The sequence below is a fragment of the Bacillus sp. 103mf genome (assembly GCF_900116295.1).
GTDB classification, from domain to species: domain Bacteria; phylum Bacillota; class Bacilli; order Bacillales; family Bacillaceae_G; genus Bacillus_A; species Bacillus_A bruguierae.
The window spans coordinates 1-57,671 of record NZ_FPAF01000016.1 but is presented as its reverse complement, the minus strand read 5'-3'; the positions used below and the strand labels follow the sequence as shown (position 1 = coordinate 57,671).

Sequence of the window (57,671 nt, the reverse complement as noted above, 5' to 3'; positions counted from 1 at the left end):
TCTCGTCTTTTTGAAATCCTTCTGTCAGCTCAAGCATGACAACTGCATCACAACCAGTTGGAATCGCTGCACCGGTCATAATCCGCACCGCTTGAAATGCCTTCACTTCCTCTGTAAAAACAGAACCAGCTCCAATTTCTCCAACAACTTCAAATTCGACCGGATGTTCATAACTTGCTTTCTTCGTATCTTCTGCACGAATCGCAAACCCATCGTATGGAGATCGGTCGAAATGAGGCACATCATGATCAGCAATTACATCTTCCCCAAGAATTCGTCCATAACTTTCCGTAAGTGGTACGCGCTCAATTTCTCCGCGCTGTGCATACTTCATTACACGTGCGACTGCATCACTAACTGCAATTGGTATTCGTTTTTCTAGCATCATTTTCACCTCGTATTTGCAAAATATCACATCTTCATTACAATTTTTGTTGTACAATGCTAATCATAATAGCAATTACTTCAAGGAGGAATTTCATGTCTTCATTTACTCATTTTAATAATCAAGGCCGTGCCAAAATGGTCGATATTAGCGATAAAAAAATTACTGTACGAACAGCTATCGCTCGTTCTAGCATCATTGTGACGAAAGAAATTTATGATAAAATCACCCGTAATGAAATCGGAAAAGGCGATGTTTTAGCCGTTGCACAAATCGCTGGTATTATGGCAGCAAAACGTACTTCTGATATTATTCCGATGTGTCATCCGCTGCTTCTTAAAGGTGTTGATATTTCCTTTGACTGGCATATTGCAGATGAACAATATCGTTTGCTTATTGAAGTAAAAGTGAAAACAGAAGGCAGTACCGGCGTTGAAATGGAAGCCTTAACTGCCGCTTCTGCTACTGCTCTTACCGTATATGACATGTGCAAAGCTGTCGATAAAGGTATGATTATTGGTGAAACATACTTGTTTGAAAAAACAGGCGGCAAAAACGGTGATTATATAAGAAATCAGTCTTAATCCAAGGGGGCCCCCCCTTTGGATTCACCCTATATAACGCGCATATAATCGCTTTGCCACTTGTATATCATTTGTACCATGAACGAATGCCCGCCCGTCTTGGAATAAAACGAAGCGATATTCATCAGCATGAAATGATAATAAGTACGGTGTCCTCTCTACTAGCACGCTTCTTTGTAAGCGCTTTTCCAATTCTTCTAAGTTAAGCGGCTGATTTATGCCTGGACGTATCTGAACCGTATTACGGCCGCATAGTACTTCTGTTTTCATTTGTGCTTCAAATGTTAAGCTTGGATATGTACGCAGCTTGCCGCATGATAGACAGTTTTCTTTTTTCTGCCTATTTACTTTAAATGCCATATACTGATTATTCCAAAGATCAAATGATACCATCGTTTCCCTTAGTGCTGCAAAATCTCCAACTAATATTTTTAAAGCTTCGGCAACTTGATAAGCAACAACCATTTGTACGGCTGGTTGAATAATTCCCGCTGTATCACACGTTGCTCCGCTCGTTGGATGCTCCATTAAACAGCGAAAACATGGTGTTTTCCCTGGAATAATCGTATACGTTACACCGTAACTCCCAACGCAGCCACCGTATATCCACGGAACGTTATACTTTTGTGAAATATCATTAATAAGAAGGCGCGTATCGAAATTATCCGTTGCATCAATCATAACATCCACGTTTTGAACAAGCCGCTCTATTTCTTGCACCGTTACATCCGTTACAACTGGCTGAATAGCTACGTCAGAATTAATCCGCCTTAAGTGCTGCGCGGCTGCAACTGCTTTTGGCACATAACGCTTCGCATCTTCTTCTGTATATAATTGCTGCCTTTGCAAATTGCTCCATTCGACATAATCACGATCTGCAATCGTCAACTTGCCAATTCCTGCCCGAACAAGCGCCTCAGCATTTGCTGCACCAAGTGCACCAGCGCCAATGATTAATACGTGTTTTTCACGTAAATTTCGCTGACCAGCTTCCCCAATCTCAGAAAATAATATTTGTCGTGAGTACCGCTCTTGCATCTTAACCCCTTCTCCCTATCCGCCAATATATGACATTTCAATTTTTGGGCGGTTATTTGCACTTTCTTCCGTTCGTTCATCTGAATAACGATCTCCCCGCTTCTTCCACGCATCTTGCACAACTTGAAACAGTTCATCATCATCTATCCCATTACGAATCAGCGTTCGTAAATCTGTTCCTGTCGTTGCAAATAAACATGTATACAACTGACCTTCTGCTGAAATGCGCGCTCTCGTACAAGAAGAACAAAACGATTCAGAAACAGAAGTAATAAAACCAACTTCGGCCTCAGTTCCAACATATCGATATCGCTTTGCCACTTCACCGAAATAACGTGGATCTACTGGCTCAATTGGATACACACGGCCAATTATATCGATTAACTCTTTCTTTGTAATAACTTGTTCAAAGTTCCAACCGTTCGTACTTCCAACATCCATAAATTCGATAAAGCGAAGAAGGATGCACTGCTCTTTACAATAAGCGGCCATCTTCAAAATTTGTTTATCGTTCATTCCTTTTTTCACGACCATATTAATTTTTACGTCTAAGCCGGCGAATCTTGCTTCTTCAATTCCTCGTAATACAGGTTTTGTACCTACATTGCGACCATTAATACTTCGAAATACATCATCATCTAACGCATCTAAACTGACGTTTATTCGCTGTAAACCTGCCTCTTTCAATGCCTTTGCTTGCTTCGTTAAATGAATGCCATTTGTCGTTAGTCCAATATCTGTTAAACCTTCTATTTTAACAAGACGTTTAATAAGCTGTGGTAAATCTTTACGAAGTAACGGTTCGCCGCCAGTTAAACGAATTTTCCTTACGCCCATGCGAACAAAAAGTTTAGCCAATCGCTCAATCTCATCAAACGTCAGTAAAAACTCTTCTTTTAAAAATGCATAATCTGGCCCAAACACTTCAGCCGGCATACAATACGTGCACCGAAAATTACAACGATCAATAACAGAAATGCGTAAATCTTGAAGTGGCCGCTGCCATACATCTACAATCTTCTCAGTCATCTTCACCCCTCCTTCTTGCTGCATATATACTTTTATTCTATTATAATATATTTTTAAATAGGGTGTTTTTGCCCTTGCACTTTATCTTTTTTTGGCTGTCTTTCATTTGTCTTCATCATAAAAAAAGAACAACACTCTATGTTGTGATATTTCTCACATCAATTTCTTCATTCAAAAATTCTTCACAAATCTGTTCAAAAACTGTTCACAATTAGTCAAGGAAAAAAATCTCTTGCATTTTCACTATATTTATATTCAAAATAAGAAATAGACTATTCTGAGAAGAGAGGTGATTGCTGTGGCAAACAGTACTGCATTATCAAATGATTTAAAAGAATTACTCGCATCTGTCGAATATAAAATGCAAGTGAACAAATCTAATTATATTTTCCAAGAAGGTATGAAGGCAAAAGAACTATATATTATTCACTCTGGAAAAGTGCAAATTAGTAAAATTAGCGCCGACGGTCAAGAATTGACACTGCGCATTTGTTCGGAGAATGATATTATTGGGGAACTTACATTATTTACAGAAAATGCCAAGTATCTATTAAATGCAAAAGTGCTTGAACATGCAGAAATCGGCGTCATTAAGCGGGATGCATTAGAAAAAGCATTGCTGGAAAAACCAGCTCTTGCCTTCGAATTTATGAAGTGGGTTAGTGAACATTTACGAAGAATGCAAACGAAGTTTCGTGATTTAGTATTGCACGGCAAAAAGGGAGCACTCTACTCGACTCTTATTCGCATGACGAATAGTTATGGCATTTTAAAAGAAGATGGTATTCTTATCGATCTTCCATTAACGAATCAAGAGCTTGCAAACTTCTGTGCAACCTCCCGTGAAAGTGTCAATCGCATGTTAAATGATTTAAAAAAACAAGACGTTATTTCTATTCATAAAGGCAAAATCACCATTCATAATTTACACTTTTTAAAATGTGCAATCGCTTGTGAAGATTGCCCTACTTCTATTTGTAGTATTGAGTAGCATTCTATATATACAAGTTAAAAAACCGACATAAAAACCCTTTTCTTTTTTGGGAGGGACGAGAGCATCTGGCCGTGCATAGAAGCGGTCAGAGCCTTCTCCTGCCACATTGCGAGGTTTCAAACAAAGGGAGCACGCATGTAGCAATCATGTTTTATTCTGCATAGCAGCAGCTTATGTGTCAGAAATTTAAAATGGATATATGATTGAGGATGCTGCTCTTTTTTCTTTCTCCCCCCCCCCTACTTTACATACAAAACATATTTTGCGATGTGCAAAATATCACATTTTTTTCATTTTCCCTTATATATCAATAATTTTTTGACAATCTGTTGAACTGTGATGGATATCACATCTCTATTTTGCGTGCCCTCTTATAGTGAAAGTAAGCAAGAGAGACGCAAAAAGGAGTGAACAATATGAAAAAGAAACTATCACCACTCATGCAACGTTTAAAATATTTTTCTCCAATAGATCGTTATAACGATAATCATACGCAAGAAACGTATGAAGACCGGGAATGGGAAAATGCCTATAGAAAACGGTGGCAACATGATAAAGTAATTCGCTCCACACACGGCGTAAACTGCACCGGTTCTTGCAGCTGGAACATTTACGTAAAGGATGGAATTGTCACTTGGGAAGGACAAGAGCTAAATTATCCGTCTACTGGTCCTGATATGCCAGACTTTGAGCCACGCGGATGTCCGCGCGGAGCAAGCTTTTCTTGGTACATTTATAGTCCGCTTCGCGTGAAATATCCATATGTACGCGGCGTCCTTTGGAATATGTGGCAAGAAGAACTACAAAAACATGAATCGCCGTTAGATGCTTGGAAAAGCATTGTTGAAAATCCAGAAAAAGCACGCGCATATAAAAGTGCTCGCGGAAAAGGCGGCTTCATTCGTGCAAATTGGGATGAAGTATTACAGCTCGTTGCTGCTTCCTTACTATATACAGTAATCAAGTATGGCCCTGATCGAAATGTTGGTTTCTCACCAATCCCTGCGATGTCAATGTTAAGTCACGCAGCTGGCAGTCGCTTTATGCAGCTTATGGGCGGACCGATGCTGAGCTTCTACGATTGGTACGCTGACTTACCGCCAGCTTCGCCGCAAATTTGGGGTGATCAAACCGATGTGCCAGAAAGTAGTGATTGGTACAACGCTGGCTACATTATGACATGGGGATCCAATGTACCGCTAACACGGACGCCAGATGCCCACTTCTTAGCGGAAGTGCGCTATAAAGGAACGAAAGTTGTTTCTGTTAGCCCTGATTTTGCCGAATCAACAAAATTCGCTGATGACTGGATCAGTGTAAAACAAGGAACAGACGGTGCACTTGCAATGGCAATGGGGCACGTCATTTTACAAGAATTCTACGTGGACAAACAAGTAGACTACTTCATCAATTATGCAAAACAATACACCGATTTCCCATTCCTTGTCACGTTAAAACAACAAGAAGGTCAATTTGTTGCAGATCGTTTCTTAAATGCTGCTGATATCGGCCGGGAAACAAAGCTTGGCGAATGGAAACCTGTTCTTTGGAACGATAACGGTCATGATTTCGCTACGCCGCACGGCACAATGGGATCACGCTGGGATAACGAGAAAAAATGGAATTTACGTTTAGAAGATGAACAAACAGGCGAAAAAATTGATCCGCGTCTTTCTTTACTTGGTATGGAGGATGCAATTAGAACTGTACAAATTCCATACTTTTCTGATGACGGAAATGAGGTATTAGAACGTACCATTCCAGTGAAAAAGATTCCAACACCAAATGGCGATCTTTTCGTAACAACTGTCTATGATTTAACATTAGCAAACTACGGCGTGGACCGCGGTCTTGGGGGGCAAGAACCGAAGAGCTTTGATGAAGATGTTCCGTTTACGCCAGCATGGCAAGAAAAAATGACAGGTGTAAAACGAGAACTTATTATTCAAATCGCTCGTGAATTTGCGCAAAATGCCGTTGATACAAATGGACGCTCGATGATTATTGTCGGCGCTGGTATTAACCATTGGTTTAACTCGGATACGATTTACCGCGCTGTCTTAAACCTAGTTCTGCTTGTTGGGGCACAAGGTGTAAACGGCGGCGGCTGGGCTCATTATGTTGGCCAAGAAAAATTACGTCCGGCAGAAGGTTGGCAAACCATCGCAACCGCAAAGGATTGGCAAGGCCCGCCGAAACTACAAAACGGTACATCCTTCTTCTATTTCGTTACAGATCAGTGGCGCTATGAAGATACACCAGTTGGACATTTAGCATCACCAGTTGTCGGCAACTCACGTTATCAGCATCACGGTGATTATAACGTATTAGCGGCAAGACTCGGCTGGTTACCTTCTTATCCAACATTCGAGAAAAACGGAATTGAATTATATAAAGAAGCGGTCGCTAGTGGTGCAACAACCCAAGAGGAAATTGGAAAATATGTTGCGCAAAAACTAAAAGACAAAGAGCTAAAATTTGCGATTGAAGACCCAGATAACAAAAACAACTTCCCGCGCAATTTATTCGTATGGCGCGCAAACTTAATCTCAAGTTCTGGTAAAGGACACGAGTATTTCTTAAAACATTTATTAGGTACAACAAACGGATTAATGAACGACGATAGTGATTCATTACGACCAGAGGAAATAAAGTGGCATGAAGAAGCACCTGAAGGAAAACTAGATTTACTTATCAACTTAGATTTCCGTATGGCTGGAACAGCACTATACTCTGATATCGTTCTTCCTGCTTCAACGTGGTATGAAAAGCATGATTTAAGCAGTACAGATATGCATCCATTCGTGCATCCATTTAACCCGGCAATTGGTTCACCATGGGAAGCTCGTTCTGACTGGGATATTTTCTGCTCCCTTTCAAAAGCAGTGTCTGATTTGGCGCAAAAATTAGACCTTGAGCCAATGAAAGAAGTTGTTGCAACGCCACTTCTTCACGATACACCGCAAGAATTAGCACAGCCGCTTGGACAAATTAAAGATTGGAGCAAAGGGGAATGTGAGCCAATCCCAGGCAAAACAATGCCGCAAATTCATGTTGTAGAACGAGACTATAAAACGCTGCATGACAAAATGACCGCACTCGGACCAAACGTTGGAAAACAACCAATTGGTACAAAAGGAATCTCTTGGTCTGCTGAAAAAGAATACGAACAATTAAAGAGCAAATTAGGTGTAATCCGCACTGATTCTATCGCGAAAGGATGCCCTGACATAACAGAAGCAATCAATGCCGCTGAAGCTGTGTTAACCCTTTCTTCGACAACAAACGGTCACATGGCAGTAAAGGCATGGGAATCACTTGAAAAACAAACGGATTTACAACTGCGTGATTTGGCAGAAGAGCGTGAAGAAGAATGCTTCACATTTGAACAAATTACAGCGCAGCCAAAAACGGTTATTACATCACCTGCTTTTAGTGGTTCTGAAAAAGGCGGACGCCGCTATTCACCATTTACAACAAATGTGGAGCGCCTTATTCCGTGGCGAACAATAACAGGGCGTCAATCTTTCTACTTAGATCACGACATGATGAAAGAATTTGGCGAAACAATGGCAACGTTCAAACCAATTTTACAGCATAAACCGTTCCGAAAATCTCGCCCTGAAGTAGAAGGAAAAGAAATTACGCTAAACTATTTAACACCGCATAATAAATGGTCTATTCATAGTATGTATTTTGATGCACTGCCGATGTTAACGCTATTCCGCGGCGGACCAACAGTATGGATGAATAAAGATGACGCCGCTGAAGCCGGTGTTGCTGATAATGACTGGATTGAATGCTTTAACCGAAACGGCGTTGTTGTTGCACGCGCTGTCGTCACACACCGTATGCCGCGTGGAATGGCCTTTATGCATCATGCACAAGATCGCCATATTAACGTGCCTGGTACGAATTTAACAAGTAACCGCGGAGGAACACATAATAGCCCGACGCGCATTCACGTAAAACCAACTCATATGATTGGCGGATACGGTCAATTAAGTTACGGCTTTAACTACTATGGCCCAACTGGAAACCAACGCGACTTAAATGTCGTCATCCGCAAACTGAAGGAGGTAGATTGGCTTGAAGATTAAAGCGCAAGTCGGAATGGTAATGAACCTTGATAAATGCATCGGCTGTCACACTTGTAGCGTAACATGCAAAAACACCTGGACGAATCGTCCAGGTGCTGAATACATGTACTTTAACAACGTGGAAACAAAACCGGGCATTGGCTATCCAAAACAATGGGAAGATCAAGAAAAATATAAGGGCGGCTGGGAGCTGAAAAACGGAGATCTTCAGTTGAAATCCGGTTCAAAAATGAAGCGTCTTATGAACATTTTCCATAACCCGGATCAGCCAACAATTGATGACTATTTTGAACCTTGGAACTATGATTATGAAACATTAACAAACAGTCCGCAGCGTAAACATCAGCCGGTCGCTCGCCCAAAATCAGCTATTACAGGTGAATTTATCGATAAAATTGAATGGGGCCCAAACTGGGAAGATGATTTAGCAGGCGGGCATATAACAGGCTTACAAGATCCAAACGTCAAAAAAATGGAAGAAGAAATTAAAACGGATTTTGAAAATGTGTTCATGATGTACTTACCGCGTATTTGCGAACATTGCATCAATCCGCCGTGCGTATCTTCTTGTCCATCCGGTTCTATGTATAAGCGCGATGAAGACGGCATTGTCCTTGTTGACCAAAATGCATGCCGTGCTTGGAGATTCTGCGTTTCTTCTTGCCCGTATAAAAAAGTGTATTTCAACTGGCAAACGAATAAAGCTGAAAAATGTACGATGTGCTTCCCGCGTATTGAAGCAGGTATGCCAACAATTTGTTCAGAAACATGCGTTGGACGTATTCGTTATATCGGAGTTATGTTATATGACGCTGACAAAGTAAAAGAAGCTGCATCTGTATCAGATGAACAAGACTTATACGAGTCTCAACTTAACGTATTCCTAGATCCAAACGATCCAGAAGTAGCTGCTGAAGCAAAGAAACAAGGGATTCCAGAAGAATGGATCAAAGCTGCTCAGCAATCACCAATTTATAAAATGATTATCGATTGGAAAATTGCTCTTCCTCTTCATCCAGAATATCGTACATTGCCAATGGTTTGGTACATCCCGCCATTAAGTCCAATTATGAACATGGTCGAAGGAAAAGGAAGCAACTGGCAAGCAGAAGAAATTTTCCCTGCTATTGATAATATGCGTATTCCAATTCAATATTTAGCAAATTTATTAACTGCAGGCGATGAATCTCATATTCGTCTTACATTGAAAAAAATGGCTGTCATGCGTACTCATATGAGAGCATTGCAAATAAATAAAGAGCCTAATGAAGATATATTAAAAGAACTAAACTTAACAAAAGAAGACATTGAAGATATGTACCGTCTTCTTGCGATTGCGAAATATAAAGATCGTTTCGTCATTCCAACTTCCCACCGCGAACAAGTGGCAGATCTTTATAACGAGCAAGGAAGCTGTGGTCTTTCCTTTGCCGGCGGTCCTGGTTCTTGCATGACAATCTCTTAAAATAAAGGAGGTAACAATTATGAATCAAAGTTTACAAACAGCATTTTCTTGTTCTTCCTTTCTTCTCTCCTATCCTGAACAAGGATGGAGAGAAGCACTTACTCATTTACAAAATGATATTCAAACTATCGAACATGAGGAAATTCGCACTATCCTTACAACGTTTATCGAACAAGCAAAGCAAAAAACAAGTGATGAATTAATTCAATCATTTGTATATACATTTGATTTTGGCAAAAAAACAAATATGTATCTCACTTATATGAATACTGGTGAACAAAGAGAACGAGGAATTGAACTGTTAGAACTAAAACAACACTATCAAAAAGCAGGCTTCGCTGTTACAGATAAAGAACTGCCTGATTATTTACCGCTTATGTTAGAATTTCTCGCAAATGCTGGTGAAGAAGATAGTGAGCTGATCATGAAAAAATATGAAAGCAATATCGAAGCATTGCATCAACAATTAAAAGACATAAACAGTATGCACGAACCAATTGTCCGCTGCATCCTTACTGCTATTCGTGCATGGCAGTATGAAATAAACTAGAAAGGAGTACGACAAAGATGATGGATCAATTTTTATGGGTACTCTTCCCATATATCATTTTAGTCATTTTCATTGGTGGACATATTTTTAGATACAACTACGATCAATTTGGTTGGACATCAAAATCTAGTGAACTATTAGAGAAGAAAATGCTCCGAATCGGCAGTTTACTATTTCATTTTGGTATTATGTTCGTAATTGGCGGACATGTCATGGGAATTTTAATCCCTGAATCCATCTACAGTTCCCTCGGCATTTCTGAACATACGTATCATATAATGGCAATCGGTTTCGGTCTTCCGGCAGGTATTGCTTCTGTAATCGGATTATTCATTTTAACGTATCGCCGCTTTACCGTAAAACGGATTATTGCAACGAGTACAACCGGAGACTATATCGCTCTCATCTTGTTGCTTATTGTAATGCTCGCAGGACTTTCTTCTACATTTTTAAATATCGATTCAAACGGTTTTGATTATCGAACAACGATTGGCCCATGGTTCCGCAGCCTCTTTATTTTCCAGCCTAAAGCGGAGTATATGGCGGAGGTGCCAATTTGGTTTAAAATTCACATCATTGCAGCTATGGGACTGTTTGCAACATGGCCATTTACAAGACTTGTTCATGTCTTTAGCGTACCAGTGAAATACTTACGACGCAGTTATATCATTTATCGGAAAAGAAAACCGGTAAAATTTTAATAAAAATAAAAAAGTGTGCAGCACCTTGATTGCACACTTTTTTATCCCGCTATTCGTGGGCATTAATACTCCCACCTCAAAGTTCAGCAAAAGCAAAGAAGTTAGATGGAAGATAAACTGCCCGTAAAAGCCCGATTGGGAGGGCTAATAATCAGTGGGGGATGAAGAAAACCCCCACTGATTAAAGTTTCACTTTATCCCTGCTCTATTTGTGTTCGATACTGATTTCCCCAATCACGCATCATTATGATAATCGGAATTAACGACTTTCCGAATTCCGTTAACGAGTATTCAACCTTCGGAGGTACTTCCTTATATACTTCACGGTGAATCACACCATCAGCCTCTAGCTCTCGTAATTGTCTCGTTAACATTCGCTGTGTGATACCAGGCATCAATCGTAAAAATTGATTAAAGCGAATTTCTCCATTTATTAAATGAAATAGAATAACGCCTTTCCATTTTCCGCCGATTACATCTAATGTTACTTCTACTGAGCAACGATATATATTCTCTTTCTCCATCTCATCACTCTCCATTAGTATACATTTTGATACTATATGTCAAAAATGTGCGTACTTACATCTATAATTATACTATAGTAAAATCTATTTTGTAATCAACTTACCAAGAGAAAGTAAATTATCAAAAGGTGGTTATTGAAATGAAAAATACAAAAGAAGAAATTTTAAAAGCATATCAGTTTAGACATGCATGCAAAGTATTTGATGTAAATAAAAAAATCTCTGATGAAGATTTTCATTTTATTCTAGAAACAGGTCGTCTTTCTCCAAGTTCATTTGGCTTTGAACCTTGGAAATTTGTCGTGATTCAAAATCAAGATCTTCGCAAAAAACTCCTGCCGATAGCATGGGGAGCACAAAAACAATTACCAACAGCCAGCCATTTTGTTGTGATATTAGCTCGAAAGAAAGAAGATATGATGTATAACTCTTCTTATATTTCTAACTTCATGACAAATATCCAAAGACTTCCACAAGACGTGGTGAATGTGAAAGGTGATTTTTATAAAACGTTCCAAGAATCCGATTTCAATTTATTAGAAAGTGATCGCGCTATGTTTGATTGGGCTTCTAAACAAACGTACATTGCTCTAGGTAATATGATGACTGCAGCTGCTCAAATCGGTATCGATTCTTGTCCTATTGAAGGCTTTCATCAAGAAAAGGTAGAATCGCTTTTACGCGAAGAAGGAATTATGTCCGGAGATACATTCGGTGTCTCTTGTTTAGTGGCTTTCGGTTATCGATTAGAAGAACCACAACATGAAAAAACCCGTCAAACAATGGATATGGTTGTTGAATGGATTAAATAAAGCATCCATCAGTGGGGAGTTTTCCCTCTCCCATTGATGGATGCTTTTTCATAGAAGTAATCAGCCCGCACTTCTATGAAAAACCTACTCCAAAATCTGTATTCTCTGTACTAGGAGTTGCTTGAGGAACTGCTTGTAAACCGCTCCCGCTGCTACTACTTGAACTATTACTTTGGCCACTGCTTGGGCTACTTCCTAGTGCAGCGCCTCGTGTAATCGTAGTTGTCACTGTATCTCCAGGACGTAAACAAACTTGATTTGTATTCCCGATAACGACGACAACATCCATACATGTTGGTCCTGTTGATCCTGTAAATGTTTTCGAAGCAACAAACGAAGTATCTCGCAAATTATCTCCCGTGAAAATATTCCCAGAATTATTGACAATAACAAATTCCTTAATAAAAGCCCCCATTTTTATACAACCTTTCCGCATAAATCCATTTTATTTTTTCAACATATAAGTCGCTGCTATACAGAACAAAACATGACCACTACTTGCTTTCTTCCTTTGTTTTAAACCTCGCATGTGGCAGGAAAAGGCCCTGACCGTCTCTATGCACGGCCAGATGCCCTCGTCCCCCCTAAAAGGAAAGGGGTTTTTATGTCGTTTTTTTAACTTGTATATATATTATGCTCCTGCCGTTAAACTTGTCTCTAGCGGTGGAGTAAATTCAGTACCTGTTGGTACGCTCGGCGGCATTAACTTCCCATTTAAGAATGTCGCAAAGCTTGATCCACCAGCGCCGCTAAATGCCTTCGTCGCAAAAAATGGAGAAAGATTGTAGCAATTCCCCATATTGATTGCTCCTCTATTGTTTATGACTTTGATTTTTCGAATAAGTGAATTCACTCTTGAACCACCTTCCTTAACAATATCTCGTGCTTTCTACACTGTATGCAAAAGAAAAAAACTTGAAACGGACGCGTTTCAAGTTTTCAAAAGAATTATTACATTTTAACAAGTATTAGATGAAAGATTTTATTTTATTTCTCCTTCATACTGCATCATACCGCCAAGCATGTTCAATGTCTTATAACCTAGTTCATTTAAATAATGACAAACATTTTCGCTGCGCATACCAGATCGGCAAATAAAAATATATTCATTTTCTTTATCAAAGAAGTCTAATTTATGAGGAATATCACCCATTTTAATATGCACTGCTTCTGGAATTTTCCCATATTCTACTTCTTCATCTTCACGCACATCTACTAAAAAGAGCGTTTCTCCTTTTTCTAAACGCTCTTGTACTTCTTCTGGCATAATTGTTTTCACTTCAGTCATAAACTCTCCTCCTTCTTTCTCCTCAATTTTAGCATGCACCACTGAGAAAACAAGTTATGTGTAAAAGCTACATAATACTTGAGATCCGCTGATTAAGAAATTGATGCACTTTCCCTGCAAATAAATGCGTCTCAAACACACCTGCCATATGTCCGTATATACTTTCAATTTCATATACTTCTGCAAATTTCCCATTCTTTCTCAACAATTCAACCATCTCATAATTATAACGGGGAGGCTGCAGTAAATCTTGCTTACAAGGAATCATAAGGACGCTCGCTTCTACTTGCTGAAGCGCTTCTTCTAATGCAGAAAACCTGTGAACAATATCGTGTAATAAAGTTGCTTTTGCGGTGTACATCCATGAATTTGCATCAACAAAGGAGATATTCTGTAATGTAGCCTCGTTAATTGCTTCTTCAAATGAAGTTAATGTACAAAAATCTTGATACGGCGCAGATTCTGTACTGTCCCGCGGAAATGTCGTTTCATAATAGTGAGCATCATATGCATTTATAAACATCATTTTCGCTGCTAAGTGCAGTCCTTTTACAGGCTGCTGCTCCCCATAATTTCCCTCTTTCCAAGCTGGGTCTAATTGAATTGCATCGATTGCATGTTGCAAAACATTAATAGACGTTACAACTGGATTTTGCGGATTTGTAATCACGCCAACCATTCGTTCCATCATATGCGGATAATGAACGGCCCATTGCTGAGCAATCATACCTCCAGCAGATGGACCAATAACCGTATGCAGCCTCGTAATTCCCATATCCTTTATTAATTCATACTGAATGCGAGCCATATCAAGAAACGTGAAGACTGGAAATTCCATTCCATACTCTGCGCCTGTTTCCGGATTTATCGTTTTTGGTCCTGTTGTCACAACATAAGGATTTTTCACTTGTACATTACAAAGATTATCTGTACAAATTACAAAATATTTATTTGTATCAATCGCTTTTCCAGGTCCAATTAACGCATCCCACCAACCTGGAATTAAGTCTTGCTCTGTATACTTTCCTGCTGCATGACTTGTTGCACTAAAATAATGACACACTAAAATAGCATTTGATTTCTCACGGTTTAACGTACCGTATGTTTCATAACCAATTTGGATTGGAATTGATGCACCGTTTTCAAATGTATATTTCTTTAGCCGAAATACTTGTTTTTGTACATATAACATCTTTTCGCCTCCTTAATTCACACTTCGTTTCTACATAAAACAAATGAAGTGCGCTACAGAAGACTATTCAAAAAGAGAAAACACATTTCCTTTATTTGTTCAATTATTATTTCCTCTAAAACTCATATCACTATGTATCCAAAATTACTTCCCTCGCTATTCACATTTCACTTTTTCACACACAAATATATGCATAATATATAAAAATTCCCACAGACTAAAGTTATCTTATTTGGGTAAAGAGGGAATACATATGTTTTTCAAATGGTTTCGCAAAAAGAAGAACGATCATAAGCAAGTAGAAAAGAACAATACAGATACGAAGAAGAAGCAAAATGAACAAACCAAAAGCAATCAAGTAGCGCAAACGAAACAACAAGTACAATCGGACAAACAACAGGCAAATCAACAGCAAGCTCAATCCAACAATCAACAGCAAGCTCAAGCGAGCAAACAGCAGACAAATCAGCAGCAAGCTCAAGCAAGCAAACAGCAGACAAATCAACAGCAAGCTCAAGCGAACAAACAACAGACAAATCAACAGCAAGCTCAAGCCAATAAACAACAGACAAATCAGCAGCAAGCTCAAGCAAGCAAACAGCAGACAAACCAACAACAAGCTCAATCGAGCAAACAGCAGACAAACCAACAGCAGGATCAAAACAACAAACAGCAAGCAAACCAGCAACAAACTCAAAACAACAAGCAGCAAGCAAACCAACAACAGACTCAAAACAATAAACAGCAAGCAAACCAACAGCAGGATCAAAACAACAAACAGCAAGCAAACCAGCAACAAACTCAAAACAACAAGCAGCAAGCAAACCAACAATCAAAGCAAAGTGAAAACAACATTTTCAATTTTAGTAAGCCAGAGCACGAAACCGCTCATTCACTACAAGAATTGATCCAAAAATTACGAGAATCAAGCGACTTTGTTCACTATCATACTTCTGAAGACCCTACTAAACCGTATTGGATTTCATATTTTCGTACGTCAATGGATGGTATGAGATTACAGAATTATTTAATGCCTGCTTTATTGCATCATACTGCACCAACATTAGAAGAAGTAAAAGCAATGATTCCAATCAGCGGACTCATTATTACAAGTGACGTAAAAAAAATTGAAGAAATGGTTTTAAAGGGACATGCTATCATTCAACTACACGAACATGATACGGAATGTCTACTTGCAAACATTGCAATTGAAAAATATAGATTACCAACTATACCATTAAACGAATCCACAGTTATCGGACCGCAAGAAGGATTCGTAGAGGATATCGACACAAACATTAATCTTGTTCGAAAACGGTTGCCAGTTCTTGAATTAAAAACAAAAGAACTATTAGTTGGAGAATTATCCAAAACGAAAGTCGTTATCATGTATTTAAGCAATGTAGTAGAAAAAGAAAATGTTACATATTTAGAAGATATCTTAAACACAATTAAGTATGAACAAATTAATGATAGCTATTATATTCCCCAGCTCATGGGTAATACATCTATTTTTCCAACATTTATTAATACAGAACGGGCTGATCGTGTCAGCAACGGGCTCATTGATGGAAAAATTGCTACATTTGTTGATGGCTCACCAAATGTTTTGTTATCACCTGTATCTCTACTGGATTTCTTCATCTCTCCAGAGGATTACAGCGTGTCATGGTTTTATGCAACTTTTTCCCGTTTATTACGTTTTGTCGCAGTTACGTTTTCCATTTGTGCAACGCCCCTATATGTAGCTGTGCTTAGTTATCACTATGAATTAATTCCAAGTGATTTGCTGGAGACATTAATTTTATCGCGGGCACAAGTACCATTTCCGCCTATAATAGAGGCCATTTTCCTAGAGTTAGCTATTGATCTTCTGCGGGAAGCAGGAGCACGATTACCAGTGAAAGTCGGGCAAACGCTCGGCATTGTAGGCGGTATCGTAATTGGACAAGCGTCTGTCCAAGCAGGATTAACAAGTAATATTTTGCTAATCATTGTCGCTTTATCTGCGCTTGCATCGTTTATTACACCGATTTATCAAATGGGCAATGCCGTTCGTTTACTTCGCTTTCCCTTTCTCATACTTGCTGAGTTATGGGGATTATTAGGAATTTCTTTAGGATTTATCTTTCTATTAACACGGCTTTTTCGATTATCATCTCTTCGAAAGCCGTATGGGTTTGTTTATCCATTTCGCAAACAATTGGCAAAAGACTCTTTCGTACGAATGCCACTATCTAAAATAGATCAGCGCGGGGTTCAAGCAAGGCCACAACATGCTGGTCGTTATATAAAGGAAGTATTTCAAAAACGTATGACAGATTTCGATGAGTAAAAAGCGAGGAGCGCATATGAGTACAGTTAAAATCAACTATAAAGTATCTCCCATTTTTGTTTTTTTCTTAGTCCATAGCGCGCAATTCGGTGTTGGTGTTCTTGGATTTGCACGTGTTATTGCAAAAGCGGCCGGATACGATGCATGGATGGGCGTTATTATTGCAGGTATCATCATTCATATTATTATGTGGATGATTTACCGTTTATTAGAAAGTATAAATGGAAATTTGATTACATTGCATCATCATCTATTCGGAAAATGGATAGGAAATGCATTCAATCTAATCTTTATGGCATATTTCTTTCTTGTCAGTGTCTCCGTTATGCGCACATACGTAGAGATTATTCAAGTTTGGATGTTCCCAACGGCAGCTACATGGAAAGTAACAATCTTTTTATCCATACTTAGTTATTACATTATTTCATCTGGCTTTCGGGTTATGACCGGCATTTGTGTCATTTCTGTTATTGCTACATGTGGATATATCATGCAGCTATTTATAGTTATTAAATATGCAAATTTCGGAAACCTGCTTCCTATATTTTCTCATTCTTTTGGAGATATTTTAAAAGCGGCTCAAGCATCAACTTATACAATGATTAGTTTTGAAGTTATTTTGATGATGTATCCCTTTATCAAAACGCCTGAGAAATCTCATAAATTTGCACAATATGGTATTTTATTTTCTAACTTTTTATATCTATTAAGTACAATCCTTGCTTTTGCATTTTTTAGCGAAAAACAATTGTCAAAAACAATTTGGTCGCAGCTATCGATCACACAAGTCATTCACCTTCCTTTCATCGAGCGCCTAGAATATATTGCGATTTCTGGCTATGCACTCATTGTCATTACAAGTATTATCTTACCATTATGGGCTGCAACAAGAGGATTATACGAAGTCTTTTACGTCAAACAAAAGTACATATTAATTTCTTTATTATTTATAACTGTCGTCATTTCACAACTCCTAACCGAACGCCATGACATCAATAATTTTATTACTTATATCTCCAAAGCAAGCTTTTGGCTTGTTTTTGTGTACATCCCAATCTTATTTCTCATAATGTGGGTGAAAAAGAAATGGAAAACTTTAAGAAGCAAGTAATATTCCTTTTTTGTTTATGCTTATTTTTGACAACAGCATGTGTCCCAAAAAGTATCATTGACGACATTAGCCTCATTCAAGGTGCTGTTTTCGATGTCGCTCCAAATACAGATTCAAACCGTGAAAGATTACAAGTGACTTACGTTTGTCCAATTCAAAGAAAAGGGAACAAAGTACAAGTACTTCAAGGCTACGGAAATACAATTAAACAAGTGAAAACAACAACCTCTTTAGAATCGGGACAACCTCTTGCAAACGGACAAATACGCGTTACTCTTTTCACAGAAAAATTAGCTAAAAAAGGCCTTTCTAGTGTATTTGATACGCTGATTCGCGATGTGAATATTGGAAACTTAGTATATATTGGTATCCTTGAAGGAGGCGGCAATGGAGAAGGCAAAAAACTTTTATTAGGCAAATACAACACTGCTTCTAACGTAGCAATCTATATCAAAAAAATGTTAGAACAGAATATGAAATCAGGTGACGTACCAAGCGATAATTTATACATGCAAACTTTCCGATATTATCGTGAAGGTCAAGATACATATATGCCTATATTAAAAAAGAAAAAGAACAGCATTAAAATTACCAGTATAGCTCTTTTCAAACAAGATAAATATGTGGGAAAAGTAGAAGAAAAAGATATGTTTCTTCTTAAAACGCTGCTCGATAAAAGTCAACTCGACTCACATGAATTTAAAACAAAGTTAGGCTACACAACGATTAACAACATTCGTTCCTCTCCTTCTTATCATGTATATGTAAAGAACGGAAAGCCTTCCTTTGTTATTCGCGTAAAAATGGCAGCTCGTATTCAGGAAATTTCGAAGCATACAAACTTAGAAAACAAAAAAAATGTAGAAAAAATACGAAAAGACATTGTAAAGAAATTGAATACAGATGGAGAAAAACTAGTAAAAAAGCTTCAATCTCTAGGTGCAGATCCACTCGCTTTAGGTGCGAGATTTAAACAGCACTACCGACCGTTTCAATTAAAGGAATGGAGAAAAATGTACAAAGACGTTCCTGTAAAAGTACAATATGATGTTGATATTACAAATTCAGGAGTTATTGAGTAAAATATTTGATCCTCTTTCCTAAATCGAAACTAGAAAGAGGATCAAACGCAAAATAACTTTTCATACTTCTGTTTATTCCATATACTCAAAGGTAAGAATCATAAACGAGGTGGCACCGTGTCTAAAAAATTAATAAAGCCTATGTTACATATCATTCTCTTTTGCACCGTCTTTTTATTTGCTCATACATATTTAAAAAACGCTTCCTTTACACGTTATCTCCTTGCAACAGTACCCATACTTATCATTGGAATGTTTGGAATAGATATCACGCTATCCTTAACTGAAAAAAAAGAATAGCATTTGCAAAAGTAGAATATACACTGCCCTAACCTAAATCATGTTACAATAACAATCGGAAAAGAACGAGAAAGGATGAAACAACATGACAATCGAAAAAGGTTTAGATAAAGGGTACGAACTTGTTGCGAAAATGCATGAAGTATTTGGTCACCCTGTTGCAGATACACCAACAAAATTAACAGAAGAGCGTGCAAAAATTCGTGCAAGCTTCATGCAAGAAGAACTAGAAGAGTTCTTAGAAGCAAACACAGTTGAGGATCAATATGATGCACTAATTGACTTAATTTACTTTGCATTCGGAACGTTTGCCGAAATGGGTGTACGTCCTGATAAAGGGTTTGAAATTGTAAACAATGCAAACATGGCAAAATTATTCCCAGACGGTAAACCACGCTTCCGCGAAGGTGACGGAAAAATTTTAAAACCAGAAGGATGGGAAGCGCCAGAACCACAACTTCGTGCAGAAATTGAACGTCAACGTCAAGAAGCACTTGAAAAAGTAGGAAAATAACCATGAGATCACGTCATATATTGTCGAAAGATCTTTATATTGTGTCGAACCGCCGATATATCTTAAAAATCGCCGATATATGATGGAAAACGGTCGATATATTCTAAAAATCGCTGATATATTCATACTATGGAAAGGAGCCATCTACAGATGGCTCCTTCTATGTTATTTCTTCTTCGGTGCTGTCGTTTGACTTTGTTTCCCTTTAGAGAAATTAGATGAATCATCAAAGTTTGGCTGTTTTTGTCCAGCGTTATTACTTCTTCCTTTACCCATATGTAACACCCCCTTCTTCTTTATCATTCCCAAATAAAAAATCTCCTTGCATAGAAGGAGATTTTACATAGTTGATAAATTTTACATTTTATTGGCCTTGATATGGCATGCCATAATGATGGCCATGGTGATGATGATGCGGATGATAAATAACATGTTGATAGCCATGGTGATGATGTGGATAATGATGATGATATGGATGATATCCCACATGATGATAACCATAAGGATAGCCTCCATGTGGTGGATAATGCCCTACTTGCGTTGGAGGAAATACTCCCATACCATACGGGCTAGGCATTTGGCGTTGTTCATAATAATTCATTCGGTTCACCTCTTCCTCACAATTTAATGTGTCGATGTTATCATATTGCAAAAAGAGAAATAGGTGTTTGTCTATACTATAATTCCGCTTTAATATGCGAAAAAAGGCACCTAAAAATAGGTGCCCTTTTTCATTAGTTTGCTACGATATTTACAAGTTTTCCAGGAACAACAATTACTTTTCGAACTGTTTTCCCTTCAATTTGTTCTTTAATTGCTTCAATTGCAAGTTGTTCCATTTCTTCTTTTGATGCGTCTTTTTTCATTGTTAGCTTTGCACGTACTTTACCCATGACTTGAACAACGATTTCTACTTCATCTTCTACAAGTTTAGACTCATCAAATGTTGGCCAGCTTACATATGAAACTGTTTCGTTATATCCAAGCTTGTTCCAAAGTTCTTCCGCAACGTGCGGTGCAACTGGCGCTAACATTTTCACGAAACCTTCTACATATTCTTTCGGAAGTGTTTCTGCTTTATATGCATCGTTAATAAATACCATCATTTGAGAAATGGCAGTATTAAAGCGAAGCTCTTCATAGTCTTCTGTTACTTTCTTCACTGTTTGGTGATATACTTTTTCAAGATTTTTGTTTGGTGCATCTGTAATTTTCTCGCTTAGTTCACCATTATCTTGAACAAATAGACGCCATACGCGGTCTAAGAAACGACGAGCTCCATCAAGGCCATTTTCAGACCAAGCAATGGAAGCATCTAATGGTCCCATAAACATTTCATATAGACGAAGTGTATCTGCACCATGGCTTGCTACGATATCATCAGGATTTACAACGTTACCTTTTGATTTACTCATTTTCTCGTTGTTTTCTCCTAAAATCATACCTTGGTTAAATAGTTGTTGGAATGGCTCTTTCGTTGGCACAACACCGATATCATATAATACTTTATGCCAGAAGCGTGCATATAGTAAGTGAAGTACCGCATGCTCCGCACCGCCGATATAAATATCAACTGGAAGCCATTGTTTTACTTTTTCAGGATCTACAAGCGCTTCACTGTTGTTTGGATCGATGTAGCGTAGGTAGTACCAGCAGCTACCTGCCCATTGCGGCATTGTATTTGTCTCCCGGCGACCTTTCTTACCAGTCACTGGATCAACAACATTTACCCACTCTTCAATGTTTGCAAGTGGAGATTCGCCTGTACCAGATGGACGAATGTTCTCCGTTTTTGGAAGAACTAATGGTAATTCTTCATCTTTCACAGCTGACATTGTGCCGTCTTCCCAGTGAATAATCGGAATTGGCTCACCCCAGTAACGTTGACGGCTAAATAACCAATCACGAAGACGGTACGTTACTTTTTGATTTCCTGCGCTTGTTACTTCAAGCCATTCAATCATTTTCGCAATCGCTTCTTCTTTATTTAATCCATCTAAGAATGCAGAGTTAATATGTGCACCATCACCTGTATGTGCTTCTTTCGTAATGTCTCCGCCTTCTACAACTTCTTTCATCTGCAGTTCAAATGTTTTCGCAAACTCATAATCGCGCTCATCATGTGCCGGAACCGCCATTACTGCACCTGTTCCGTAGCTTGCAAGTACATAGTCAGCGATCCAGATTGGTAATTTCTCACCGTTTACTGGACTAATCGCATAAGCACCTGTGAATACACCTGTTTTTTCTTTTGCAAGCTCTGTACGCTCTAAATCACTTTTCGCTTTTACAGAATCAACGTAAGCTTCTACTGCTTCTTTTTGCTCTGCTGTTGTAATTTCTGCAACAAGTGCGTGTTCTGGAGCAAGCACACAGTATGTTGCACCGAATAATGTATCTGGGCGCGTTGTAAATACAGTAAATTTCTCATCTGTACCGTTGATAGCGAAGTGAACTTCAGCACCTTCAGAACGGCCAATCCAGTTGCGCTGCATATCTTTTAAGCTCTCTGGCCAATCAAGTTCATCTAAATCTTCTAGCAGGCGATCTGCATAAGCTGTAATTTTCAGCATCCATTGTCGCATTGGACGACGTTCAACAGGATGTCCGCCGCGCTCACTTACGCCATCGATTACTTCTTCGTTCGCAAGTACAGTACCAAGTGCTGGGCACCAGTTTACTGGTACTTCATCAACGTAGGCTAAACCTTTTTCATATAGTTTTAAGAAGATCCACTGTGTCCATTTATAGTAGTTTGGATCTGTCGTATTTACTTCACGATCCCAATCATAAGAGAAGCCTAATGCTTTAATTTGGTTTCGGAACGTGTTAATGTTTTTCTCTGTAAATTCAGCTGGGCTGTTTCCAGTATCAAGCGCATATTGCTCAGCTGGAAGACCGAATGCATCCCATCCCATTGGATGAAGAACGTTGTGGCCTTGCATACGTTTCATACGAGATAAAATGTCCGTTGCTGTATATCCTTCTGGATGTCCTACGTGCAGCCCTGCACCTGATGGATATGGGAACATATCTAGTGCGTAAAATTTCGGTTTTTCTGTTTCATCTGGCGTACGGAATGTTTTATTTTCTTCCCAATACGCTTGCCACTTCTTTTCAATTTCTTGATGATTGAAGCTCATAAAATACCCTCCATTCAAATTCTATATATTTTCACCGCCAAAAATACAAAAAACCCCTCATCCCAGAAAAGGGACGAGAGGTTATAGATTCCCGCGGTACCACCCTAAATTAATGTAATAATTACATTCGCTTAGATCCGTAACGTGGATGAACGGCAATTGCTACTTTGTTTCACAACTGCAACTCAAAGGCGAGTTCATAACGAAACGTGGATTGACTTGCACCGACCGTCAACTCTCTAAACCAGCTTCTATTACTACTACTCCTTCTCACTGTTATTACATATGAGTTATTTAAAATATATTCTAAAACAAGTTACATGTTCCGTCAAACTAAACTGCAACTTTTTCATCTACAGTTTCTTCAACACGTACTCTCTTATCATACATACTCGTTGCGATAATTGCTACTACAAGCATTACCATGATTGCGATAAACAATACTTCCATATTATATAAATCAACAATTGCTCCGCCAACAACTGGGCCAAACATTTTTCCAACAGTCGCTGCACTATTTACAACACCTTGATAAAAACCGAGCTTATCTTTTGGTGCAAGGATATTCGCAATCGTTGGCACAGCTGGCCAAACAAATAATTCACCAATTGTTAATGTCACCATCGCGACAAGGAACATTGTAAATTGCTGCGCTTGACTTAATACAATAAACGACACTGCAAAAATACCAATTCCGATCATAATTTGTTGTTTTAAAGAACGTTTCATCGCGCGAATAATCATACTGATTAATGGCTGGGCACAAACAATCATCGCCCCGTTTATCGTCCATAATAAACTATAGTGGCGAAGACTAATGTTTAGCTCCTGCATGTGCGTCGCAATCGCTCCTTGCCACTGTACATACGTAACCCAGCATAAAGCATATGCTACACATACAATAAGAAGCGCCTTGAATCCCGGTGTAAGTGACCAACCATCTTTCGTTTTTTCTTTGACTGCTACACGCTTATCTTTCTTATCTTCCATACCACGAAATCCGATAAAAGCGATTAAGAAGAAAATAAAGTATAAAATAAAGTTCGCTAAGAAAATATAATCGAAGCGATAAGAGGCAACTAAACCACCGCACGCCGTTCCAACGGCGATTCCAACGTTTTGGCCCACATACATCGCATTAAATGCTCTCCGGCCGCCTTCTGGCCAAACCGTTCCGACCATCGCATACATCGCCGGAAAGACCATTCCAGAACCAAAACCAATTAACGCAAGCCAAATAATATAAAATGGCCAGCCATGGAAAAATACAAGACCTAAAATTGATAATAATGTAATCACAATTCCAACTAAAATTGACTTATATCCGCCCCATTTATCAAATAAAACACCGCCGAGTAAATTACCGATTATTCCTGTTAACGAGTTAATCATTAATACCATTCCGGCCACAGATAACGACTTTCCTAAATGATCATGTAAATAAATTGTATTAAAAGGCCATAAAAAAGAAGCACCCGTGACATTAATAATCATCCCAGCTACTAATAGCCATACTTTCCTTGGCATAGTCCCCCTCCTATTCTTTTTTTTCGTTCCTATATAACAGTAAAATTGTAGTCGTTTTTAAATAAGAAGGCAACTGATTAATAGTTGATGAAATTCAGATAATAAGATACTCACTGTATAAATCCACATTAAAAAGTTGATATAAAAACCCTCTTTTTTTAGGCTGGCGAGAGCATCTGGCCACGCATAGAAACGGTCAGGTCCTTTTCCTACCACATGCAAGGTTTAAAACAAAAGGAGAATGCAAGTAGTGGTCATGGTGTATTCTGCACGGCAGTGACTTATATGCCAGGAAATGGAAAATTATTCATATCAATTAAGATGGCACTTCTCTCGAAGAACGCTTCACTTATGACGAAAGAAGTAACCATAACCTTGGTGTAGAACTTATTAACTTCTCTTATACAGGCTTAATGTTAATGGGACATTATTCAGACATAATGAAAGGATATCCAAGCATATTCTTTCCTCTACTTTATCCAATACTCACATGTTTATTAGGAGTTATACTGTTAATCATAGCAATTGTATTAAGAATAAATAAGAAAAAGTTTCATAGTTAAGGCTCCTTCTCTACAATTGAAGGAGCTTTAACTATGATATATAAAATGAAACTCCCATCAGTGTTTTTTCATCTCCCACTGGTAGTTAGTTAAACCAATCGGACTTATGCCAGCAATTATCCCGCGAATAGCGGGATAAAGCTTATACTAAACATACACCCTTTTCTCAAAAGCGAAATGGTTGTTTCTCACGCTTTACAAGAGCGGGAGAATACACAAATTAAGGCGTAGTTACTGCCGATAGAGTGTATCTCACATTTTAAGCCAATTGCTTTAAACTCTCTTCTTCCCCCTATAAATCACGTGATTTAAATGTACGCATCGCTATAAAAATAGCTGCTAACACATATAAAACAGCATAAACAACCATCATGTTACTCGGTGTTGAAACACTCCCAAATACTCCTTGTGAAGCTATTGATAAAGGATTGTCTGCTGAATCAAATAAATAGATTGTCATTTTACGATACATTGTATCGATTGGGAATAAAAGGCTGGCAATTATGCCCATGTTTACAAGTGCTGCTTTATGTGCCAATGTACCGATTTGTTCAACAAATCCGCCAATAAATCCAGTTCCGTATAAAATAATTAACACAATGCCAGCATTTAATGTCGCCATACGCGTGCTTAGTAATATCGCGATGCTAATTAAAATAACGGGCTGTAGCAAGAAAAGAGCCAATGCTTTTATAATCTGCGCGGCTGTGAAATCTAAATGGAACGTACTACCTCCCATTGTTTGATGAATAATCACGATACTCATAAACAGGAAGGCCGCGTACGCAATCAGTAACAAGCATAAGCCGATCCATTTCCCCATTAAAAAGGAAAATCGTGAAATCGGTCTCGTTAACCATGTATCAATTTGATGACTTTCAATTTCATTAGCAATACTTCCAACACTACTTAAAATAGCTAACAGTGCAGTAATAAACGAAGAAAAGTATAACCCAACCCCTAGAAGTTGTGTAGAAAAGAAACTTTTGCTCATAAAATCTTGTGCTGCCGAAATACCACTAGATTCTCCTGGAAGGATTTCACTGACAGCATAGTGAATGGCCACTCCATAAAATATTAAAAAGGCAAAGGTCATACATAACGTAATGGTAAAAATACGCTTTAACAAAATTTCTTTAAATGATAACTTGGCGATTGTCCACATGCTGCGTCCCCTCTTTCTTATTTACCCAATACATAAACACATCTTCCAAATGCGGATGAACCGGATTTAACTGATACACAGGAATATGTAGTGATACAAATGCTTCTAACAATCTAGGAATGTCATCTTCTTGTTGCAGCGTTATAATCCAGCGCTTACGATTTTGCTGCTCTTCTATCTTCCTTACATTTTTAATAAATGGAGGTAGTTGTTTAAAAAACAATTCACTCTTTTCACCAAGTGTTACTTCAACTTCCGTTTGAATCATCATCAATGAGCGCCAATCTCCTTGGACAATTAACTCTCCCTTATTAATAATCGCCACGTGATCACATAGATGTTCAATTTCATTTAATAGATGACTGTTTAAAAATACTGTTTTCCCTTGATTCCGAAGCTCTTCCATTAAATGACGCACTTCTTTCCGTCCGATCGGATCAAGCGCGGATGTTGGCTCATCTAAAAAAATCAATTCCGGATCAGAAAGCAGGGCACAAGCAAGTCCGATACGCTGCTGCATTCCTTTTGAATAACCGCGAATTTTTTCCTTTTCCCTTCCCTTTAGGCCAACTTTTTCAATAACCTCATTCATTTTTGCCCTCCGCTCCCGAAAAGGAATATTGCACAATTTTGCATGCGTTTCAAGTAACTGCCATCCGGTCAGCCAATCAGGATAGCGAAACAGTTCAGGTAAATAACCAATGCGCCGCTTTGATTCAATTGTCCCAATCGGTTGCCCTAGCATTTGCGCTGTTCCAGAATCCGGATGAAGTAAGCCAAGCATCGTTCGCACAAACGTACTTTTTCCTGCACCGTTAGGACCTATAAATCCGAATACAGTACCGCGCGGCACCTCTAATGAAATATTGCGGATACCGCCTTTTCCGTTATATTGTTTTGTTAAGTTCTTTGTTTGAATAATCCATTCTTCGTTCATGTTTTACCTCCGCCCTATACAGGAACAGAGCCGCCCCTTTTTGCGGAGCCGCTCTTGTTCAATCATTATTTTAGTTCATTTGCAAGTTTAATAAGATCGTTTGCATTCGTATCTTTCCCCTGCTCTTTATGTTGCTCGATCATATGCAATTTCCCTTCTTTTTCCCAAACAAGCACATTTTCATAATCCGTACTATATAAAACCGCCTTCACTCCTTGAACCTTTGTCTCTGATGCTTTTGCATCTTTTGCTACATAAGGAATCGGCAATGTATGTGTCCAATCTTGAATACCTGCAAGCTGTGTTTTTACATTCCCAGGAATAATCGGAAGCTCTAAAACTGTTTTTTGTAATTTCGCAACATCTACACCTTCTGGAACAGAAATTTTTGGTGCATCAATCACATTATAAGAAAAACCACTTGATGTTCGATTGCCCTCAACATCTATTTGGGTACGTACTGATTCTGGAACTGTGATTGAAAACTGCTTGCCATTCAAAGCACTTTCAAACTGCGTACTGCTCTGTAGTTGTTTCAACAACTTATTAGCTTTTTCTGTATCGAGTTCAAATTGCATAATAAATGACGGGTTCGTATCTACACTCGTTACATGGTATCCATTTGGTACTTTTGGAACAGCATATCCAGCTTCTCTTGCTTGCTGTTCCGACTGAAAATGAGCATCTTTTTTACTTCCGTTATCTTTGATTCCTATTTTCCCAATTCCTTTAATGGACTTCTCTCCTTCTTCCATATGAGAGATCCATCCTTCAATTTCATGTAAGTCCGACTCGGTAAGTTGAACTAATTGCACATCCTTTACTCGAAAAATCGATAACAAATTACTTGCTCCTGCCCGTACTTCTGGAACTGTTAAAGACACACACACAATTGCCGCTGCTGCTGCTCCGGTAATCCAACGTTTAGATGATTTCTTCATATTATGCCATCTTCCCTTCTTTTTACTTTCTTTACTGTTTGTTTCTTTCGTATTATGATTTTGTATATTTTGTTCAAAGGTTTTCCAAGCTTGGTCAACATCGATATCAACTTCTTGACCAGCGTTTGCGAATTCATCATCCACTACAACTTCTACCCATTGATTAAGCTTGCTCACTTCTTCTAACGTCTTTTGACATGCTTTACATTGGTCAAGATGCTGAATATATTGCTTTCTTTCATCGCGGTTTAACTCTCCATCTAAATACGCCTGAATAAATCCAATATCTTGGCATTTCATTTGTCACTCCTCCTTTATCCCTCTATACATTTTCCGGAATTTCGCTTTCGCTCGTGCTAGCAGTGTTCCAACCGAGGATACTTCCATCTGAGTAGCCTCTGCGATTTCTTTGTATTGAAACCCTGAAAACTTCATTAATAAGAGGGTTCGTTCACGCTCATCCATCTCTTTTAATGTACTTTGTACACGAGTAATTTCTTCTTTTTGAATACATTGTTCTTCCGATGACGGACTACTAATTGACTGCTTATAATTTGCTTCTTTTTCGATTCTTGCTTGATGCCTTTTTTCAGATCGCAAATAGTTATATGCGGCATAAATGGATGCTTTTGCAAGCCATGCTGATAAACTTTCAATCTGTTTCCATTCTGTATGATATAATTGCAAAAATACTTCTTGCGCTAAATCCTCAGCAATTGCTTGATCTCGCACAATCCGCATAATTTGTCTCACAACGTGAGCATAATATTGTTTAAATACATCTTGAAACTGTATATTTGAAACTGAATCTTGTTCATATATATTTAACAATGAAGCTTTCACCTCCACTCGTTTTTTCCTCCTTATTAGCTACTGTCACTATAAAGAAACCACAAATTCGTTATTTGTGACAAAAAAATAAAAAATATTTTCTTGTAATGGTTCAGCCTTATTATAACCGTGTATTGAAATCTGTTTTAATCCTTTGCCCTCTAAGATATTTTGTTAAGAATCACAAATCTATATATAAGTTGAAAAACCAACATGAAAACCTCCTTTCTTTTTAGGGGGACGAGAGCATCTGGCTGCGCATAGAAACGGTCAGGGCCTTTTCCTACCACATGCAATGTTTAAAACAAAAGGAGGAAGCAAGTACAGGTCATGTTTTATTCTGCATAGCAGCAACTTATAAAGAAAGGCGGAAGCGGCTCGCTCAGAACAAGAGGGGGATGGAGCTTCTGACATAGAGGCGCTTTTTGCCTCGGCGGAAGACGCGAAGCCACCGACTGTTCTAGCCGCTGGAGCTGGATCATAAAGAAAGGCGGAGCCGACAGGACTAGGAGGCAGAGCTAGACAAAGATGTCGAAAAATTAATATATATATAAACCTAAATAACGACATAAAAATCTTCTGTTTTAGTGAGGCGAGAGCACCTGGCTATACATAGAATTTCTCCATAAAATGGTATAAAATACATATAACTATTTTTAAAGGAGAAGTAAATGGATACTAAAAAAGCACAAAGAGAAATCAAGAAAACAAAGAGAAAAGTAGGAATTGTATTACTTTCTATGTTGATTATTGGAGCTGGCTTTGTATATTGGAAGTTTTTTAGTTTGCAAGGTGTTCCAACAGGAAAATTAATTCGAACAATTGAATCTCCAAATGGAGATTATAAACTGAAAACTTATGTTCATGATGGAGGATCATTAAGCGCAAACGCCGTTAGAGGTGAATTGGTCCATCTTAAAACGAATTCTGCTAAAACGATATACTGGAATTATCCTGATAACGATCCAACCGTTGAATGGATTGATGAAACTACAGTTAAAATCGGAAATCAAACTTTACATATTCCGAAACAAGAAACATATGATTGGCGTGACGATAAAAACTATACGAGAGAATATCCTAAACAATTTATGAAATAAAGTGAAACTTTAATCAGTGGAGGGGTTCTTCATCCCCACTGATTATCAGCCCTCACCAATCGGGCTTTTACGGGCAGTTTATCTCCCACCTAACTTCTTTGCTTTCGCTAAATTTTGAGGTGGGAGTATTAATGCCCACGAATAGTGGGATAAAAAAGGAGGATTATACCATAAACACCATACCTAAAAAAACGTTAAAAAAGATTGAAAACGATATTACAAATAATGATTTAGGAAAAGCAAGAGATCGACTACATGGCTTAATTTCCACTTATCCTAATGCATTAGATATTCGTAAGAAACTAGGAGATGTTTATTACAAATTACAACACCCCGCAATGGCTGGTCGATATTGGTACTTAGAAGAGCAGAAAACACCTGAAATGATTGAGGCGTGCTCACTATTCGAGAAATCTATGGGGAACAACGCTAATCAGATAGCTAGAGCCTTAAAATTTAAAGGGGATAATGAAATAATTCAAAAGTTATGTTCTGAACCTATCGCATCTTCTCTGCAAGAAAAAGTAAAAGAAAGCATGATCGAAGAATATGAAGAAACGTGGCAAGATAAGCTCATTCCTTTTGGATGCATCTCGGCGCTTATATTAATCATTTTGTTTGCTCTACTTGGTATTTATACTGTCTTTGATTGGATATTTTAATAACTTATTCTTAGAACAGGAGGCTACGCATGCAAAATATAAGTGAGCACAATTTCTCAGAGTTACTTGGTCAATCAGTAAAAGAAATAAACCCCGAAGTAAACCTTCCTCTTATCATCGTATTTGAAGATGGGCGCTTAACCGTGGAATGTGCGTGGCGTATAAGAAATCATCGTGAGGTGCAAGTAGGAAAACCAGACTATGAACTTACAAATTCGGATGGATCTAGATTTCGCAAAATCGCAAGAAAATTACTACTAAATCGGAAAGTACAAAAGATACATCATTTTTCACCAATTTCCGATTTAACAATTGAATTTGACGAAAATGTCTTTTTAGATATCTTTCATGATAGTAGCTTTTTTGAAGGCTGGCAGTTAAATATAGGGGATAATTTTCATGTTTCTTTACCAGGTGGAAGTTTAGGATAAATAAAAAAGAAAAGAGAGAGTAGAATGGATAATACACCTAATTTAACACAAGAAATTAACGAGTTGAAAGAATCTATCAATGAATTAAAAGATGAGGTCCGTAGTTTAAAAGAAGAAAAAGAACAGAAAAAGAAAAGCTTTGATATCGGTGATAATCTAGGATTTGTTGCTATACTAATTTTTGTTGTTGCAATTATGTATATCACTCGTTAACAAAAAAGCTAGCAAACAAATCGTTTGCTAGCTTTTATTTATAGTACCGTATCTAATTCGACAATTTTTAAAAATCGGTTATTCCAAATGTTTTCATGATGCTTAATCATTTGTTCTGCTTCTAATACTGCACTTGTTATTGTACTATGTGTATTTCTAGCAAGAAGGTTATTTTGGTATCCTAAGCTATAAGCAGCTCGAATTGTAGTATCTAAACAAAATTCAGTTTGAGCTCCTGCAAAAATAATTTGCTCAATTTCTTTCTCTTTTAAGTAGTTGAATAGTTCTGTTTGATAAAATGCGTCCCATTTTGTTTTTTGAATCACTTTATCTGAGGAAGTTTTCGCTAGCCCCTTATGTAATTGCCATCCATCTTTTCCTTCAAACATTTCATCTGCTTCCTCTATACCTGTATGTTGAATGAAGATAACTGGAATATTTTTTTCGTGAGCTTTCGTAATTAATTCGTTGATATTTTCAACTACACGTTCTTTATCATATAAAAAGTTTTGCGGTTCAAGAAAGAAAATTTCTTGCATGTCAATGACAACTAAAGCTTGTTTCATTACTATTCTTCACCCTATTCGTTTCTTTTTTATTATAGCATTTATTACCAAATTGTGTAATTCTTTTGATAAAATAATGATGAGGATACAATGTAAAATCCCGCCAAGAGAAACTATTTTTCTCTTGGCGGGATTTTAACTGTTACTTTCAACTATTTTACCTCTACTGTATAATTCCCCGTTCCACCGCTATATTTATATACACTCAAGTAATATTTTCCTGGGTTCGCATAATAATTTCCAAGTAATTTATTTCCGTCGCGTTTTGTTGCATAAGCGGCGTAGTTATTCAGGTCTGATTCAGAATATAATACCCAATTCATTCCAAGGTTTTGTTCATTCGTAACGGTAATCTGTAAATCTTTTGCTGTCTTCACATCAATAACAAACCGGTCAACTTGATCTTGATCATTTAGGCTACCTCGTAATAATGTGTTCAGAGATAGTGGATTAGCTGTATTAAATGAATCATTCGGTTCTTTTTCTACGCTATTATCTTCTTCAGTATTCACTCCGCTAAACACAACATCATATTCAAATTGTCCAGCCGCATTGACACGGTAATTCACAAAATAAGCAGTTAAAGTTTTATATCCGCTCCACTCTTTTTCGGAAAGATGTTTTAACATCTCATTCGTTGCTTGATTCATCGCCTTCCAGTCCTCAGTTTCTCCTTTTGACGCACTTCCTGTATACGTTCCTTGTAGTGTAAATGTATTAAAGAATTGTGATTTATTCTTTGTTACCTTCACATTTGTTAGCTTCGCTTCATTGGTAATATCCGCTGTAACTTCAGAAAACGCTTTCGGTTTATGCTCTGCTAAATAATCATCTGATACTTGCGGAATTGTATACTTATCCCGATTATCAATCAGCATTTGCATATAAGATTGGTAGTCTTCATTTAATTTATTATCCTTACTTAATGCAGAGCGGTACGCATCGTAACCTGGGACATCATTTGCACGAATTAAATCATGCACTTTATCGAACATATCAGAGCGGTTATTATACATATAAGATTGCAATGCAAACGAATAGTTATAAAAATCCCACGTTCCGTATTTTGCATATAATGTTTGCTCCGCTGTGTATCGTTTAGCTGGATCATTAGATAATCTGTTAATCATACTTTTTCGTGGTACAACGCTATCTAATCGCGTTGAGCCTGCAAAGAACTCCGCATTGCCTTCTTCAAACCAAGTCAAGCGTTCATCTTGATACATGTCTCCTTGTCCCCATAACCCTGGAACTTCATATCTTCCCTGTAAATAGTGTGTAAATTCATGACGGAACAATTCCTCCAAACTAAAAACACTTTGCTGCGGTGTACGTTCATATGTGAAGAACGTTCCGATTCCTTCAATGTAAATACCACCATTATTCGTTTCATAGCCATACAATTGACGGTTAAATTGATATTCGTCGGGACTATTGTAAATAACCATTGTTAACACATCATCAGCATGTCCGCCCTCGAGCGCCTTATCGCTACCAACTGTACGATAAAATTGAGCGCGTACTTCTTTTGCCGCCCAGTATAAACGTTTAATTTTATCCTCAGTCACTTTATCTCCCGCTTTAAAGACGATTGCCCCGTCATCATACGTATAGGTTTTAGGCAAATATTTCTTCTTACCATCTTCTCGAATTTGATCTAAATTTACTGTTTTTCCGTTCGCATCTACTCCACCGTAATTTGTAACAATTTGTTCTACCGCAACAAAATATTGCTGTCCTAAATATGGATAAATCCACATCGCTTCTGTTGCAACTTGCTGTCCTTTTGCTTGTGTACTATGAAGCTTACCAAATCGGCTAGCATAGTAAATTCCGTTATTAATTAACCATCCGTTTTTGTCTGTTACCGTACCAATTAGTGCAAAACGACTTATTTCATTAATAAAGCTATCAATATTCCTATACCACATCGTATCTTTTGGTTCTTTGCCCGTAGTATACATATACGACTGAACATCATAATCAATTTCTTTCATCAAATTATATACAGCATTGCCTTTTGTGTAGTCTTCAATAAAAGTTGCAAGATTATCATTATATTGTCTTAAGATTTCACCTGCATATTGAATAACTTCAACATCAGCTGACGCACCTCCAATCAACATTCCATAAGACGAAATTACTTTATTTTGTTCTGTTGTACCAAGTTTAAAATTCGGGTTCTTCGCAATTGTTTTTAAAGCTGGTAAACATTTATCATGATAGCTGCGTTCACTTAATTTACTTAATTCTTGATGATAAAAACCTAAATAAAATCCCGAACGTATAACTTCTACTAATGTCTCAATTCCTTTTGAATCGTCCTGCGTATACGCTTGGCCTTGTTCTGCTAGTTTATCAATAAGCGCTTGCATCCGGCTATCATCTTGATAGAACTTCAGGCTATCACTATTAAACTGAAATAATTCCGGAATTTGATACCATTGAATCGTAACAAGAAGATCGGCTAATTGTTTGTTGCTTAATTGATTTAATTCAGCCATCGAATATTTTTTTTCTTCAGCCAGCTGTTTAGCATCCTCTTTTGGTGCCGGCGGACGCTGCGATAAATCTGCTAACTTTAACCGTTTTGTAAAAGATGGACTTTCTTGTACGTTCGAAGAGTGCGCTAACTCATCAACGGATTTCTTTAATCCTACCGGCTCCATTTGTAATACATTCTTCGTATTTTTCTCTTTTGCCTCTGCTTGAATTTGCATGCCATTACATGATATAGTAACAAGCCCAACACCAAGCATCAGTTTATAAAATTTTGAGTATTTCACCATGCTATTTTCTCCTTTTTTTAAAATAGTCAAAATTCTTAATTTTTTAACCAAAACTCCCTTTCATATACCTTTACTAGACAACGTCATCTTCATTGATACCTGTAAAATCAGTGGCCAATATTTTTAATAAGTATTCTCTTATTACAGCTACTGCTAAATTCCCCCCTCCATATTTCAGATAAGCAAGAAGCGTGCCAATATTAAATCCCACAGAAAAAATGCATTTTTATTAGAACAATCTAATAATTTATACACCAATAATTTAGTCATGTATAAATTATTTGACATAAAATCCCCTTCAAATCAAAAACATTCTGAAGTTACTTGTTATGTTACGAATAAAAATTATAGCAACTATCGAAAAATGTCGAATTAATAAGAATATTGTCTTTTTTTCGTTGATTCATTTTATTTTTAATGATACACTCATATCATAAAGAAAGAGTAAAACGAAAAAACCCTTCAGCTTTATAATTTTCCGAAAATTAAGTTTTTTAACCGTTTTACTGTTCACTTCCATGCTTGTGTTTCTCCTACTCTTTCTTTGTTAGCGTCCCCCCTTATCAAGCAATCCAGCTTAATAAGGGGGGATTTGTGTATCAAATCCTTATTCATTTTTCTGAAAGACAAAAAGCACTTTTGAAAATTTCACAAGTGCTTTTTAAGATTAGCAAATTATCGATTAACAAATTGCATTCCTATATCTGTTGCATCTTCTTTATTTAAGTGATAGATCGTTTTGTTTCCAACACATTGAACATAAGCTTCGGCATAGTATGGTTCAACGCTAAACAATACTACATTAAATGTAATTCTTTTCCCATCATCTAACACAAAATCAATTTTACGGTGCGAAGATTGTTCAAAAAATCTCTTCTTAAAAAATTCTTTTTGTGTTACCACCTTTTTTGAACTCGTTAACTTTTGAAATACATCTCTCGCATCTTTCCCACCATCTGTAATCATACCCTCGGCAACCGAATCTGTTTCTAAATATTGCACCTTTGATATCATATCAGGTGTTAGCGCTACTTTATCTTCATGCTCTATTAAAAAGATATATATAAATAAAGGAACGAATATAAATAATAATCCGAATACTATTTTTTTCTTATTCATTTTCTCCCCCCTCGTATAATCGTAACACAAAAAAACTTTATAACAGATTTACTAAGTTAAATCATTCTTGTGGATATAAAAAAAATACCGAGCACCACCGCTCGGTATTTCCCAAATTCTATTCCTCTTTCGGAAGAACAATTCCTTTATACAATTGAACGGTAATAAAATAATAGATCATATAAATGACTACGAAAATCAAGATTGGAAGCCATACACGGAAATAAGGATTAATTAAAATGAACGAGAAGATGTTCATACCAACTAATACGTGGACAATCCCTACAATTCCTGGGAATAGGAATACTAAGAATAACTCTTTGTAAATTGACTTCGTTAATAATTCACGGCGAACACCAATTTTGCGAAGCATTTGGTAACGTGTAATATCGCTTGATGCTCCTGAAAGAATTTTAAACATTAAACAACTTGCCATCATTGCTAGGAACGCAATTCCTAAGAAGAATCCCATAAATACTGTTCCGCTTGCAATGCCATAAAATCCAGTATAAAATTGGTTCTTACTTTGCAAGGAATTTTCTTTTACATTTTTATATTTAGCTAGCTGCAACTCGTCAATTTTTTCCCATTCTTTTTTATATGTTAAGAAATCATCTACTTTTCCAATTAATGCAACACCCTCTTTGCCTTGCAAACCATCATACATTTTTTGGTCTACAATTTTGATTGTTTGATTGGAGGATACATAAGATAGATGAATCGTGCTTAATGCCTGATCCCACTCTTTTGGAATCACATTATCAGATTTTTCTTGACTGGAACTCGAAATCGCACCTACTGGCAGTTCTTCAGAAGCTCGTTTCACTTTACCGATATCTTTCATCCCTTTAAAAACTTTTAAATCTTGTACTAAAGGACGATTTTTCTCTAAATCTTCTTTTAAATAATACACATATTTATCATCTATTTTATAACGATATTCATTTTTCTCTTTAAATGCAATACCATCTAAAATTTTCTTTTCTTCGGCTGTTGGGTTATGAATTGCAACATCATAAATTGCCAAACCATCTACAGTAAACATAACATTATTTTTAAATGCCATACCGCCAGAAATCGCACCTGCTCCAAGCGCAACTAACATTGCTACTGTCGCTAATACCTTTGTTAAGCTATTGATACGGAAATTTAATTGTGCAAATGTAAAGGCATTAAGTCCTTTTTCAGTAACCTTTTTATTACTTTTAAGCTTTTTAATAATAAGCGGAAGGAATGTTCCAAATAACATGTAAGTTCCGGACGTTACAGTAATTAATGCTATAATAATTCCCATTTGCGCCAACTTGTCCATGTAAACCATAGAAGCATAGCCGATTGCTAACAGAATAATTCCAACGAATGCAGCTATAACAGTCTTTATTCCTGCTTTAGAAACACGATCCGTTTTAGAATCTGCATGAACCAGTTGCAGAACCGTAATACGCGATAATTTGATACTATTCATAATTGCTGATAAAACAAATAGTACTAAGAAGAAAATACATGTAACAAGTATAGATGGGACATAAAACGCATGATAGCCACCTGCAGTAAACTCAAGCTGCTGCATAAGTAGTTTACCAATTCCTTGCGCTAGCCCTACACCAACTGCAATACCAACTACAAGAGATGCTGCTCCTAATACAATTGTTTCAATAAACATAAGCATTGTAACCTTATGTTTTTTCGCTCCTAGCATCATGTACATACCAAATTCTTTTTGACGAAGTGATAGTAAGAAAGAATTTGCATATAAAATGTAGAAGAATGTAATGATAGCTAATAGTACCGCACCAGCATGGAAGACGAATTGAATACTACTAATTACAGAATTCGCTTCAATAAACGCTTTATTTAGTGCTAACGTTTGGAACATATAAAAAATAGAAATTGACATAACAAGACCAACGAGTAAGACGATGTAGTCTTTCAGCTTACTTTTCAGTCCTGACATGGAAAGCTTAAATAACATGCCTGCCTCTCCTTTCTTACGCTTTTTGTGTGCCTAAGTCTGCCAGCACATCTAAAATTTCTTTATAAAATTCTTCACGTGTACCCTTGCGGTGAATTTCTTTATATAACTCACCATCTTGGATAAATAAAATACGTCGGCAATAACTTGCACTATACGGATCATGTGTAACCATCATAATAGAAACACCTTGTTCTTCATTTAAGCTTGTCATCGCATCTAACAAACTTGTTGCGTTTTTGGAATCCAGCGCTCCTGTTGGCTCGTCACCTAAAATAATGGCTGGTTCATGTACAAGTGCACGTGCCGCCGCTGAACGTTGCTTTTGTCCCCCAGATACTTCAGATGGATATTTTTGAAGAATCTCTGAAATTCCTAGCATTTCCGCTACCTTCTCTACTTTCGGTCCAATCTTTTTTGAAGGAACGCCTTGTAGTGAAAGAGGCAATGCAATATTTTCATAAATTGATAGGTTTTCTAGTAAGTTAAAGTCTTGAAATATGAAGCCTAATTTTTGTGAACGGAAATCAGATAATTCCCCCTGCTTCATTTTCGTAATATCTGTACCTGCAATTTCAACAACGCCGTTCGTCGCTTTATCTAATGTTGAAATAACATTCAATAATGTTGTTTTTCCAGAACCAGAAGGTCCCATAATCCCAACAAATTCACCTTCTTGAATGGAGAATGATACGCCCTTTAATGCATGTGATTGACTTTCACCTTTTTTACCGTATACTTTTTGAACATTCTTTACGTCTACAACTGGTGTTTTCATATAAACCCTCCTGTGCTTTGTTTTCCTTTTCCTATTTTGCTCTTTTAAAGCATTTCCTGCCATTGATTAAACTTACATTTATCTTACAATTTTGTAAGATGCATAAACGGCTCCATATGTTACATGTAAACACGTAGCATATGGAGCCGCTTGTTATTTTAAGATATACATTTTCATTTCACATAATAAAGTTACATTATTTTACCATAACGAACATAAAAGAAGCTGGGCTCATATAAGCTCAGCTTCTTTCATTTTATCCTTTTAAAACAAACTCATTACCTTCGTTATCTTTAAAAATGGCAAATGTCCCCCATGCCATTTCATTTGGCTCTTGTATAAATTCCACATCATTTTTCTTCATTGTTTCATATGTATCTGCCATATTTTCCGTTACAAATACAATCGATGCTTTTAGTTCATTTGCATTTTTCATCATTGATTTTGGATAAATAACTAGGTGAGAACGTGTATCTTTCGGTCCTACTTCAATCCAACTTGCATTTGGCCCCATTGGATCATTACGGTATACTTCAAATCCCGCTTTCTCTGTCCAAAATTGTAGTGCCTTTTGCTGGTCATCTACGTACACGGCTACTGTGCCGATATGTGCAATCATGTTACATTCCTCCGCTCTGTGATATTCGAGCATTATTATAATACATCTCTCGTACGTATGAAAAAGAAAGCAAATTTCCATAAGAAATAAAACCAGGTCATATTTCGACCTGGTTTATTCTGATTGCTTTGATTTTTGTGGTTGGCCTTTTTTACGATTTCTTTGCTTTGCTTGTACTACTGGATCTAATTCATTTGAAAACTCAGCGTTATGTCCGTTTTGTGTTTTTTGCTCTGGGTTATTTTGATCTGAACGCTTTGCCATCCTTATCGCTCCTTATTAATGCGGTGTAATAATCATTTGGTGTTGTAATTGCCTTATTGCCATACGCGCACGATTTAGTTGTTCACGTTGTTCATCATTTGCATAGTGCTGCATCGTTTGCATTTCATTGTAAGCTTGTTCTAATTGAAGCTGCGCATCAGAATAGTTCATTTTATTGTAATGCTCTTGTCTCATTCCAATGTCCAATTGTTCTTTTGCATATTCCATTGCTTGATGTGCATTTTGGATGCACGCTTCCAGTGATTCACGCTCTGCCATGATTGTCCCTCCTTACCAATATTTCTCCTTTAGCTTGTCCGTTCTATATGAACCTTATGAGTATGTTATAATGATTTTTGCTCATATCTTTGAGGAGGAATAACTATGAAAGTCCAAAATCCTTTCCCATATTCAAATGACAATAAACGTTACCATACGTGGAACTACCATCTACGCAGGCATTTCGGCGAGAAAATCTTTAAAGTTTCTTTAGATGCTGGATTTGACTGCCCAAACCGTGATGGCACAGTTGCATATGGGGGCTGTACATTTTGTAGTGCGTCTGGTTCCGGAGACTTTGCCGGTGACCGCCGTGATGATGTTGTTACGCAATATCATGAAATGAAAGAAAAAATGCATACGAAATGGAAAGATGGTAAGTGTATTGCCTATTTCCAAGCTTATACGAATACACACGCTCCTGTTGAGGTGTTAAAAGAAAAATTTGAACCACTTTTAAAAGAAGAAGGCGTTGTCGGTCTTTCTATCGCTACCCGGCCAGACTGCTTACCTGATGATGTTGTCGAATATTTAGCTGATCTAAATAAGCGTACGTACCTTTGGATCGAGCTTGGCTTACAAACCGTACATGAACGTACAGCGCTTTTGATTAACCGCGCTCACGATTATCCTTCTTATGTAGAAGGTATAAATAAACTTCGTAAGCATAACATTAACGTGTGCTCACACATCATTAACGGTCTCCCGCTTGAAGACTATGACATGATGATGGAAACAGCACGCGCAGTCGCAAAACTTGATATTCAAGGGATTAAAATTCATTTGCTGCACTTATTAAAAGGAACGCCTATGGTGAAACAATACGAAAAAGGACAATTACAATTTCTATCTCTTGAAGATTACGTAAATCTCGTTGTCGACCAGCTTGAAATCATCCCATCAGATGTCATCGTACATCGCATCACAGGTGACGGTCCGCCAGACCTAATGATCGGTCCGATGTGGAGCTTGAACAAGTGGGAAGTATTAAATGCAATCGATGCTGAATTTGTACGCCGCGGTAGCTGGCAAGGCAAATATGCAAACGAGGTGAAAACAGTATGAAGTTAGAACGCATCTTACCTTTTGCCCGCACGCTGCTAGAGCGAGCGGTAAAGGAAGGAGATTACGCTGTTGATGCAACGCTAGGCAACGGACATGATACGTGCTTTTTAGCAGAGCTTGTCGGCGAGAATGGAAAAGTATTTGGCTTCGATATTCAAGAAGAAGCAATTACCAATTCAAGCACACGGCTACAAGAAAAAGGACTGACTGAGCGTGCCGTTCTTATTCATGATAGCCACGATACATTAACAGCCGTATTACCAGAAGACGCAAAAGGAAAAGTAACAGGAGCTATCTTTAACTTAGGCTATCTTCCTGGCGGTGATAAAAGCATCGTCACAAAACCAAACTCAACTCTTTCTGCCTTGCAGCAGTTATTAGAAGTTATGGCACCAGAAGGAATTATCATTCTTGTCATTTATCACGGACATCCTGAAGGACAAATAGAACGCGATGCCGTTGTCAAATTTGCCGGGCAGCTAGATCAAAAAGAAGCACACGTACTAAAGTACGAATTTATGAACCAACAAAATAACCCGCCGTTTATTATTGCGATTGAAAAAAGATAAAGTGAAACTTCCATAAGTGACGCTTTTCTCACTGATGGAAAGCCCGCCCAAGCGGGCTTTTACGGGCAGTTTTCTTCCCCGTGCATACCCACTTTACTGCCCGTTAATGCGGGATAAAGCGCCTGGCCAATATATCGGCGCTTTTCTCGATATATCGACCGTTTTTCACCATATATCGGCGACTTTTGAAATATATCGGCGCTTCGACACAGGATAAAGATCCTTCGACAAATTACAACATGAATACACCTACAAAAATACGTGCATACTGCGCGTATTTTTTATTGTCTAAGAAGGATTCTTTCATACGAAACAAGAATTTCTATATTCGAATTAAAACAAAGGGGATGAACAGCTATGATTGGAATACTAGCAGGGATGGGGCCAAAATCTACTGGACCATTCGTTGATAACATAGTAAAACAATGCCAAGAAATTTACGGCGCGAAAGATGACATGGACTTTCCTCATATGATGATTTACTCATGTCCAACACCTTTCTATATCAATAAGGCCATTAATCATGAAGATATGGAAAGAGCAATTATAAATGGCGCACAAAAACTCGAAAGTACGGGTGTCGATTTTATCGCTATGCCATGTAATACGGCACATCTTTATTTTGATCAAATGCAGGAATCCCTCTCAACCCCAGTATTAAATATGGTGGATGAAACACTAAAAGAAATTCCTGCTCACATTCAAAAAGTATCTCTTTTAGCAACTGATGCTACCGTTCAATCTGGTATATATCAAGAGGAATTTTTGAAACGTGGTATAGAATATATTCAAAAAAATGGCTGGCAAACTGCTATCAATCAAATTATATATAAAATAAAAATAGGACAAATAAACGAAGCAAGTCAATCGTGGAATACACTATGCTCAGAATTAGCTGAAACTGTCGATGCTGTTGTCATAGCATGTACAGATTTGAATGTCGTACTAGAGACAGAGCAAAATAATCTTCACTTTGTAGATTCCTCTACATGTCTTGCCAAAGCTATTGTAAACAAGTATTTATCTCATCAAAAATCTAATTGAACAAAAGGAGCCCTCATACAAAAATATGAGCGCTCCTTAATTCGTTTCTTCCTGATGTTTTAAAAACCAAATATCCACAATAATAATAACTGCTAATACCGCCTGCATGATGTAATCTACAGTTGTTGGCCCACCTGCTTTTATCAGCATATTATAAATGCCAAGTACAAATGAAATAGAAAGGCACACTAATAACGAAACTTCGATATTATCATATAACTTTTTAAAGAAATTCTTCATCTTAGCACCTCCGTATTTACATTTTACCATATAATAGAAAAAAAGAAGTGAATTCATGACAATCTTCGGTATCATATTTTAGTCCATTTGCATTTTGCTTATTGGTGTAGGGTTTTTCTTACAACGAAAATATAAAAAACGAGCTGCTTAGAATACAGCTCGTTTTCATCACTGTGCTATCTTCTTGCGATACATCCTTCCATTCCAATAGAAAAAGCGCGAAGTAAAGCCGCCGTATTTCACAATGCGCCGTGCCATGTGTTGCATTTCTTTTTGCTGTGACACTTTCTCGTCTGATAAATAAATTCCAAGCAACCCGCGGCTTATGAGGCGATGAAATTTCATATGTGGCAGTTGTTCCAAGCTTCTTTCTGCTTCTATTACAAAATGTTTCAATCTCTCAAGAGTTGCTTCTTTATTTTCATAGTAACTACAAAAATTTAAATCTCCGCCAATACGGTCTTCTTCTTGGTCAATGAAATAATCAAGTAAAATATGTAATCCTTGTACATAAGGAAAATACCCTTGTTTAATTTTCATAATATCATCGTCTGTTAATTCATCATGGAATGCATATGCTACAAGACAGAAAATACCTAGCGTCGAACCTGCACAAGCTGAAAATTCAAACCAGCTCATTGGCGGAACTTTTTCACGATGCGCTGCAAACCACGTTTTCAAGCGATCTTCTCTCTCTTCTTGCTTTACATGTTTATGAATTTGCAAATCACAGTAATAACAAGCAAGTTCATGAAGAATCGGTGCAATCTTGTTATAATGCTTCGTCTTTGCAAGCACTTCTTGACAAGTTGCTACAAGTTCATCTAAATAACCACCATCATCTTGATCATCACGGTAACGATAATAGTTGCTTCCTTCGCTTCCTGGTGTTAGCGCCGCAAGCATTGACTCATGGAGCGCTGCAAAATCCTTTGGATCAAGTGATGTACTACGGTCGCATAAATTGTCCAAATAATCACTAATCGTTTGGTACGCTACAATGAATCGAATACATTCCTCGCGATGTTCATCGGCAAGCAGCGCTAAAATGCTGCCGCCTTCACAGTGAAATGTTTTATGCTCAATGCTCGCTAACGCTTGATTATGAAGTTCATCATTCGGAATATGGTAGGCGCGTTCTTTCCACATTGCGAGCTCATGGTGTACAACCGGAAACACATCTCGGTATACTTTCGCCATGAGCGTTATGGGGTTACTCGGTACTTTCACTTCGTTCTTCATCTCCTCTAAATGAATATGGTCAAATACTTTTAAAATATATACTGGTAATTATTTATTTTTGTTTCCTAAATTAAATGCGTTTCCACAAATGATTTTGCATATGCAAAAATGTCATCTTTCTCATACTCATTAAATAGCTCATGATAACAGTTTGGCCATTCTTTATATGCTTTGTCACTAATTTTCAGACTATCAAACCAGCTACAGACACGTGTTTTATCTACAAGTTTATCCTCACACGCCTGCATTAGCAAGAGCGGTACGTCTGGAAATTCATTTCGTTTTTCATGTGCAATTTCTACCGCTTTAATTAACTCACTATACCAACGAACTGATACTTTGCGCAAGAACAATGAGTCATTTTCCATTGCATCGCGAATTTCATGATTACGCGTCGCCATTTCGACTGTAATATTCGAATTAAATTGCAGTTTCGGGGCTACAGCATTTAGCACTTTCGCAATGGTACGAAGCGGTAGTTTCGGCATTGATAACACTCCTAAACACGGCGAAGTCAAGATGACTCCTTGCACATCCATTTTCGTTTCTTGCAGCACGCGAATAACTATTAATCCTCCCATACTATGTCCATATAGGAAAAGGGGTAAGTAATATTTTTTCGCTTCTTTAATCCATGTCTTTACTTCTTCTATGTATTCATCAAATGACGTAATATGTCCTCTATTTCTTGAAGTTGTTCCGTGAGCAGGTAAATCCCCCATCACAACATGAAAGCCAAGATAGCGCCACATGTCTGCAAGTGCCTCGTAACGTCCATGATGCTCCATTGCACCATGTACCATAACTATAACACCTTTTGCCTCTTCTGCTTCATAATTCCACATAAAATTCCTCCATTTCACTCTATTTCATAATTTGCTACACTAATATTAGTTTCTAGGAGAGGAAGGTTACTTATATGATTTATCCTTACAAAGACAAACATCCGAAAATTGCTAATAGCGTATTTATCGCTGACTACGTCACAATTACAGGTGATGTTACAATTGGTGAAGAATCAAGCATTTGGTTTAACACTGTCATCCGCGGAGATGTTTCTCCAACGATTATCGGAGACCGGACCAATATACAAGATCAATGTACACTTCATCAAAGTCCAAAGTACCCGCTTATTTTAGAAGATGATGTCACAATTGGACATCAAGTCATTTTACATAGCTGTACAGTGAAAAAAGATGCATTAATTGGTATGGGTTCCATTATTTTAGACGGAGCTGAAATTGGTGAAGGTGCATTTATCGGTGCCGGGAGTTTAGTACCGCAAGGAAAAAAAATCCCGCCAAACACACTTGCATTCGGTCGTCCGGCCAAAGTAATCCGTGAACTAACAGATGAAGACCGTGAAGATATGGCTCGCATTCGTCGTCAATACGTCGAAAAAGGACAATATTATAAAAGTTTACAAACGAAATAAAGTGAAACTTCCATCAGTGACGCTTTTCTCACTGATGGAAAGCTCGCCCACGAATAGCGGAATAAAATTTTTAGCTGCCACCTAAAATGGTAGCTTTTTCTTCGTAAAACTCTACATTTTCTTTACAAAACCTTAGTATTCCCTCAATAAAATTTTATTAAAATAAAAGTGAGACTTCAGTTAGGAGGAGAAGTTTGATGAAAACTAGACCCATTAGCTCCTTATATAAAATAGAGTGCTACATCTTCAAAGGAATTAATCGCTATTTCGAGCGTAAAACATTAAACATCTTTTTTCGCACCATTACACATATGGGCGGTGCAACCTTTACAATCTCTCTTATTGTATTCTTGCTTGTTCTCACAAACGGATCTTTACGAGGCATAGCAATTGCAAGTGCTATTTCCCTTGCGATTAGTCATATTCCTGTGCAAATTTTAAAAAAGTTTTATCCGCGAAAACGTCCTTATTTAACCATTCATAATGCAAAGTATCCGACGAATCCATTAGCGGACCATTCTTTTCCATCTGGACACACGACGGCTATCTTTTCTGTGATTATCCCTTTTCTATTATATGAACCAAGCATAACATTCTTGCTACTTCCAGTTGCAATTAGCGTGGGCATTTCGCGTATTTATCTCGGCCTGCATTATCCATCTGATGTACTCGTTGGCATGTGTCTCGGGACAATAGCCGGCATTGTTTCTTATTATCAATTCATTCCACTTTTTATATAGAAGAAGGAGGGAATCTGATGAAGATTGCCATCTTTACAGATACGTTTACACCGCAAGTGAACGGTGTTGCCAAAACACTCGATCGTTTTACACAGTATTTGCAAAAACAAAATATTGCTTACTCTGTATTTGCTCCGCATCATACAACGGAAGATCACTTCGTTACCAACGTCAATAAAATGAAAAGCATCCCGCTTAAACTGCTCTATCCAGAATGCCGATTAGCATTTCCAAATCCACGTTTCATCAAAAAAGAACTCTTTCAATTTCAGCCGGATCTTATCCATGTCGCAACCCCCTTTAACATGGGGCTTTGCGGTATGTATTACGCAAAAAAACTGAACATCCCTCTCGTCGGCTCATATCACACAGATTTTGATGCATATTTACAATATTATAAAATTGAATTCTTCTCCAAGATGTTATGGAATTATTTAAAATGGTTTCATAGCGCTCTGCAAAAAACATTCGTTCCTTCTCTTGAAACGATGCAACAACTACAGAAAAAAGGCTTCCAAGACTTATATCTTTGGGGCCGAGGAGTAGATTGCAATCTATTTCATCCTCATTACGATCAAGACGCATTTCGAAAAAAATATAGTATCACATCACCGTACATCCTCTCTTACGTTGGACGTTTAGCTCCTGAAAAAGATATCGAAACCTTGCTAACATTAATGAAACAAACAACAAAAAAACGAAAAAATGATATTCATTGGCTAATCGTCGGAGATGGACCTCTCGCTGGTGAAATAAAAGAAACAATGACAGAAAATATAACATTTACTGGGTATTTACAAGGAGACGAATTAGCTGAGGCATACGCTTGTTCAAATATTATGGTATTCCCATCCCCAACAGAAACATTCGGAAACGTCGTCTTAGAATCGCTGGCATGCGGCACACCGGTTATCGGTGCAAACGCAGGCGGTGTGAAAAACATTATTACAAACGGAGCAACTGGTCTTCTTTGTGAGCCGAAACAAACAGACTCTTTTTTATCTTGTATTTATACATTGCTTGATCATCCAATAAAGCGTGAGTATATGGGGCAACAAGGTAGAAATTACGCTTTAACACAAAGTTGGGATAAAATTTTCAACGACCTTGTTATGCATTATGAAGATGTAATTCAAAACCGAAAAGCGGAAATGCTGGCGTAATCTCACTCTTGTTGAGCTAAACATATGGAAGTTTAACTTAAGATTGAAACTTCTATCAGTGGGAGGAATCCCATTAGTGGAAGTTTCAATCTTAAAATTTTTTGAAGGAATCTTACTACCCGTTAATACGAGTTGAATGTATCGTATTTAAAATTGAAGTTTTATTTGTAGTAAACAACAAATAAGCTTGTTTTTTAGTCCTAATCAAAATTCGATCTGTTGTCCCATGCGGCGTTCCGATTCGAATAGCTTTCGCTTCTTTTCCACCATAAGTGTCATCTTCAGTAACCTCAATAATTTCCTTCAATGGAATACGAATTTTTGCTAATTGCCATTCAATCATTAATTCTTCATCTGCTTTCGTAACTTTAATTCCTGGCATATGATCAAGACCTTTCTTTTTATTCATCCCACAACAAAAAATGAGAATATATTAAAAATTTTACATTATTAACAAAAAATAAAATATGCAATTATGCATATTTTCCATAGTAATTATTGTATTATAATTATTTTATGTACCAAAGATACCGAGGTGGATATACATGAAATTCAAAGTAAAGCAAAATCCTTTTCATATGCTTATACTTTTAGTAACTATTTTCCTTTTTATTGCACTATTTTTCATACAAGAAACGAATAATATTTACTTAAGTTTTATGATTTTGTTAAACATAATCAACTTTTTATTTGTTTATAGATCTACTTACACAATCACTGATGAATCACTCATTATTAAATATTATTTCACAAACACCGAAATTCCTTTTAATGATATCCAACATATGAAATACTACGGAAAACCATTGGATTCAAACAAATGGACAAGACAGCGATTAGAAATTATGTATGGTTTATTTGATATACTAACAGTTTGTGTACCACAAGACGAGGAGACATTTATTCGTTTAATAAAAGAAAAATGTCCTAATATGAAGATAATAAATAAACCTGCTAATTAATAGTTTTAGTAGGTTTATTTATTACAAAATAGTCACTTTTCTTCTATTACAAGTAACTGTTTCTCTGACTTTACAAACCATAAACCAATAAAAATAACGAGTCCGCCAATCAATTGTTGTAAAGATAATTGCTCTCTTGCCCATATTGCTGCAAATAAAACCGCTACAAACGGTGTAATGTACATATATACCATCGTATGAGATGCACCAATTTTTTGAATCCCAACGTACCACACCACAAGCCCAAATACAGTAACAAGAAAAATGGAATAGAGTAACGAAAACCATGTACTTCCGTGCTCGATCGCAAAAGGTAACTGAACAATTTGCCAACCGCTCAATAATACAAGCGGCACCGCACCAATCGCTGAAGCCCAGGCCGTTACGCGCAAAGCAGAATACCTTTTCATAAGCGGCGTTGCTAAAACAGGATACAATCCCCAGCAAATCGAAGTAATGAGCCCAATTGCATTACCATAAAAAGATTGCACAAGAGAATGTCCTGCAAGTAATACAAGTGCCGCTCCGATACACGCAATAACTGATCCAACAAGTTTACGTGATGAAAACTGCTCTTCTTTCAAAAACACAGCAAACATCGTCGTAAAAATGGGAGAAATCGAGATTAATAACGATGCATTTGTTGCAGACGTATATTGAATCGTCTCCATAAATAACGTTTGATACAGCGTAATCCCAACCATGCTAACAAAAATAAGTCTTATCATATCTTTCCATGCAATATACAGCGATTTTTCTATGTAAAACGTCAGCACCAATAACAGCGGCGCCGCAGTAACCATACGAATCGCTGTAAATTGGATTGCAGTTAATTCTACAAGGCCGTATTTTCCGATTGTATAATTGATGCCCCATATGATCACGACACATAAAAGCAGTAATTCAATTCCCCATTTTTTCATATATTTCCCCCGCTATATCCGATACTTTACTTCATTAGATTTCGAGACATGTGCTGTAACTCCTTCTTACTTGTAAAAGTCCTACTTTTCTCATTTACAAATAGCAGAAAAAAGAAAGCAAATATAATCTGCTTTCTTCTCACTTTGTTGAAAAAATTGTTTTTCAACAGTATGCAGAGACACTTCTTTCTATAAAGAAGTATCCCTATTTCTATCTTTATTTTACTTTAACAGCATATGTCCCATCTTCCGAATTAGTTGCATACACATATAAATAATACTTCCCTGGTTTTACAGCAATTTTTTCTCTGCATGTATTTCCATTAGATTTTTCACCTGCAATAGTTGTTCTCAGAGCTGATTCATGAACAAGCGACCATATCATGTTAATTTTACCTTCATTTATTACGGAAATTTCCATTTCTTTTGGTGATGACACATTAAACGTATAAATATCCGTATAGTTTTCTTCCTTAAATGAACCTTTGAGAAGCGTATTAAACGGAATTACATTTGCTTGTTCAACACGATCATTTGGTTCTGTTTCAGTTGCTCCTATTCGATCTACATTAACTGTCATTTGTTCTTTACTTTCTTTTCCTTTATCATCTTTTATTGTTAAGGTTGCCGTATACGTTCCTTCTTTTTCATATGCATGAGTAGGATTTGCTTCTGTGCTTGTTTTCCCATCTCCAAAGTCCCAAAGGTAAGAAATGATTTTTCGATCTTCAGCTTTTGAACTATCGCTCTTAAACTGAATTGCGGTATTTTCTTCCCCGTAATATGTTTCTCTTGCTCGATCTACATTAACTGTCATTTGTTCTTTACTTTCTTTTCCTTTATCATCTTTCATTGTTAAGGTTGCCGTATACGTTCCTTCTTTTTCATATGCATGAGTAGGATTTGCTTCTGTGCTTGTTTCCCCATCTCCAAAGTCCCAAAGATAAGAAACGATGTTTCGATCTTCAGCTTTTGAACTATCGCTCTTAAACTGAATTGCGTTATTTTCTTCCCCGGAATATGAATCTTTTCTCCTTACAATCGTTCCTTGACTTGCGCCTTCATCTGTTGCAATTCCGTGGAAAACAATATCATATTGGAACTGATTTTCATTATTTACACGATAATTTACAAAGTACGCTGTTACTGTTTTATAACCGCTCCATTCTTTTTGTGACAGCTTCTCTAATGCTTCGTTCACTTGTTTACTCATCGTTTTCCAGTCTTCAGATTCACCTTTCGTTGCATTGCCTGTATACGTACCTTCAACTGTAAATGTATTAAAGAATTGAGACTTATGCTTTGTAATCTTTGCATCTTTTACATTCGCAACATCCGCAATTTCCTGCTTCACTTCAGTTAGTGCCTTCTGCACATGACTTACTAAATAATCATCTGATACTTGCGGCACAGTAAACTTTTCTCGATTATCAATTAATTGCTGCATATATGTTTGATATTCTTTATTCAATTGTGCATCTTTACTTAATTGCTCACGATATGCATCATAACCTTGCACATCATTTGCACGAATTAAATCTTGTATTTTGTCGAATGTATCAAATTTATGATTATACATATAAGACTGCAATGCAAAGGAATAGTTATAAAAATCCCACGTTCCGTATTTTGCAGATAATGTTTGTTCTGCTGTATAGCGTTTTGCTGGTTCGTTTGATAAACCTCTTATAACACTCTTACGCGGCACTACATTATTCGTACGCGTCGATCCTGCAAAAAATTCCGCATTTCCTTCTTCATACCATGTCAAACGTTCATTTTGCTGTAATTCTCCTTGCCCCCATAATCCAGGCACTTCATATCTTCCTTGTAAATAGTGTGTAAATTCATGGCGGAACAATTCTTCTAAACTAAAAATACTTTGCTGCGGCGTACGTTCATATGTAAAGAACGTTCCGACATTTTCGATATAAATACCACCATTCTCCGTTTCATATCCGTACAATTGCTGGTTAAATTTATATTCATCTGGTGTGTTATAAATTACGATTGTTAATACATCATCCGCATTCCCTTGTTCTAATGCTTTATCATTTCCGATTACACGGTGATATTGTGCTTTTACTTCTTTCGCAGCCCAGTACAATCTTTGGATTTTTTCCTCTGTCACTTTATCTCCCGCTTTAAAGACAATTGCCCCGTCATCAAACGTATACGTTTTAGGTAAAAATTTCTTCTTGCCCTCTTCTTTAATTTGATCTAAATTTACTGTTTTTCCGTTTGCATCTACTCCGCCGTAATTTGTAGCAATCTGTTCTGCTGCACCAAAATATTGCTCTCCTAAATATGGATACATTTGCATCGCTTTGGTAACAACGTCTAACCCTTTCTTCGGATTACTGTGAAATTTACCTAGACGTCCTGCATAGTAAATACCGTTATTAATGAGCCAACCATTTTTATCCGTTACATTACCTATAAGCGCCATTTTATTTACTTCATTTATAAAACCATCAATCTTCCCATACCACATTGTTGCATTTGGCTCTTTACCCGAAAGACGCCAATCAGTCTCTATATCGGCATCAACAGCTTGCATTAAAGCGTATACAGCATTTCCTTTCTTACTGTCATTTTCATATGTAGAAAGGTTATTATTATACTGTTTTAAAATTTTTGCTGCATACTGCACCGTTTCAACGTCACTAGAAGCATTCCTCATTAAATCCCCGTATGCATTTACAACCAAATCTTGCTCAGCTGTACCAAGTTTAAAGTTCGGATTCTTTGCAATTGCTTTTAGTGCCGGTAAACATTTATCTTTGAAGCTTCTCTCATTTAAATAACTTAATTCATTATTATTATATCCAACATAAAAAGCGGAACGGAGCACTTCAGTAAATGTATCAATTCCTTTTGCATCATTTTTTGTAAACGTACTTCCTCGTTTCTCTAATGCATTCATGATTACTTGCATACGCTCTTTATTTCCATAGAAAGCTTTTGTTTCTTCATTAAACTGAAATAAACCTTTAATTTGTCCGCTGCGAATAGTTGCTAATGTATCAATTAACTCCTCATCGCTCATTTTATTCAGCTCATCTAAAGTATAGCTTTGCTGCGACTGATTTGCTTTCACACTTTTCTTAGCGGGGGCTGGCTTCTGTGAAAAATCTCCTACTTTTAAACGTTCTTCAAATGATAATGTTTCATCAGCTTTTGAGGAATGAGCAACTGCATCTTTTGGCTTTTCTATCCCTGCTGGTTTCATTTGCAGTACATTGTAAGGTACTTTTTCTTCCGCTGATACTTCAGCTTGCAACGCCCCTAACGACAATGCCATTGTACTAACTCCAAGCATAATTTTATTCATTTTCTTTTTCATAATGTCCCTCCATACTAATATATAACTGAAACAAAATAACATATTATTTAAATGAATAAAATTAAATATGCAAGATTTCATACTATTTTTTAATAGGTTTTAAACACTTTGTGAATTATTCAACAGAAGCTAAGGACATTTTTAGGCTATAAATAAGCTTCATATAAGGAGCACACAACATACTAATATTGTAAATGTGGATAAAAGAAGATGAGGTGATGTTTTCATGAATAATCAACCAATGTATTTTCCGTATGCAAATTATAATCAACCACAGTATTACCCTATGCAAACTCCTGGTTATCAATCCTTCGAGGACATAAGAGAAAACGATGATGACGTATATCGTCCCGACGATGCTGAAGATGCTCCAACATCAGCACCACCAGCACAAGCGCCATCAGTACCATCAACATTTTCTTCTCCTATACAAATGGGTCAAATACGATCATTGATGTGTAATTGTTTAGGAAGATGGGGATTTATTGGCTTAAAAGGACAAGGACCATTTGGAAGAAATTTTTGGTTTTATCCTACTGAAGTAAGAACGCACGGAGTATCCGGATATACATGGCAAGCAGGACGACGCCGCAAAGTAAGCTATCGATATTCACAAATTAGAAACTTTATATGTGTTTCTTAACGTAAATAACAAATCAACACATTTCAAACTGACAACATTCTAAAAGTACGATATGCAATATTGCATAAATTTCAAATAATTTACAGTGGTATAATATATATAAAGAGTGAATTTACCTCATATATAGCAAGATACCCTAGTATTCAATTACAAAAAAGCGAAGAATCTTTATGGTTCTTCGCTTTTTTGTATCGTTCTAATCCCCTTGCTTTATTATATAATTAAAAACTCCTTTCTTTTTGAGTGGACGAGAGCATCTGGCCGGGCATAGAAGCGGTCAGGACCTTTTTCTGCCACATGCGAGGGTTAAAACAAAGAGAGAAAACGAGTGCAGGGCATATTGTATTCTGCATAGCAGCGATTTAGGTGTCGGAAAATTAAAATGGATTTATATATTTTTAATTCAAAAATGAAAGCTATAAAATTTCAAACATTAATATTATGATGGACATAACTATATACAAGTTAAAAACCTCTTTTTTTTAGGGGGGACGAGAGCATCTGGCCAGGCATAGAAGCGGTCAGGGCCTTTTTCTGCCACATGCTAGGTTTAAAACAAAAGAAAAAAGCAAGTAGCGGTCATGCTGTATTCTGCATAGCAGCGACTTATATGTCAAAAAATTGAAATGGATATATACGTTAAAGGAGCAACATCCCCCACTTTTTAAGAAGGGATGAGAGCATCTATAGAAGTTAAAATAGAAGGAAAAAGTAAGTGCATTTTTTCTTCTGCATAATAACGAATTATATCTCGAAAAATTAAAATCGAAAGAAGCTGAGAAATATGAAAAAAATATGTTTAAAAAATGGTAAAGAAGTGATGATAAGAGAAGCTGTCCAAGAAGACGCTCAGTCTATGATCAAATTTTATAATATAGTCGGCGGAGAAACTGATTTTCTTTCGTTCGGAAAAAATGGGTTCAGTATGTCTCTACATGATTATGAAAACTTCATAGAGTCTACTAGAACAGATAATCATTCAATTATATTGCTAGCAACAATGGATGATGAGATCATCAGCATCGCATCTATTACCTCTAGTCAAAAAGCGCGAACGAAGCATGTAGGAACGCTCGGAATCGTAATTGCAGAAGAGCACTGCGGGTTTGGTTTAGGAAGAAAATTGATGGAAGAACTTATTGAATGGGCAAAAGGAAATGGAACAACTAAGAAAATACATCTTGTAACTCGAGAAGATAATGATAGAGCAATAGAACTTTATAAGAAGGTTGGCTTTAAAGAAGAAGGATTATTACAACAAGATACGTATATAGATGGTATGTATTATAGTACTCTTATTATGGGATTGCTGATTTAAATATTCTATATATAAAAATTAACAAAACAACATAAAACCTCTTTTCTTTAGGGGGACGAGAGCATCTGGCCATGCATAGGAGTGGTCAGGGCCTTTTCCTGCCACGGGCAAGGGTTAAAACAAAGTGAGAAAGCGAGTGCAGGTCAATTTTTTCTCCATAGCAACGACTTATGTGTCGAAAAATTAAAATACATTTATATATTTTAGATATATAAATGTATTGTTTTTACAAAAGCAAAAGCGCTCGAATAATATGAGTGCTTTTGCTAATTCAATCTTATGTGGTTGTTTTTTGGGATGATTTTGATTTGTAAATACAGAGCAATTATTTTTTAGACCAATAACTTCATATTCTCTCTCATCAACGTGATAATGCTCTCATAATACGAAAGCTCATGCGGCACAAAATGACTTTTATCTATCGTTTTATGAATAGAAACTTTTTCTCCGGCTTCATTCATTTCGAATCCTTCTACTGTAATTTCATTTCTTTCTCCTAACCAAAGTTCAGAAAAACTATTGAAGTCAATTTTGACAATACCTGACACTTCTTCTGCTTGCAGTGTATAATCGTCCATTGTGCCTTTCATTTCATATAAAAAAACGTGAGCTAATTCTTTATCAATAAAAGCTTCCATTGTAACGCAATAATTGATAGTGTCTAATGATATAAGTTCATCAAACGAGACATCAATCCCCACTTCTTCTTGCACTTCGCGTATTCCATCATACACAGTTTCATGAGCTAGTATATGTCCCGCAGCTGTAATGTCTAACAAATTTGGATAATCCTTTTTTATATGACTACGAATTTGCAGATGAATATAATCTACTCCATTTTCCCTACTTATAAACCAGCAATGAAATGTTTCATGCCAATGCCCTATTTTATGTACTTCTTCACGTGTTGCGACTCCGACTGGATTTCTATGTTCATCAAATATTTTTAGTAATTCGCTTTCCATTATGTACTCCCCTTATTTGCTCTTTTTCTTCTGTAATTCGTTATACTCTTCTTTTGTATTCACATTAACAAATACATCTGTTTCTGTCACCGTTACATACTGAACGTTACACTGTGATAATAACCCCTGCATACTTCTTTTCTCTTCTTTTAATAACCGTTCTATTTTCTCTTTTACTTTATAATGGTATAGTGCTAAAAGCGGTTGTTTCCGCCCTTCAGCTAACGGAACAATTGCTTCATATACTTCATCCGCTCGTTCTATTAATTCCAGTGCCCACTCTTTCGAAACATTTGGTGTGTCGCACGGTGCAACGATGTACCAGTCTGCGCTTACATATTCCATGCCTGTTACTAAACCAGCAAGGGGGCCGTTTCCTTTATATAACGCAAGGTCTTCTATAACAGGAACATTCAGTATATGTGAAAGCTCATCTGTAATGTCTGAATGGCTAATGACAACCATATCTGTTACAACTTCTTTTAACGCTTCTATACTATGCTCAATAAATGTTTTTCCCTGCCAAGTTGCTAATGCTTTCGGCTCTCCAAAACGACTCGATCTTCCGCCGGCTAATACAATTCCTGCTATTTTCATTGACGATGCAGCTCAAATGTAATATGGCCAAGCTCTGGTAAAATTAATTTATTCATTGCTAGACGAACTGCACCTGTCGACCCTGGCATAGAAAAGACCACCTTTCTACCAATTGTTCCGCCAATCGCCCTGCTTAGCATCGCTGCGCTGCCGATATCTTCTAAATAACTAATCGTTCGAAATAACTCACCAAAACCAACGATTTCCTTATCTAATAATGGAGAAACAGCTTCAATTGTCACGTCACGCTTTGTAATACCTGTTCCTCCATTGGTTAATACAACGTCAACATCCTCTTGATGATATCCAGACAAGACAGCTTGCTGAATGCTTTCCTTATCATCTTTCACAATCTCATACGCTGTTACTTGGTGATTTGTTTCTCTTAATAACTCTTTTAATAGCTTACCACTTTTATCGGTTTCTTCTGTACGCGTATCCGAGATTGTGATGATTTTACAACGAACTTGTACAGGTGCTTGTTTTTTATGTTCTGTGACGCTCATTCTTTTTTCCTCCTCATTGATAAGCTTCTCTAAATTTTATCATACATAATATAACAGTAAAAAAATGTGAGACCTATCACACTTCTTTATCGAAAAAACATTTATTTTCCGAAATTTACCTTATAATAAAAATATAGGCTTTTAAAGGGGGGACTTCATATGGATACAATGAGAAAATTAACGACGTTATTTATTTTGCTATTCGTCGCTTCTATTAGCGCTGGCATGGCATTAAAAGACGCTGTACCATATGCTGCAATTGGAGGCTGGGGACTTGGCACACTCTTTTTACTATGTTCAGCCTTTTATGCAGGAAAAATTCATTATCGTAAAGGGGAATAACTATGTTTGGTAAAAAATCAACTACGTGTACAACATGTGGGAAGGAAATTGCAGTACATGAACGTTCTTGGGTGTACATGCAATATCCGCCAAGTGGGATAACAAATATTCAAAAATATATTGAACTCGGCGGCGAAGTGTATTGCACTTCTTGTGTTGGAAAACTGGAGGAACGAAAATAAAAAGTCTTTGCGTGTGTGCGCAAAGATTTTTTATTCCTATAACGAATTCTACTGTGAATGACCCCTCCTTAACACTCTTACGAGCTGTTTGAAGAAGGGGCTTCCTGTTTCATAGAGCAATGCTGTTTGGGTTTTCCAAGCAGTCTTACATACTCTCCGCAGGCGTCGTTTATATTGTTTGGACACAACCTTGCCCTACAGTTTCAGTCTTCAGTCGCTCTCACACGTAATTGTTCTAACCCCTTTCGCAAAATGTTTAGACTTGCATTATGATCCCTGTCTAATACCGTTCCACACTTTGCACAAATATGTGTCCGAATAGAAAGTGATTTTTTCACACGATTCCCACAGCCTGAACAATCTTGTGATGTATATGCTGGATCTACTTTTACTAGTAGGCCTCCAAATTTCTCACACTTATACGAAAGCATGCGGCGAAAAGCACCCCAGCCCGCATCAGAAATCGACTTTGACACCTTTCGATTT

At 37.2% G+C, this 57,671-nt stretch carries 59 protein-coding genes, 2 pseudogenes and 1 other annotated feature (1 of these 62 running past the window's edge); of the genes and pseudogenes, 27 read left to right on the top strand and 34 right to left on the bottom strand.

From position 1 onward, the window contains the following. On the bottom strand, nt 1-385 hold the beginning of the coding sequence (gene glp / locus BM350_RS22335) for a molybdopterin molybdotransferase MoeA (protein WP_090918743.1). 908 nt of this gene lie to the left of the window's left edge; 385 of the gene's 1,293 nt are visible here — the first part of the coding sequence; it begins with the start codon at nt 383-385; the stop codon falls past the left edge of the window. Nucleotides 386-480: 95 nt separating this feature from the next. On the opposite strand from glp, the gene moaC reads away from it, so the two are divergent. Beyond that, complete coding sequence (gene moaC, locus BM350_RS22330) at nt 481-969, top strand: cyclic pyranopterin monophosphate synthase MoaC (RefSeq protein ID WP_090918745.1); 489 nt, start codon at nt 481-483, stop codon at nt 967-969. Nucleotides 970-993: 24 nt separating this feature from the next. On the opposite strand, the gene BM350_RS22325 is transcribed toward moaC, so the two are convergent. Together BM350_RS22325 and moaA are read right to left on the bottom strand one after the other, a co-directional pair. Then, nucleotides 994-2,007, bottom strand: a complete 1,014-nt coding sequence (locus BM350_RS22325; protein WP_090918747.1) for a molybdopterin-synthase adenylyltransferase MoeB — start codon at nt 2,005-2,007, stop codon at nt 994-996. A 15-nt stretch (nt 2,008-2,022) separates the two neighbouring features. Beyond that, nucleotides 2,023-3,036, bottom strand: coding sequence for a GTP 3',8-cyclase MoaA (gene moaA, locus BM350_RS22320; protein ID WP_139207739.1), 1,014 nt, complete (start codon nt 3,034-3,036; stop codon nt 2,023-2,025). Nucleotides 3,037-3,334: 298 nt separating this feature from the next. Here moaA and BM350_RS22315 point away from each other — a divergent pair, with 298 nt between their 5' ends. From BM350_RS22315 to narI, 5 genes are all read left to right on the top strand, one after another. Then, nucleotides 3,335-4,027, top strand: coding sequence for a Crp/Fnr family transcriptional regulator (locus BM350_RS22315; RefSeq protein WP_090918749.1), 693 nt, complete (start codon nt 3,335-3,337; stop codon nt 4,025-4,027). Nucleotides 4,028-4,446: 419 nt separating this feature from the next. Then, the gene (locus BM350_RS22310) at nt 4,447-8,130 is read left to right on the top strand and encodes a nitrate reductase subunit alpha (RefSeq protein WP_090918751.1); all 3,684 of its coding nucleotides are present in this window, start codon (nt 4,447-4,449) and stop codon (nt 8,128-8,130) included. After that, nucleotides 8,120-9,595 (top strand): nitrate reductase subunit beta, encoded by a 1,476-nt coding sequence (gene narH / locus BM350_RS22305; RefSeq protein ID WP_090918753.1) that lies wholly within the window; start codon nt 8,120-8,122, stop codon nt 9,593-9,595. Before BM350_RS22310 ends, narH begins: the two co-directional genes overlap by 11 nt. A gap of 19 nt (nt 9,596-9,614) precedes the next feature. Further along, a complete protein-coding gene (narJ, locus tag BM350_RS22300; RefSeq protein ID WP_090918755.1) occupies nt 9,615-10,145 on the top strand; it encodes a nitrate reductase molybdenum cofactor assembly chaperone in 531 nt (176 codons plus the stop codon). 17 nt (nt 10,146-10,162) lie between these two features. Beyond that, complete coding sequence (gene narI / locus BM350_RS22295) at nt 10,163-10,846, top strand: respiratory nitrate reductase subunit gamma (protein WP_090918757.1); 684 nt, start codon at nt 10,163-10,165, stop codon at nt 10,844-10,846. 194 nt (nt 10,847-11,040) lie between these two features. Here the strand turns inward: narI and BM350_RS22290 are convergent, their stop codons facing one another. Continuing rightward, nucleotides 11,041-11,370, bottom strand: coding sequence for a winged helix-turn-helix transcriptional regulator (locus tag BM350_RS22290; protein WP_090918759.1), 330 nt, complete (start codon nt 11,368-11,370; stop codon nt 11,041-11,043). Nucleotides 11,371-11,510: 140 nt separating this feature from the next. Here BM350_RS22290 and BM350_RS22285 point away from each other — a divergent pair, with 140 nt between their 5' ends. Beyond that, complete coding sequence (locus BM350_RS22285; RefSeq protein WP_090918762.1) at nt 11,511-12,182, top strand: NAD(P)H-dependent oxidoreductase; 672 nt, start codon at nt 11,511-11,513, stop codon at nt 12,180-12,182. Between the two features lie 73 nt (nt 12,183-12,255). Here BM350_RS22285 and BM350_RS22280 read toward each other — a convergent pair whose 3' ends face one another. The 4 genes from BM350_RS22280 to BM350_RS22265 all read right to left on the bottom strand — a co-directional run bounded on the left by BM350_RS22280 (nt 12,256) and on the right by BM350_RS22265 (nt 14,662). Continuing rightward, the gene (locus tag BM350_RS22280; protein WP_090918764.1) at nt 12,256-12,597 is read right to left on the bottom strand and encodes a hypothetical protein; all 342 of its coding nucleotides are present in this window, start codon (nt 12,595-12,597) and stop codon (nt 12,256-12,258) included. A gap of 216 nt (nt 12,598-12,813) precedes the next feature. After that, nucleotides 12,814-13,035: a spore germination protein gene (locus BM350_RS22275; protein WP_090918765.1), complete on the bottom strand. Its 222-nt coding sequence runs from the start codon at nt 13,033-13,035 to the stop codon at nt 12,814-12,816. A gap of 129 nt (nt 13,036-13,164) precedes the next feature. Then, a complete protein-coding gene (locus BM350_RS22270; RefSeq protein ID WP_090918767.1) occupies nt 13,165-13,470 on the bottom strand; it encodes a rhodanese-like domain-containing protein in 306 nt (101 codons plus the stop codon). A gap of 67 nt (nt 13,471-13,537) precedes the next feature. Next, nucleotides 13,538-14,662, bottom strand: coding sequence for a homoserine O-acetyltransferase family protein (locus tag BM350_RS22265; RefSeq protein WP_090918769.1), 1,125 nt, complete (start codon nt 14,660-14,662; stop codon nt 13,538-13,540). A gap of 253 nt (nt 14,663-14,915) precedes the next feature. Here BM350_RS22265 and BM350_RS22260 point away from each other — a divergent pair, with 253 nt between their 5' ends. From BM350_RS22260 to BM350_RS22240, 5 genes are all read left to right on the top strand, one after another. Then, a complete protein-coding gene (locus BM350_RS22260; RefSeq protein ID WP_090948310.1) occupies nt 14,916-16,997 on the top strand; it encodes a spore germination protein in 2,082 nt (693 codons plus the stop codon). A gap of 16 nt (nt 16,998-17,013) precedes the next feature. Further along, nucleotides 17,014-18,108: a GerAB/ArcD/ProY family transporter gene (locus BM350_RS22255; protein ID WP_090920275.1), complete on the top strand. Its 1,095-nt coding sequence runs from the start codon at nt 17,014-17,016 to the stop codon at nt 18,106-18,108. Beyond that, nucleotides 18,084-19,190 (top strand): Ger(x)C family spore germination protein, encoded by a 1,107-nt coding sequence (locus tag BM350_RS22250; protein WP_090920267.1) that lies wholly within the window; start codon nt 18,084-18,086, stop codon nt 19,188-19,190. Before BM350_RS22255 ends, BM350_RS22250 begins: the two co-directional genes overlap by 25 nt. 117 nt (nt 19,191-19,307) lie before the next feature. Next, nucleotides 19,308-19,490, top strand: coding sequence for a hypothetical protein (locus tag BM350_RS22245; RefSeq protein ID WP_090920264.1), 183 nt, complete (start codon nt 19,308-19,310; stop codon nt 19,488-19,490). Nucleotides 19,491-19,575: 85 nt separating this feature from the next. Further along, on the top strand, nt 19,576-20,004 hold the full coding sequence (locus BM350_RS22240; RefSeq protein ID WP_090920261.1) for a pyrophosphohydrolase domain-containing protein: 429 nt from the start codon (nt 19,576-19,578) through the stop codon (nt 20,002-20,004). A 364-nt stretch (nt 20,005-20,368) separates the two neighbouring features. Here BM350_RS22240 and BM350_RS22230 read toward each other — a convergent pair whose 3' ends face one another. The 7 genes from BM350_RS22230 to BM350_RS22200 form a co-directional block, all read right to left on the bottom strand. Continuing rightward, nucleotides 20,369-20,605 carry a hypothetical protein gene (locus BM350_RS22230; RefSeq protein WP_175483403.1) on the bottom strand — a complete coding sequence of 79 codons (237 nt, stop codon included), beginning with the start codon at nt 20,603-20,605 and terminating at the stop codon, nt 20,369-20,371. 133 nt (nt 20,606-20,738) lie between these two features. Beyond that, the gene (gene leuS, locus BM350_RS22225; protein ID WP_090920258.1) at nt 20,739-23,147 is read right to left on the bottom strand and encodes a leucine--tRNA ligase; all 2,409 of its coding nucleotides are present in this window, start codon (nt 23,145-23,147) and stop codon (nt 20,739-20,741) included. A gap of 66 nt (nt 23,148-23,213) precedes the next feature. Beyond that, nucleotides 23,214-23,430, bottom strand: a binding site (T-box leader). A gap of 50 nt (nt 23,431-23,480) precedes the next feature. Beyond that, the gene (locus BM350_RS22220) at nt 23,481-24,674 is read right to left on the bottom strand and encodes an MDR family MFS transporter (protein ID WP_090920255.1); all 1,194 of its coding nucleotides are present in this window, start codon (nt 24,672-24,674) and stop codon (nt 23,481-23,483) included. A gap of 855 nt (nt 24,675-25,529) precedes the next feature. Next, nucleotides 25,530-26,402 carry an ABC transporter permease gene (locus tag BM350_RS22215; RefSeq protein WP_090920252.1) on the bottom strand — a complete coding sequence of 291 codons (873 nt, stop codon included), beginning with the start codon at nt 26,400-26,402 and terminating at the stop codon, nt 25,530-25,532. Then, nucleotides 26,374-27,339 (bottom strand): ABC transporter ATP-binding protein, encoded by a 966-nt coding sequence (locus BM350_RS22210; protein ID WP_090920249.1) that lies wholly within the window; start codon nt 27,337-27,339, stop codon nt 26,374-26,376. The genes BM350_RS22215 and BM350_RS22210 overlap by 29 nt, the downstream gene beginning before the upstream one ends. Nucleotides 27,340-27,404: 65 nt before the next feature. Continuing rightward, a complete protein-coding gene (locus BM350_RS22205) occupies nt 27,405-28,580 on the bottom strand; it encodes an anti-sigma factor family protein (RefSeq protein ID WP_090920247.1) in 1,176 nt (391 codons plus the stop codon). 3 nt (nt 28,581-28,583) lie between these two features. Continuing rightward, nucleotides 28,584-29,129, bottom strand: coding sequence for an RNA polymerase sigma factor SigX (locus BM350_RS22200; RefSeq protein WP_090920244.1), 546 nt, complete (start codon nt 29,127-29,129; stop codon nt 28,584-28,586). 653 nt (nt 29,130-29,782) lie between these two features. Between BM350_RS22200 and BM350_RS22190 the strand changes: the two genes are divergently transcribed. From BM350_RS22190 to BM350_RS22175, 4 genes are all read left to right on the top strand, one after another. After that, nucleotides 29,783-30,211 (top strand): DUF5412 domain-containing protein, encoded by a 429-nt coding sequence (locus BM350_RS22190; RefSeq protein ID WP_090919363.1) that lies wholly within the window; start codon nt 29,783-29,785, stop codon nt 30,209-30,211. A 131-nt stretch (nt 30,212-30,342) separates the two neighbouring features. Continuing rightward, nucleotides 30,343-30,873 (top strand): DUF6584 family protein, encoded by a 531-nt coding sequence (locus BM350_RS22185; RefSeq protein ID WP_090919366.1) that lies wholly within the window; start codon nt 30,343-30,345, stop codon nt 30,871-30,873. A 29-nt stretch (nt 30,874-30,902) separates the two neighbouring features. After that, a complete protein-coding gene (locus BM350_RS22180) occupies nt 30,903-31,304 on the top strand; it encodes a hypothetical protein (protein WP_090919369.1) in 402 nt (133 codons plus the stop codon). Between the two features lie 24 nt (nt 31,305-31,328). Beyond that, on the top strand, nt 31,329-31,517 hold the full coding sequence (locus tag BM350_RS22175; protein WP_090919372.1) for a hypothetical protein: 189 nt from the start codon (nt 31,329-31,331) through the stop codon (nt 31,515-31,517). Between the two features lie 38 nt (nt 31,518-31,555). On the opposite strand, the gene BM350_RS22170 is transcribed toward BM350_RS22175, so the two are convergent. From BM350_RS22170 to BM350_RS22135, 8 genes are all read right to left on the bottom strand, one after another. Next, nucleotides 31,556-32,083: an isochorismatase family protein gene (locus BM350_RS22170; protein ID WP_090919375.1), complete on the bottom strand. Its 528-nt coding sequence runs from the start codon at nt 32,081-32,083 to the stop codon at nt 31,556-31,558. A 152-nt stretch (nt 32,084-32,235) separates the two neighbouring features. Next, on the bottom strand, nt 32,236-34,872 hold the full coding sequence (locus BM350_RS22165; protein WP_090919378.1) for a collagenase ColA: 2,637 nt from the start codon (nt 34,870-34,872) through the stop codon (nt 32,236-32,238). 675 nt (nt 34,873-35,547) lie between these two features. Further along, nucleotides 35,548-35,991 carry a hypothetical protein gene (locus BM350_RS22160; RefSeq protein WP_090919381.1) on the bottom strand — a complete coding sequence of 148 codons (444 nt, stop codon included), beginning with the start codon at nt 35,989-35,991 and terminating at the stop codon, nt 35,548-35,550. 118 nt (nt 35,992-36,109) lie between these two features. After that, a complete protein-coding gene (locus BM350_RS22155) occupies nt 36,110-37,963 on the bottom strand; it encodes an FtsX-like permease family protein (RefSeq protein ID WP_090919384.1) in 1,854 nt (617 codons plus the stop codon). Between the two features lie 16 nt (nt 37,964-37,979). Further along, the gene (locus tag BM350_RS22150) at nt 37,980-38,741 is read right to left on the bottom strand and encodes an ABC transporter ATP-binding protein (RefSeq protein ID WP_090919387.1); all 762 of its coding nucleotides are present in this window, start codon (nt 38,739-38,741) and stop codon (nt 37,980-37,982) included. Between the two features lie 256 nt (nt 38,742-38,997). Beyond that, nucleotides 38,998-39,360 (bottom strand): VOC family protein, encoded by a 363-nt coding sequence (locus BM350_RS22145; protein ID WP_090919390.1) that lies wholly within the window; start codon nt 39,358-39,360, stop codon nt 38,998-39,000. 114 nt (nt 39,361-39,474) lie between these two features. After that, nucleotides 39,475-39,624 carry a hypothetical protein gene (locus tag BM350_RS22140; RefSeq protein WP_003208774.1) on the bottom strand — a complete coding sequence of 50 codons (150 nt, stop codon included), beginning with the start codon at nt 39,622-39,624 and terminating at the stop codon, nt 39,475-39,477. A gap of 15 nt (nt 39,625-39,639) precedes the next feature. Next, nucleotides 39,640-39,903: a YtzC family protein gene (locus tag BM350_RS22135; RefSeq protein WP_090919392.1), complete on the bottom strand. Its 264-nt coding sequence runs from the start codon at nt 39,901-39,903 to the stop codon at nt 39,640-39,642. 105 nt (nt 39,904-40,008) lie between these two features. Between BM350_RS22135 and BM350_RS22130 the strand changes: the two genes are divergently transcribed. The 3 genes from BM350_RS22130 to BM350_RS22120 all read left to right on the top strand — a co-directional run bounded on the left by BM350_RS22130 (nt 40,009) and on the right by BM350_RS22120 (nt 42,581). Next, the gene (locus BM350_RS22130) at nt 40,009-40,968 is read left to right on the top strand and encodes a tRNA modification radical SAM protein MnmL/YtqA (protein WP_090919395.1); all 960 of its coding nucleotides are present in this window, start codon (nt 40,009-40,011) and stop codon (nt 40,966-40,968) included. Beyond that, nucleotides 40,965-41,537 carry a tRNA 5-(aminomethyl)-2-thiouridylate-methyltransferase MnmM gene (locus BM350_RS22125; protein WP_090919397.1) on the top strand — a complete coding sequence of 191 codons (573 nt, stop codon included), beginning with the start codon at nt 40,965-40,967 and terminating at the stop codon, nt 41,535-41,537. Before BM350_RS22130 ends, BM350_RS22125 begins: the two co-directional genes overlap by 4 nt. 357 nt (nt 41,538-41,894) lie before the next feature. Continuing rightward, nucleotides 41,895-42,581, top strand: a complete 687-nt coding sequence (locus BM350_RS22120; protein WP_090919400.1) for an aspartate/glutamate racemase family protein — start codon at nt 41,895-41,897, stop codon at nt 42,579-42,581. A gap of 36 nt (nt 42,582-42,617) precedes the next feature. Here the strand turns inward: BM350_RS22120 and BM350_RS22115 are convergent, their stop codons facing one another. From BM350_RS22115 to BM350_RS22105, 3 genes are all read right to left on the bottom strand, one after another. Further along, the gene (locus BM350_RS22115; RefSeq protein WP_090919402.1) at nt 42,618-42,821 is read right to left on the bottom strand and encodes a hypothetical protein; all 204 of its coding nucleotides are present in this window, start codon (nt 42,819-42,821) and stop codon (nt 42,618-42,620) included. A 168-nt stretch (nt 42,822-42,989) separates the two neighbouring features. Beyond that, nucleotides 42,990-44,051, bottom strand: a complete 1,062-nt coding sequence (locus BM350_RS22110; RefSeq protein ID WP_139207761.1) for a tetraprenyl-beta-curcumene synthase family protein — start codon at nt 44,049-44,051, stop codon at nt 42,990-42,992. A gap of 77 nt (nt 44,052-44,128) precedes the next feature. Next, nucleotides 44,129-44,908, bottom strand: coding sequence for an alpha/beta hydrolase (locus BM350_RS22105; RefSeq protein WP_090919408.1), 780 nt, complete (start codon nt 44,906-44,908; stop codon nt 44,129-44,131). 74 nt (nt 44,909-44,982) lie between these two features. Here BM350_RS22105 and BM350_RS22100 point away from each other — a divergent pair, with 74 nt between their 5' ends. From BM350_RS22100 to BM350_RS22090, 3 genes are all read left to right on the top strand, one after another. Beyond that, the gene (locus BM350_RS22100; RefSeq protein WP_090919411.1) at nt 44,983-45,498 is read left to right on the top strand and encodes a gamma carbonic anhydrase; all 516 of its coding nucleotides are present in this window, start codon (nt 44,983-44,985) and stop codon (nt 45,496-45,498) included. A gap of 197 nt (nt 45,499-45,695) precedes the next feature. Further along, nucleotides 45,696-46,238 (top strand): phosphatase PAP2 family protein, encoded by a 543-nt coding sequence (locus BM350_RS22095; protein ID WP_090919413.1) that lies wholly within the window; start codon nt 45,696-45,698, stop codon nt 46,236-46,238. 17 nt (nt 46,239-46,255) lie between these two features. After that, nucleotides 46,256-47,401 carry a glycosyltransferase family 4 protein gene (locus tag BM350_RS22090; RefSeq protein ID WP_090919416.1) on the top strand — a complete coding sequence of 382 codons (1,146 nt, stop codon included), beginning with the start codon at nt 46,256-46,258 and terminating at the stop codon, nt 47,399-47,401. Nucleotides 47,402-47,516: 115 nt separating this feature from the next. Here BM350_RS22090 and BM350_RS22085 read toward each other — a convergent pair whose 3' ends face one another. Continuing rightward, nucleotides 47,517-47,783, bottom strand: a complete 267-nt coding sequence (locus BM350_RS22085; protein WP_090919418.1) for a SunI/YnzG family protein — start codon at nt 47,781-47,783, stop codon at nt 47,517-47,519. A gap of 163 nt (nt 47,784-47,946) precedes the next feature. Between BM350_RS22085 and BM350_RS22080 the strand changes: the two genes are divergently transcribed. Further along, nucleotides 47,947-48,363, top strand: coding sequence for a PH domain-containing protein (locus tag BM350_RS22080; protein ID WP_090919422.1), 417 nt, complete (start codon nt 47,947-47,949; stop codon nt 48,361-48,363). A gap of 32 nt (nt 48,364-48,395) precedes the next feature. Here the strand turns inward: BM350_RS22080 and BM350_RS22075 are convergent, their stop codons facing one another. The 3 genes and pseudogenes from BM350_RS22075 to BM350_RS22070 form a co-directional block, all read right to left on the bottom strand. Beyond that, the gene (locus BM350_RS22075) at nt 48,396-49,286 is read right to left on the bottom strand and encodes a DMT family transporter (protein WP_090919425.1); all 891 of its coding nucleotides are present in this window, start codon (nt 49,284-49,286) and stop codon (nt 48,396-48,398) included. Between the two features lie 217 nt (nt 49,287-49,503). Continuing rightward, nucleotides 49,504-50,052, bottom strand: a pseudogene (locus BM350_RS28075) (PKD domain-containing protein); the annotation flags it as partial. Nucleotides 50,053-50,088: 36 nt separating this feature from the next. Then, nucleotides 50,089-52,632 (bottom strand): annotated as a pseudogene (locus tag BM350_RS22070) (collagenase); the annotation flags it as partial. Nucleotides 52,633-52,858: 226 nt separating this feature from the next. On the opposite strand from BM350_RS22070, the gene BM350_RS22065 reads away from it, so the two are divergent. Both BM350_RS22065 and BM350_RS22060 read left to right on the top strand, forming a co-directional pair. Next, entirely contained in the window at nt 52,859-53,275 is a 417-nt protein-coding gene (locus BM350_RS22065) for a hypothetical protein (protein ID WP_090919431.1), read from the top strand. Nucleotides 53,276-54,059: 784 nt separating this feature from the next. After that, nucleotides 54,060-54,593: a GNAT family N-acetyltransferase gene (locus BM350_RS22060; RefSeq protein WP_090919434.1), complete on the top strand. Its 534-nt coding sequence runs from the start codon at nt 54,060-54,062 to the stop codon at nt 54,591-54,593. Between the two features lie 332 nt (nt 54,594-54,925). Here BM350_RS22060 and BM350_RS22050 read toward each other — a convergent pair whose 3' ends face one another. From BM350_RS22050 to BM350_RS22040, 3 genes are read right to left on the bottom strand one after another with little or no spacing between them, the layout of a single operon-like run. Further along, nucleotides 54,926-55,558, bottom strand: coding sequence for an NUDIX hydrolase (locus BM350_RS22050; protein WP_090919437.1), 633 nt, complete (start codon nt 55,556-55,558; stop codon nt 54,926-54,928). A 12-nt stretch (nt 55,559-55,570) separates the two neighbouring features. Next, nucleotides 55,571-56,155: a molybdenum cofactor guanylyltransferase gene (locus tag BM350_RS22045; RefSeq protein ID WP_090919441.1), complete on the bottom strand. Its 585-nt coding sequence runs from the start codon at nt 56,153-56,155 to the stop codon at nt 55,571-55,573. Next, the gene (locus BM350_RS22040; RefSeq protein WP_090919444.1) at nt 56,152-56,661 is read right to left on the bottom strand and encodes a MogA/MoaB family molybdenum cofactor biosynthesis protein; all 510 of its coding nucleotides are present in this window, start codon (nt 56,659-56,661) and stop codon (nt 56,152-56,154) included. The genes BM350_RS22045 and BM350_RS22040 overlap by 4 nt, the downstream gene beginning before the upstream one ends. A 159-nt stretch (nt 56,662-56,820) precedes the next feature. On the opposite strand from BM350_RS22040, the gene BM350_RS22035 reads away from it, so the two are divergent. Next, complete coding sequence (locus tag BM350_RS22035; protein WP_090919447.1) at nt 56,821-57,003, top strand: hypothetical protein; 183 nt, start codon at nt 56,821-56,823, stop codon at nt 57,001-57,003. 2 nt (nt 57,004-57,005) lie between these two features. After that, complete coding sequence (locus BM350_RS22030; protein WP_090919449.1) at nt 57,006-57,185, top strand: hypothetical protein; 180 nt, start codon at nt 57,006-57,008, stop codon at nt 57,183-57,185. 203 nt (nt 57,186-57,388) lie between these two features. On the opposite strand, the gene BM350_RS22020 is transcribed toward BM350_RS22030, so the two are convergent. Continuing rightward, nucleotides 57,389-57,671 (bottom strand): RNA-guided endonuclease InsQ/TnpB family protein (locus BM350_RS22020; RefSeq protein WP_211482637.1); only part of this gene is annotated, 283 nt, incomplete at its 5' end.

Coding starts and splice junctions, on each gene's coding strand:
- BM350_RS22175 (WP_090919372.1), top strand. CDS start 31,329: ATGGATAATACACCTAATTTAACACAAGAAATTAACGAGTTGAAAGAA.
- BM350_RS22085 (WP_090919418.1), bottom strand. CDS start 47,783: ATGCCAGGAATTAAAGTTACGAAAGCAGATGAAGAATTAATGATTGAA.
- BM350_RS22215 (WP_090920252.1), bottom strand. CDS start 26,402: ATGTGGACAATCGCCAAGTTATCATTTAAAGAAATTTTGTTAAAGCGT.
- narJ (WP_090918755.1), top strand. CDS start 9,615: ATGAATCAAAGTTTACAAACAGCATTTTCTTGTTCTTCCTTTCTTCTC.
- narI (WP_090918757.1), top strand. CDS start 10,163: ATGATGGATCAATTTTTATGGGTACTCTTCCCATATATCATTTTAGTC.
- BM350_RS22075 (WP_090919425.1), bottom strand. CDS start 49,286: ATGAAAAAATGGGGAATTGAATTACTGCTTTTATGTGTCGTGATCATA.
- BM350_RS22060 (WP_090919434.1), top strand. CDS start 54,060: ATGAAAAAAATATGTTTAAAAAATGGTAAAGAAGTGATGATAAGAGAA.
- BM350_RS22150 (WP_090919387.1), bottom strand. CDS start 38,741: ATGAAAACACCAGTTGTAGACGTAAAGAATGTTCAAAAAGTATACGGT.
- BM350_RS22095 (WP_090919413.1), top strand. CDS start 45,696: ATGAAAACTAGACCCATTAGCTCCTTATATAAAATAGAGTGCTACATC.
- BM350_RS22240 (WP_090920261.1), top strand. CDS start 19,576: ATGACAATCGAAAAAGGTTTAGATAAAGGGTACGAACTTGTTGCGAAA.
- BM350_RS22125 (WP_090919397.1), top strand. CDS start 40,965: ATGAAGTTAGAACGCATCTTACCTTTTGCCCGCACGCTGCTAGAGCGA.
- BM350_RS22115 (WP_090919402.1), bottom strand. CDS start 42,821: ATGAAGAATTTCTTTAAAAAGTTATATGATAATATCGAAGTTTCGTTA.
- BM350_RS22050 (WP_090919437.1), bottom strand. CDS start 55,558: ATGGAAAGCGAATTACTAAAAATATTTGATGAACATAGAAATCCAGTC.
- BM350_RS22180 (WP_090919369.1), top strand. CDS start 30,903: ATGCAAAATATAAGTGAGCACAATTTCTCAGAGTTACTTGGTCAATCA.
- BM350_RS22080 (WP_090919422.1), top strand. CDS start 47,947: ATGAAATTCAAAGTAAAGCAAAATCCTTTTCATATGCTTATACTTTTA.
- BM350_RS22035 (WP_090919447.1), top strand. CDS start 56,821: ATGGATACAATGAGAAAATTAACGACGTTATTTATTTTGCTATTCGTC.
- BM350_RS22045 (WP_090919441.1), bottom strand. CDS start 56,155: ATGAAAATAGCAGGAATTGTATTAGCCGGCGGAAGATCGAGTCGTTTT.
- BM350_RS22310 (WP_090918751.1), top strand. CDS start 4,447: ATGAAAAAGAAACTATCACCACTCATGCAACGTTTAAAATATTTTTCT.
- moaA (WP_139207739.1), bottom strand. CDS start 3,036: ATGACTGAGAAGATTGTAGATGTATGGCAGCGGCCACTTCAAGATTTA.
- BM350_RS22120 (WP_090919400.1), top strand. CDS start 41,895: ATGATTGGAATACTAGCAGGGATGGGGCCAAAATCTACTGGACCATTC.
- BM350_RS22160 (WP_090919381.1), bottom strand. CDS start 35,991: ATGAATAAGAAAAAAATAGTATTCGGATTATTATTTATATTCGTTCCT.
- BM350_RS22325 (WP_090918747.1), bottom strand. CDS start 2,007: ATGCAAGAGCGGTACTCACGACAAATATTATTTTCTGAGATTGGGGAA.
- BM350_RS22230 (WP_175483403.1), bottom strand. CDS start 20,605: ATGAATTATTATGAACAACGCCAAATGCCTAGCCCGTATGGTATGGGA.
- BM350_RS22280 (WP_090918764.1), bottom strand. CDS start 12,597: ATGGGGGCTTTTATTAAGGAATTTGTTATTGTCAATAATTCTGGGAAT.
- BM350_RS22155 (WP_090919384.1), bottom strand. CDS start 37,963: ATGTTATTTAAGCTTTCCATGTCAGGACTGAAAAGTAAGCTGAAAGAC.
- BM350_RS22135 (WP_090919392.1), bottom strand. CDS start 39,903: ATGGCAGAGCGTGAATCACTGGAAGCGTGCATCCAAAATGCACATCAA.
- BM350_RS22040 (WP_090919444.1), bottom strand. CDS start 56,661: ATGAGCGTCACAGAACATAAAAAACAAGCACCTGTACAAGTTCGTTGT.
- BM350_RS22250 (WP_090920267.1), top strand. CDS start 18,084: ATGGAAAACTTTAAGAAGCAAGTAATATTCCTTTTTTGTTTATGCTTA.
- BM350_RS22265 (WP_090918769.1), bottom strand. CDS start 14,662: ATGTTATATGTACAAAAACAAGTATTTCGGCTAAAGAAATATACATTT.
- BM350_RS22030 (WP_090919449.1), top strand. CDS start 57,006: ATGTTTGGTAAAAAATCAACTACGTGTACAACATGTGGGAAGGAAATT.
- BM350_RS22100 (WP_090919411.1), top strand. CDS start 44,983: ATGATTTATCCTTACAAAGACAAACATCCGAAAATTGCTAATAGCGTA.
- BM350_RS22065 (WP_090919431.1), top strand. CDS start 52,859: ATGAATAATCAACCAATGTATTTTCCGTATGCAAATTATAATCAACCA.
- BM350_RS22090 (WP_090919416.1), top strand. CDS start 46,256: ATGAAGATTGCCATCTTTACAGATACGTTTACACCGCAAGTGAACGGT.
- moaC (WP_090918745.1), top strand. CDS start 481: ATGTCTTCATTTACTCATTTTAATAATCAAGGCCGTGCCAAAATGGTC.
- BM350_RS22130 (WP_090919395.1), top strand. CDS start 40,009: ATGAAAGTCCAAAATCCTTTCCCATATTCAAATGACAATAAACGTTAC.
- BM350_RS22165 (WP_090919378.1), bottom strand. CDS start 34,872: ATGGTGAAATACTCAAAATTTTATAAACTGATGCTTGGTGTTGGGCTT.
- BM350_RS22205 (WP_090920247.1), bottom strand. CDS start 28,580: ATGAAATGCCAAGATATTGGATTTATTCAGGCGTATTTAGATGGAGAG.
- BM350_RS22105 (WP_090919408.1), bottom strand. CDS start 44,908: ATGTGGAATTATGAAGCAGAAGAGGCAAAAGGTGTTATAGTTATGGTA.
- BM350_RS22285 (WP_090918762.1), top strand. CDS start 11,511: ATGAAAAATACAAAAGAAGAAATTTTAAAAGCATATCAGTTTAGACAT.
- BM350_RS22220 (WP_090920255.1), bottom strand. CDS start 24,674: ATGCCAAGGAAAGTATGGCTATTAGTAGCTGGGATGATTATTAATGTC.
- BM350_RS22255 (WP_090920275.1), top strand. CDS start 17,014: ATGAGTACAGTTAAAATCAACTATAAAGTATCTCCCATTTTTGTTTTT.
- BM350_RS22170 (WP_090919375.1), bottom strand. CDS start 32,083: ATGAAACAAGCTTTAGTTGTCATTGACATGCAAGAAATTTTCTTTCTT.
- BM350_RS22290 (WP_090918759.1), bottom strand. CDS start 11,370: ATGGAGAAAGAGAATATATATCGTTGCTCAGTAGAAGTAACATTAGAT.
- BM350_RS22210 (WP_090920249.1), bottom strand. CDS start 27,339: ATGAACGAAGAATGGATTATTCAAACAAAGAACTTAACAAAACAATAT.
- BM350_RS22140 (WP_003208774.1), bottom strand. CDS start 39,624: ATGGCAAAGCGTTCAGATCAAAATAACCCAGAGCAAAAAACACAAAAC.
- leuS (WP_090920258.1), bottom strand. CDS start 23,147: ATGAGCTTCAATCATCAAGAAATTGAAAAGAAGTGGCAAGCGTATTGG.
- BM350_RS22270 (WP_090918767.1), bottom strand. CDS start 13,470: ATGACTGAAGTGAAAACAATTATGCCAGAAGAAGTACAAGAGCGTTTA.
- BM350_RS22145 (WP_090919390.1), bottom strand. CDS start 39,360: ATGATTGCACATATCGGCACAGTAGCCGTGTACGTAGATGACCAGCAA.
- BM350_RS22185 (WP_090919366.1), top strand. CDS start 30,343: ATGCCCACGAATAGTGGGATAAAAAAGGAGGATTATACCATAAACACC.
- BM350_RS22260 (WP_090948310.1), top strand. CDS start 14,916: ATGTTTTTCAAATGGTTTCGCAAAAAGAAGAACGATCATAAGCAAGTA.
- BM350_RS22190 (WP_090919363.1), top strand. CDS start 29,783: ATGGATACTAAAAAAGCACAAAGAGAAATCAAGAAAACAAAGAGAAAA.